This is a genomic window from Streptomyces sp. NRRL B-1347, assembly GCF_000720325.1.
In the GTDB taxonomy this organism is placed as follows: Bacteria; Actinomycetota; Actinomycetes; order Streptomycetales; family Streptomycetaceae; genus Streptomyces.
The window spans coordinates 114,989-162,866 of record NZ_JOJM01000031.1 but is presented as its reverse complement, the minus strand read 5'-3'; the positions used below and the strand labels follow the sequence as shown (position 1 = coordinate 162,866).

Below are 47,878 nucleotides of genomic sequence, written 5' to 3'. Positions count from 1 at the left end.
CACCGAACCCGACGACACCGGCACCTCAAGGCCGCGCAGGAAATCGCCCCGCTCCCGGCCGAAGACCACCGCCCGATGCTCATGCACAGCACGCCCCGACAACAGCGACCAACCCACGTCCACCGGGTCCAGACCATCGTTGGTTCGTGCCACTCACGCCGAAGGAGGAGACTCCCGCGCGGCGCGGGACGTCCGCGCGCTCGGCCCACTCGCGGGACTCCGTAAGCAGCTCAACAGCACCCACCGACCAATCCACATGTGTGCTCGGTCGGTCGACGTGCAGCGTCTGCGGAAGCACACCCTCACGCATGGCCATGACCATCTTGATGACGCCCGCGACACCGGCTGCCGCCTGGGTGTGGCCGATGTTCGACTTGATGGACCCCAGCCACAGCGGCCGGTCCTCTGGGCGCTCCTGACCGTAGGTGGCCAGAAGCGCCTGGGCCTCGATGGGGTCGCCCAGGGTGGTGCCGGTGCCGTGGGCCTCCACCGCGTCCACGTCACCGGCCGACAGACCGGCGTTGGCCAACGCGGCCCGGATGACACGCTGCTGCGACGGACCGTTCGGGGCCGTCAGACCATTGCTGGCGCCGTCCTGGTTCACGGCGGAACCCCGTACGACAGCCAGGACTTCGTGGCCATGGCGGCGGGCGTCCGAAAGCCGCTCCAACAGGAGCAGACCCACACCCTCGCCCCAGCCCGTACCGTCCGCCGCCTCGGCGAACGCCTTGCAGCGGCCGTCGGCGGCCAGCCCGCGCTGGCGGCTGAACTCCACGAACGTGTCCGGCGTGGACATCACCGTCACGCCGCCCGCGAGGGCCAGGTCGCACTCGCCCTGCCGCAGCGCCTGCGCCGCCAGGTGCATCGCGACGAGAGAGGACGAGCAGGCCGTGTCGACGGTGACCGCCGGGCCTTCGAGGCCGAAGGCGTACGACAGGCGGCCGGAGACGACGCTCGCCGCGTTGCCGGTGCCGAGGTAGCCCTCGCCACGGTCGGGGGCGGTGCGCAGGACGTGCTCGTAGTCCTGGCCGTTGGTGCCGGAGAAGACGCCGGTGCGGCTGCCGCGCAGGGTCGCGGGATCGATGCCCGCGCGTTCGAAGGCCTCCCACGCCGTCTCCAGGAGGAGGCGCTGCTGCGGGTCCATGGTGAGGGCCTCGCGCGGCGAGATGCCGAAGAAGTCGGCGTCGAACTCGGCCATGTCGTGGAGGAAGCCGCCCTCGCGGACGTAGCTGGTCCCGGCGTGGTCGGGGTCAGGGTGGTAGAGCTCGGCGACGTTCCAGCCGCGGTCGTCCGGCATGTCACCCATGGCGTCCCTGCCGTCGCGCAGCAGCCGCCACAGCTCCTCGGGCGAGCGGACGCCGCCGGGGAAGCGGCAGCTCATCGATACGATCGCGATCGGGTCGCCGTCGTCCGGCGTGCCCGCGCCCGTAGGGGCGGCGGCCGGGTGCTGGGCGCTGTCGGGCGCCAGGCCGCCGAGCAGTTCGCCGCGCAGGTACGCGGCGAGGGCCGCCGGGGTCGGGTGGTCGAAGACGAGCGTCGCCGAAAGGTGGAGTCCGCTGGCGGCGCCGACGAGGTTGCGCAGTTCGACGGCCGTCAGCGAGTCGAAGCCCAGGTCCTTGAAGGGGCGGGCGGCGTCCACGGTCTTGCCGGCCGGGTAGCCGAGGACGGTGGCGACGTGGTCGCGTACGAGGTCGAGTACCGCCCGCTCCCGCTCCGCCGCCGGAAGGGCCGCGAGCCGCTCAGCGAGCGAGGCCGTGTCCGGGTCCGCGGCCCGCGCCCGCTCCTGCCCGGCGGCCGGCTTCCCCGCCGGGTCTGCCGTGAGGAGCTGGTCAAATAGGTGGCGGGGGCGTGCCGTCGCGTAGCTGGGCGCGTACCGGTCCCAGACGACGTCGGCGAGGGTGACCGCCGCGGAGCCGCCGCCCGTCGTCGCGGCCGCGAGGGCCGCGGCCATGGCGGCGACGGCCAGGTCCGGGTCCATCGCGGGCATGCCGCTGTCCCGTACGCGCTGCTCCACCACTCCGCCGTCGGCCGCCATGCCGCCACCGGCCCACGGGCCCCAGGCCAGGGACAGGGCGGGCAGGCCGAGGGTGCGGCGGTGGGCGGCGAAGGCGTCCAGGAAGGCGTTGGCCGCCGCGTAGTTCGCCAGGAGCCGCGCCAGCGCATCCCGGTCGGCGACGTCGCAGGCCGCGACGGTCACGCGTACGCCCGACTCCTCCAGTTCGGCCCGGAGTTCGGCCGCACCCGGCGCGTCCGGGCCGCGACGGCTGGTGAGCACCAGGTGCTCGGCGCCCGCTCGGGCCAGCCAGCGCGCCACGCGCCCGCCGAGCGCACCGGTGCCGCCGGTGACGAGGACGGTGCCGCTCGGCGTCCACTCCCCCATCGGCGCGTCGTCGGCCGCCGCGCGTATGAGGCGGCGTACGAACACTCCCGAGCCGCGCACCGCCAGCTGGTCCTCACCCGTCGCCGCGCCGATCGCGTCGGCGAGCCGCAGCCGTGCCCGCTCGTCGGGCTGCGGCGGCAGGTCGACCAGGCCGCCCCAACGCTGGGGCTGCTCCAGTGCGGCCACCCGGCCCATGCCCCACACGGGTGCCTGTCGGGGTGCCGTGAGCCGGTCCGAACGGCCCGTGGTCACCGCGCCGCACGTGGCGGCCCACAGCGGCGCCGCCACCTCGGCGTCACCGAGTGCCTGGAGCAGAGCGAGTACTCCTTCGAGCCCGACGGACACCGTCGGGTCGGCGGAACCTTCGCTGTCATCGAGGGCGAGGAGCGACAGGACGCCTCGCGGCAGCTCCGACCCGCCCTGTACGTCGATGAGTTCGCGCAGCTTGCCGCCCAGCGCCTCGCGGTTGGCCTCGTCGGGGCCGACCGGGATCCGGGCCACGCGCGCGCCGCGCTCCTCCAGACCGGCGACCGCCGCCGCCACCCACGGGTACGCGTCCTCGTCGGCGGGCACGACCACCCACCACGTGCCGTCGAAGGCCGCCGGGCTGAGGCCCGTCAACGGCTTCCACGACTCCTGGTACCGCCACCGGCCGACGGTGGAGGTCTCGCGCCGCTGTCGCCGCCACGACGACAGGACCGGAAGCACCTCGCCCAGCGCCCCGCCGTCGGCACCGCCGCCCAGCTCGGCGCTCAGCGACTCCAGGTCCTCGGCCTCCACGGCCTCCCAGAACCGGGCCTCCACCTCGTCGACGTCACCCCCGCCCGCGGGGGCGGCCGTGAACTCCGTGAGGTCCAGCCAGTAGTGGTCGCGCTGGAACGCGTACGTCGGCAGGTCGACAAGGCGCCGGGACTCGACCGGGGCGTACACCGAGGTCCAGTCGACGCCGATGCCCCGTACGTGCAGGTGGGCGAGAGCGGTCAGGAAGGTGTCCGCCTCCGGGCGGTCCTTCCGCAGGGCGGCGATCAGACCAGTCTGCGCGGCGGGCTCGGTGAGCGTGTCGTGCGCCATGGCCGTCAGGACGGCGTCCGGGCCCAGCTCCAGGAGCGTCGAAACGCCGTACTCGGTGAGGGCGTTCAGGCCGTCGTGGAACCGGACCGCCTCACGGATGTGGCGGACCCAGTACTCCGGGTCCTTCAACTCGGCGGTGTCCGCCAGTTCACCCGTGACGTTGGAGACGACCGGCAGTGTCGGTTCCTGGTACGTCAGCTTGGCCGCGACCTCACGGAAGTCGTCCAGGGCCGGGTCCATCAGCGGCGAGTGGAAGGCATGCGACACCTTCAGCCACTTCACCTTCCGGCGCCTGCATCAACCGGCCGCGAGCGGCGACCAGTTGAGCCGCGTCTTCGAGAGACCAGAGCCCGGCCACGTACGCGGCAGCCAGCTCACCGATGGAGTGACCGCCGACGATCTCCGGACGTACGCCGAAGGACTCGGCCAGACGGTAGAGCGCCACCTCGACGGCGAACAACGCGGGCTGCGCATAACCCGTCTGCTCAAGCAGGTCGGCGTCCGGACCATACATCACGCTCCGGAGCGAACGTTCTATCCACGGATCAATATGAGCACACACCTCGTCCAACGCATCCGCGAAGACCGGGAACGCCTCGTACAACTCCCGGCCCATCCCGAGCCGCTGACTGCCCTGACCGGTGAAGACAACGCCCAGGCGGCCTTCGACGGCCGAGCCTGTGACGGCCCCACGCCCGCCGGACGCCACCGCTTCGAGTCCGGCCAGCAGTTCCTCCCGGCCCCTGCCGAGGACGACCGCCCGGTGCTCGTGCACGGCACGGGCCGAGAGCAGCGACCAGCCGACGTCGACCGGATGGGGGCCGCCATCGGCGTCGACGTACTCACGCAGCCGGTTGGCCTGCGCCCGGAGAGCCTCCGCGGTGCGGCCCGAGACCAGCCACGGCACGGCCGTGACCGGCGCGACCGGCTCCACGACCTCCGTAACCTCCTCGACCGGCGCCTGTTCCACGATGACGTGGGCGTTGGTTCCGCTCACGCCGAAGGACGAGATGCCCGCGCGGCGCGGCGCATCGGCGCGCTCGGTCCACTCGCGGGGCTCCGTAAGGAGTTCGACGGCGCCCGCCGACCAGTCGACGTGGGTGCTCGGCTGGTCCACGTGCAGCGTGGGCGGCAGGACGCCCTCACGCATGGCGAGAACCATCTTGATGACGCCCGCGACACCGGCTGCCGCCTGGGTGTGACCGATGTTCGACTTCACGGAGCCGAGCCACAGCGGCCGGTCATCGGAACGATCACGCCCGTAGGTGGCGAGGAGCGCCTGCGCCTCGATGGGGTCGCCCAGAGTGGTGCCGGTGCCGTGCGCCTCCACCGCGTCCACGTCACCGGCCGACAGACCGGCGTTGGTCAACGCGGCCCGGATGACGCGCTGTTGCGACGGACCGTTGGGAGCGGTGAGGCCGTTACTGGCGCCATCCTGGTTGACGGCGGAGCCCCGTACGACAGCGAGGACTTCGTGACCGTGACGACGGGCGTCCGACAGACGCTCCAGGAGGAGCAGGCCGACGCCCTCGCCCCAGCCGGTGCCGTCCGCCGCCTCGGCGAACGCCTTGCAGCGGCCGTCGGCGGCCAGCCCGCGCTGGCGGCTGAACTGGACGAACGTGTCCGGTGACGCCATCACGGTGACGCCGCCCGCCAGGGCCATGTCGCACTCGCCCTGGCGCAGCGCCTGCGCCGCCAGGTGCAGGGCGACGAGGGATGCCGAGCAGGCGGTGTCGACGGTGACCGCGGGGCCTTCGAGGCCGAAGGCGTACGACAGGCGGCCGGACATGACGCTCACGGCGTTGCCGGTGAGGACGTGGCTCTCGATGTCCTGGGGGACGGTGGCCATGCGGGAGATGTAGTCGTCGCCGTTGGAGCCGACGAAGACGCCCGCGCGGGTGCCGCGCAGCGTCGTCGGGTCGATGCCCGCGCGCTCGAACAGCTCCCAGGAGGTCTCCAGGAGCTGGCGCTGCTGGGGGTCCATGGCGAGGGCCTCGCGCGGCGAGATGCCGAAGAAGTCCGCGTCGAAGTCGCCCGCGTCCGGCAGGAAGCCGCCCTCGCGGACGTAGCTCTTGCCCGCCCGGTCGGGGTCCGGGTCGTACAGCTCGGCGAGGTCCCAGCCCCGGTCGGCGGGGAATTCGCCCATGGCGTCGCGGCCGTCGGCGACGAGACGCCACAGGTCCTCGGGTGAGCGGACGTCGCCGGGGAAGCGGCAGCTCATCGCGACGATCGCGACGGGGTCGCCGTGGGTGTCTGCGGCGGTGGCCACCGGGGCGGGCGTGCCGCCGGTCTCGGTGGTGGTGCCGAAGGCCTCCTCGCCCACATAGGCGGCGAGGGCGGTGGAGTTGGGGTAGTCGAAGACCAGGGAGGCGGGCAGGCGCAGGCCGGTGGCGGCCTGGACGCGGTTGCGCAGCTCGACGGCGGTGAGGGAGTCGAAGCCCAGCTCGCGGAAGGCGCGGGCCGGGTCGACGGACTCGGGCGCGGAGTGGCCGAGGACGGCGGCGGCCTGGGTGCGGACGAAGGTGAGGAGGGCGGCGGCGCGTTCGGCGCCGGGGAGGGGGGCGAGGCGCCGTATCCAGTCGGGCCCGGTGACGGCGTGGCCCGCGGGCGCCTCCGCGGAAGCCGGGCCGGTGGACCGCTGCCGCACTTCGGGGAGGGTGTCGAAGAGCCGGTTGGGGCGGGCCGCGAGGAAGCCGGGCAGGAAGGTGTCCCAGTCGACGGCGGCGACGAGGACGGTGGCGTCGCCGCGCTCGACCGCGTCCCGCAGGGCGGCGACGGCCGGTTCGGGTGCCATCGGCGGCATGCCGTCACGGCGGGACCGGTCGGCGCGCACCGCGGTGTCGGCGAGCCCGGCGCCGTCCCAGGTGCCCCAGGCGACGGAGGTGGCGGGCAGGCCGTCGGCGCGGCGCTGTTCGGCGAGCGCGTCGAGATAGGCGTTGGCCGCCGCGTAGTTGGCCTGGCCCGCGTTGCCGAGGGCGCCGGACGCCGAGGAGTAGAGGACGAACGCGTCCAGGTCGAGGCCGCGGGTGAGGTCGTGCAGGGCGGTCGAGGTGCTCGGCGCCCTCACGGGCCAGCCAGCGCGCCACGTGCCCGCCGAGGGCGCCCGTGCCGCCGGTGACGAGGACGGTGCCGCGCGGGGTCCAGCGGGTGGCGCGGGTGAGGTCGGCGCCGGTGGCCTCGCCCCTGACGAGACGGCGTGCGAAGACGCCGGAGCCGCGCACGGCGAGCTGGTCCTCCTCGCCCCCGTCGCGGGCGGCGGCCAGGATCGCGGCGAGCCGGGTCGCGGCGCGCGCGTCGTGGTCGCGGGGCAGGTCGACGAGGCCGCCCCAGCGGTCGGGGTGTTCGAGGGCGACGACACGGCCGAGGCCCCACAGGTGTGCCTGGAGGGGGTGGTCGAGGCGGTCGCTGCGCCCCGTCGAGACGGCCCCCTGCGTCAGGGCCCACAGCCGGGCCTCGGCTCCGGTGTCGCCGAGGGCCTGCACCAGGGCGAGGGTGCCCGCGACCCCGGCGGGCACGGCGTCGTGACCGGCGACGGCGGACTCGTCGAGGCCGAGCAGCGAGACGACGCCGACGGGCGCCGCCGCAGCGTTCTCCGTCGCCTCGCGCAGCCGCTCCGCCAGGTGTGTACGGGTCGCCTCGCGCGCGTCCAGGGTGAGGACGAGGGGCTCGGCGCCGGCGGCGGCGAGCGCTTCGGTGACCCCGGTCGCCCACCGGTGTGCGCGGGCGCTGTGGGGCAGGACGACGAGCCACGGACCGGACAGTCGGGCGGGCGGCAGGGCGCCGCCCGGCAGCGGCTGCCAGGTGGCGCGGTAGCGCCAGGCGTCGATGGTGGCGCGTTCGCGGCGCTGTCGCCGCCATGCGGAGAGGCCGGGCAGGACCTCGCTGAGCGCGCCCTGCGCCACGTCGCCGAGGGTGGAGGACAGCTCGTCGACGTCCTCGCGCTCGACGGCCTCCCAGAAGCGCGCCTCCGCCTCGTCGGTGGCGGCGAGCGGTGTGCCGGAGTCGGTGCGCTGCTCGGTCAGCCAGTAGTGGTCCAGGAACAGGCCGTGGCCCTCGGCGAGGAGGCCACGGGTGGCGTGCTCGAAGAGAACCGTCTGGCGGAGGTTGCGGTACCAGTAGCCCGCGTCCATGAGGGTGTCGTCGGCGAGCCAGTCCCCGGTGAGGGTGGAGTACAGCGGCACGTCGGGCGTGCGGGGCGCGACCGGGGCGAGGACCCGCTCCAGGTGCTCCTCGATGGCTTCGACGTGCGCGGAGTGCGAGGCGTAGTCGACGGGGATGGTGCGGGCGCGGATGTCGCGGGCCACGCACTGCGCGACCAGTTCCTCCAGGGCGGCCGCGGCACCGGAGACCACGACGTGGGCGGGGCCGTTGACCGCCGCCACGGACAGGTCGTCGTCCCACTGGGTGAGGATCTCGCGCACCTGCCGCTCGGGCAGCGGTACGGAGACCATGCCGCCGCGGCCGGAGAGTTCGACGATGGCCTGGCTGCGCAGGGCCACCACCCAGGCCGCGTCCTCCAGGGAAAGGGCGCCCGCGACGCACGCGGCGGCGATCTCGCCCTGGCTGTGGCCGACCACGGCGGCGGGCTCGACCCCGGCCGCGCGCCACACGGCGGCGAGGGACACCATCACGGCGAACAGGACGGGCTGCACGACGTCGACGCGGTCGAAGTTCCCGCCGTCCAGCTCGTCGAACAGGTCCCAGTCCACGAACGGGCCGAGGGCGTCGGCGCACTCGCGCATGCGCGCGGCGAACACCGGTGATTCGTCGTGGAGTTCGCGAGCCATCCCGGCCCACTGCGAGCCCTGGCCGGGGAAGACGAACACCGGCCGGGCGGCGCCGGGGACGGCACGCCCGGTGACGGCGCCACCGGCCACGAGGTCGCCGTCCGCGAGCCGTTCGAGGCCCGCGAGAAGCTCGTCGCGGTCGCGCCCGAGCACCACGCCGCGGCGCTCGAACCGCGAGCGGGTGACGGCGAGCGACCAGGCCACGTCGAGCGGTTCGAGAGCGGGCCGCGCGAGCAGCCGCTCCCGCAGCCGCGCCGCCTGCGCCCGCAGGGCGTCGTCGGACTTCGCGGACAGGGCCAGCGGCACCCGGCCGGACATGACGGAGGGCGCGGCGGAGCCGTCGGGCCGACCGGCCGCCTCGGACCGACCGACCGCCTCGTGCAGAACGACAGCCTCAGGCAGAACGATCACGTCCGGTTGACCGGACACGCCGGACTGACCTGCGACATCAGGCTCATCGGCCAACTCGGAGACGGGCGGCGCCTGCTCCAGGATCACATGCGCGTTCGTCCCGCTCATGCCGAACGACGAGACGCCCGCGCGCCGCGGCCCGTCCTCGCGCGCGGGCCACTCCCGTGCCTCCGTGAGGAGTTCGACGGCTCCCGCCGACCAGTCGACGTGACTGCTCGGCTCGTCGACGTGCAGGGTCTTCGGCAGCACGCCCCGGTGCATCGCCTGCACCATCTTGATGACTCCGGCGACACCGGCGGCGGCCTGCGTGTGGCCCACGTTGGACTTCAGGGAGCCGAGCCACAGCGGCCGGCCCTCCGGGCGGTCCTTGCCGTACGTGGCGAGGAGGGCCTGGGCCTCGATGGGGTCGCCGAGGGTGGTGCCCGTGCCGTGGGCCTCGACGGCGTCCACGTCGGCGGCGGCGAGGCCCGCGTTGGCGAGGGCGGCGCGGATGACGCGCTGCTGGGAGGGGCCGTTGGGGGCGGTCAGGCCGTTGCTGGCGCCGTCCTGGTTGACGGCGGAACCGCGGACGACGGCAAGGACCTTGTGGCCGTTGCGGCGGGCGTCGGAGAGGCGTTCCAGGACGAGCATGCCGACGCCCTCGCCCCACGCCGTGCCGTCGGCGCCCTGCGCGAACGGCTTGCAGCGGCCGTCGGGCGCCAGACCGCGCTGACGGCTGAAGGCCAGGAAGGAGCCGGGCGACGCCATCACCACGACGCCGCCCGCGAGGGCGAGCGCGCACTCGCCCTGGCGCAGCGCCTGCACGGCCAGGTGCAGGGCGACCAGGGAGGAGGAGCAGGCGGTGTCGACCGTCATGGTCGGGCCCTGGAGGCCGAGGGTGTAGGCGATGCGGCCGGAGGCGACGCTGGCGGCGGTGCCGGTGACGAGGTAGCCCTCCAGGCCGTCACCGGCGTCGCCGAGGCGGGGCCCGTACTCCTGGGTCTCGGCGCCGACGAACACGCCGGTGCCGGAGTCGCGCAGCGAGGCCGGGTCGATGCCCGCCCGCTCCAGGGCCTCCCAGGACGCTTCGAGGAGCAGGCGCTGCTGCGGGTCGGTGGCGAGGGCCTCGCGGGGCGAGAGGCCGAAGAAGTCGGCGTCGAACTCCCCCGCGTCGTGCAGGAAGCCGCCCTCGCGGACGTACGAGGTGCCGGGCCGGTCGGGGTCGGTGTCGTACAGGGCGGCGAGGTCCCAGCCGCGGTCGGCGGGGAAGCCGGAGATGGCGTCCACCTCGTCGGCGACCAGCTGCCAGAGCTCTTCGGGGGTCTCGACGCCGCCGGGCAGGCGGCAGCTCATGGCGACGATGGCGACGGGCTCGTCGTCGGCGCGGCGGGCCGCGGGGACGTACGTGTCGTCGGCGCTGTCGAACAGCTCGGCGCGCAGGTGGCGGGCGAGGGCGTCGGCGGTGGGGTGGTCGAAGACGGCGGTGACGGGCAGCCTGAGGCCGGTGGCGCGCTGGAGGCGGCGGTGCAGCTCCACCGCGGTCAGGGAGTCGAGGCCCAGGTCGAGGAAGGGGCGGGACAGATCGCCGGACGGGCGGTCGCCGTCGGCGCCGCCGAGGACGGCCGCGACCTCCCCGGTGACCACGGCGCGCAGCCGCCGCTCCTGTTCCGCGCGCGAGCGGCCTTCGAGGGCGACGCGCAGGTCTTCCACGTCGGCGGGCGCCTCCGCGTGAGAATGGGCTGCGAATTCCTCGAAGTCGCTCATTGTTCCACTCCGTAGCACCGGCCGTGATGGCTTTCAGAAATTTCTGACTGTACGTCGGGAGATGACCCCGACCGTGTACTCGGGGAAAATTCAGAGAGTGTGCCCCGGAAATCGTACCGCGAATTCCTGACCGCACTTCGGATAAATTTGCCCACAATACCGCTGCACGGTAACAGCGCACAGGTGCCGAACCCACCCCTAACAAACCCCTATCGGGCCGCGGGGCCGGGCAGATACAGGGGTGTTCGGGATTCTCGCCCGGCTCTAGGGTCAGCAGCGTGGAATACGCTGTCCGGGTTGAGAATCTGGTGAAACAGTACGCGGCCAACGCACGCCGCGTGGTCGACGGTCTGAGCTTCGAAGTGCACCGGGGTGAGGTGTTCGGTCTGCTCGGCCCCAACGGCGCGGGGAAGAGCACGACGGTGGGCATGATGACCACCCGGGTGCGGCCGACCTCGGGCGAGGTCGTGATCGACGGCGTGGACGTCGTCGCGCGGCCGAGACAGGCGAAGCGGGTGCTCGCGGTGGTGCCTCAGCGCAACAACCTCGACCGCTCGCTCTCGGTGCGGCAGAACCTGCTGTTCCACGCCACCTACCACGGCATCCCGCGCGCCGAGCGGCGCCGCAGGGCCGATGAGCTCCTGGATCAGATGGGCCTGGCCGACTACCGCAAGTCGAAGGTCGACGACATGTCCGGCGGGCAGGTGCAGCGCGTGATGATCGCGCGGGCCCTCATCCACCGGCCGAGCGTGCTGTTCCTCGACGAGCCCGCGACCGGACTCGACCCGCAGGCCCGCCTGTTCGTGCACGAGCGGGTCGCGGAGCTCGCCGAGCGCGGGGTGACGGTGGTGGTCACCACCCACGACATGGACGAGGCCGCCAAGCTGTGCGACCGCGTCGGCATCGTGGACCGGGGCACCCTGCTCGCCCTCGACACCCCCGAGGGCCTGGGCACGCTGCTGCCCGCGCACTCGACGCTCGCCCTGACGGTGCGGTCGCAAGCGGGGCCGGAGCCGGTGGCGAAGCTGCTCTCGGACCTGCCGGGGGTGCGCCAGGTCGACGAGGTCGACCCGGAGACGCCGCCCGCGGACGCGTGCCGGTTCCGCATCTACACCGACACCGAGCCGGTCGAGGCGCTGCAGCCGGCGCTCACCGCGCTGACCGAACGGGACTACCGGGTCACGGACGTCGGCATCGGAAAGGTCTCCCTGGAAGACGTTTTCCTTCACCTCACCGGAAAGAATCTGCGATGACCGTGACGACTGCGGCAGCTTCGGGGACCGGGGCTTCGCCGGCCAAGCGGCAGCTGCACACCTTCGGCGCCATCATGTGGCGCGATGTTTTCGTCGCCCTGCGCCAGTTCCCCACGTTCATCGGCCAGGCCATCATCCAGCCGTTCTTCACGCTGTTCGTGTTCGGCGTGCTGCTGAGCGACGCGGGCTATGTGGACGGCGACTACAGTTCCGTCCTGCTGCCCGGCGTGCTCGCCCTGAACGGATTCCTCGGCGGCATGCAGAACACGGCACTGCCGCTCGTCGTGGACTTCTCGTACACGCGCGAGATCGAGGACCGGCTCCTTTCACCCATCTCGCTGCGCCTGGTGGCCGTGGAGAAGATCCTCTTCGGGGCGCTGTACGGATTCGTGGCGTCCCTGATGATGACGCCCGTCGGCATGGTGCTCCTCGACCTGTCGTGGCCGCTCAGCCGGACCGTGCCCGCCCTGGGGATCGCCGCGCTGGGCGCGCTCGCCGGGGCGTCGATCGGCCTGTGCCTGGGGACGTCCGTGAACAGCGACAAGGTGGACGTGATGTTCACGCTCGTCCTGATGCCGCTGCTGTTCACGGGCGCCCCGGAGCTTTCGCCCCGGGGCCCCTGCCGTCATGTGTTTCACCTCAGTCGTCGGGCAGGTCGATCGGTGCGAGCGAGGCGAACAGGTCGCCGGGGCCCGGGTTCAGCGGCCGGGTGGCGCCGCCGAGGTGGCGCAGCACGCCCCAGCAGGCGTTGAGCCCGGTCGTCACGGCGCCCTCGGCGAAGCCCGCGGTCCAGGAGACGTCGTCACCGGCGAGGAAGAAGCCGCGCTGGTCCGGGGTGAGGCAGTCCTGCATGAAGTGGGTGAACAGGCGCCGCTGGTAGCGGTAGTGACCAGGCAGGTTGGCCTTGAAGGCGCCCTGGAAGTGGGGGTCGGTCTCCCAGGTCACCGTGCGGGGCGGCGCGATGAGGCGGGAGCGGATGTCGACGTCCGGGTAGATGGGGGCGAGCGCGTCCAGGACGCCGTCGAGGCGCTCCTCCGCGGTCAGCGGGGCCATCTTCAGGGAGTCGTCGTTCCAGGTGTACGACAGGCACATGACGCCGGGGCGGTCGGGGCCCTCGTCGAAGAGGTAGACGCCGCGGGGCATGCGGTCGGTGAGGGTCGTGCTCATCACCTCGCGGCCGGTGAGCGGGTCGCGCTCGCGCCAGAAGGGGCGGTCGACGAGGACGAAGAGCTTGGACGAGCCCATGTAGTGGCTGCGCTCCACGGCGGTCCACACGGGCGTGGGCAGCAGCGCCCGGTCGCAGCGGACGTTCGTGACCAGGGTGCGTTTCTGCGGGGTGAAGACAGCCACCGGGTAGGTGTGGGCGGTGCCGTCGTGCTCGTGGACGGTGATGCCGCGCGGGCCGCGCCGAAGGCGGGCGACGCCGCCGCGGGGCCCGCCGCGGTGCAGCGACTCCAGGGAGGTGCCGGCCGGCCAGTGCGCGAGGTCGTCGGGCGCGTGGGACCACAGGCGGAGCGGCAGTTGCTGGGAGCCGCCGACGACGAGCCGGTGGTCGTCCTCCGCGCCGGTGTAGACGACCCGCAGGATCTCCAGGATGGAGTTGGGGAAGTCGGTGTCCCAGCCGCCCGCGCCGAAGCCGACCTGGCCGAATATCTCGCGGTACTTGAAGGACTGGAACGCGGGTGACCGGGCGATGAAGCCGTAGAAGGACTGGTCGTCCAGGGCGCGTACCAGCGGGTTCCAGATGGCTTTGATGGCGGCGGTGTCGCGGCGGCGGATCGCGTCGTCCATGGCGAACAGCTCGGCGTGCTCCTGGAGTGCCTTGTCCCAGGCCATGCCGACTTCCTGGTAGACGTCGGGGAGTTCGCCCGCGTGCCGGGCGTAGTGCCGGTCGTCGCCGAGGGCCACGACGGTGGAGCCGCTGGCTTCGGTGAGCGGATTGGGGAAGGGCCGGGTGCGAAGGCCGACCAGGTCCATGTAGTGGCGCAGCGCGGTCGCCGACGCGGGGAAGCGCATGGCGCCGAGCTCGGCCACGGTGTCCGGACGGCTCTCGAACGCGGCCGAGCGCATGCGCCCGCCGACCGGTCCCGCCTCGTGGACGACGGGGCGCAGCCCGAGCCGCATCAGCTCGTAGGCGGTGACGAGGCCCGATATCCCCGCCCCGATCACGGCGACGGGCGTGCCGAACTCCGCCGCGGGAATTTCGCCGAGGCCGTGCGGACTCGCCAGCCATTCGTCGTACGCGAAGGGAAAGTCCGGGCCCAGCATCGTTAGGGAATCTGCTGTCCCGAGACGCGAACTACCGTTGAGGGCAACCAACGGATACTCCTCTGACCGTGGTGGAGGCCGGCCCGGCGTACGTTGCAGACGGCCGCGGGGGGAGCCGGGCTGCGGCAGCAGGAGGAAGGTCCGCGATCAGCACGGCCCGTGCCCTGCCCCACGGGGGCCGGTCGGGCCCGCGAATCGCCTCCGATACACGGCACGTCTGACGGTGCCCTTGATTATCTCGGCGCCTTCGGGGGACGGAGAAACCCCTCAACATCCCCTTACGGCACCTAGAGGTGCGTGGCCGGCACACCCGCACCCGCGCTCGGTCACTGTTGCGTTCACGCTCATAGCACCGTAACGCGCGCCCGAACGACGGTTCTCAAGGGGCACGAAATGTTGCACCAGACGCAATGAGTACTTTAGTAGCGCGGCTTCGATCCTGAAGACTGTACGAAAGTCAGGAGCCGCCTTGAAATGATCTATGGTGGCCGCACCACACGCCCGGATCAGTTCCCGCGTGACGAATTGTTCAACAATCACTATCCAGAGGAGGCTTCATGCATCCAGGGCCGGAGAGCCGAAGGTTCGCGGTGCACGACCACCGTCCGGGCGCCGCGCCCGGCGGAGCCCGGCTGGAGCCGATGGCCCTGGAGGTGCGGCCCACGGGCGGCGGCGCGGCGGCGGCGCACGAAGGGGCGCTTGGCCACGACAGCCTCCTGCGGGTCGAGCGCCACGCGTGCCTCGCGGTCGTCTCCGACGACGCATCGGCGGACCGGTTCCTGGACCGGCTGCTCGACGACGACGGTCCGGGCGGGTCCTTCGCCGCCACCGTCGCCGTCCACGGGCGGGACACCCGGACCGACCCCGAGGCCGTGCGGCGGCTCGTCGGGGTCGTCCCTTCGGGCATGCCGTTGCCCGAAGGGGCAGTTCACGATGTCCTCGTGGGCACGGCTCTGCGGCACGGTCTGCCTCCGGAGACGGCCGCGGAGCGCGCGACGGACTTAACTGACGCCCTGGACCTGCGGTCCGTCGAGCGCACGCCCGTCGCCGCGCTCACCCCGGGTCAGCGCTCCCGCACCGCCGTCGGCTGCGCGCTGCTGCACGTGCCGAAGCTGCTCCTGCTGTGCCGTCCCCTGGACGACGTGGACGAGGTGTCGGAGAAGATCCTCCACCGGGTCCTCGGCCGCTACGCGGCGTCGACCGGGACCGTGGTGTTCTCCTCCTCGTCCCCGGAGGTGGCACGGCGCATGACGGACCGTCTGTTCATGTTCTGCGAGGGACAGGTGCGCTGCGGCTGTCTGCCGACCGCCCGCTGACGGAGCCCCGCACCGCCGCCCCAGCGGGGGCGCCGACCGCGGCCGCCACCCCCCACTGGTGGCCACCGGCGGCCGGCACAACGTTGTCAGAACGCCACGGCCGGGTCAGCACGCCGTGTCCGCCAGCAGATCGTGCGGGAGATCCTTGCGGCGGGAGACGTTCAACTTCCGGTAGACCCGCGTCAGATGCTGTTCGACCGTACTGACGGTGATGAACAGCTTGCGCGCTATCTCGCGATTGCTGTGCCCGAAGGACGCCAGGGACGCCACGCGCCGCTCCGCGTCGGTGAGTTCCTCCGCCGGGCAGGCCTCCCCGTCCCGCGCCGGGCGCTCCGCCGCGCCCGCCTCGCCGTCGCCGTACGGCAGCAGCTGTTCGCACAGCGCCTCCGCCCGCGCGTCCCGCGCGATGCGCCACGCCCGCCGCGCCATCATCCGCGCCTGGCCGAGGTCGCCCAGGGCGTGGTGGGAACGGCTCAGCGCCCCCAGGGCCCGCACCAGTTCGAGCCGGTCCTCGCACTTCTCCAGTTCCTCGATCGCCTCGTGCAGCGCGTGGTGGTGCCGTCGCAGGCCCGCCACCTCGGCGAGCACGCGCAGCGTCTGGGCGCGGGTGCGGGACTGGCCGGGGCCGCACTTGGCCAGCTGCTCCCTGACGAGCCGGTCGGCCTCGGCCTCGCCGCCGGTGCGCAGGTGCATCTCCGCGGCCGCGGACCGCCACGGCACGAGCGCCGGCTGGTCGATGCCCCAGCGCATCATCAGCTCGCCGCAGGTCAGGAAGTCGTCGAGGGCCGGACGCACGCGCCCCATGGCGGCGTAGAGCTGACCGCGCGCGTAGCTGAGCTCCAGGCCGTAGCGGGTCTCCGGGAGGCCCTCCGGGATGTGGTGGTCCAGATACGACATGGCCTGCTCGTACTGGCCCATCGCGGTGTGCGCCGAGACCAGGGTGGCGAGGATCGAGCCGATGCCGACGCCCCAGCCCTGGGGCGAGATCCACGACAGGGCGGTGAGCGCGTACCGCACGGCGTCCGGCGCGTTGCCCTGGCGCAGGGCGATGGTCGCCCTGACCGCGGACAGCGGCGCCTGCCAGCCGGGGCCGCCGAGCCTGGTGGCCTCGCGCAGGAGCGCGTCGCACCAGTGCGCGGCCCGGCCGAGCCGGTCGCAGTAGATCAGTACGGACAGGGCGGAGGTGAGCGTCTCCAGGGTGGCGTCGCTCAGCCGGGTGCCCTGCAGGACGGTCTCGGCGAGGTCGGCGGCGTGCGGGTCGACGCCGCGGGACAGGACGGCGTTCAGGGCGGCGCCGACGCGGCCGCGGGGGTCGCAGCCCGGCGTCGTCAGGACGTCCCAGGTTCCTTGCGGGGCGGGCCAGTTGTCGGCGCCGATGCGCTCGCGCAGCGTGGGGTAGGTGGTGCGCACGGAGCCCGACGCCAGGTATCCACTGACGGCGGACGCCCCCTCGTAGGCGACCTGGCCCTTGCGGGCGACCTCGGCGGCCTCGTCGAACCTGCCCTGCCAGAGCAGGCCCGAGATCAGCACGGGCACGGCCTGCTCGGCGAGCCAGCCCTCGTCGAAGGCGGCGCGCAGCGCGCCCAGGTGCGGACCGAGGGTCGAGGGCCGCACCCGCCAGGCGAGGCGGGCCAGTTCGGCGAGGATCTCGCTGCGCCGCTCCCCGCGCGGGCAGGTCTCGTCGGCCAGGTGGAGGCAGGCGATGGCGAGCGAGACGTCCTCGTCGCGCCGGGCGCGGGTGGCCGTCTCCCACAGCACGTCGAGGGACTCGGCGCCCTCGACCTCGCCGGTGGCGACGATGTGCCGGGCCACGACGGGCGGTTCGGCGCCGTGGCGGCGCAGCAGGCCCGCGGCGCGCCGGTGCAGCCCGATGCGGTCCTCGCGCGCCAGGTCGTCCAGGACGGCAGTCCGCGCCAGCGGGTGGCGGAACGCGCCCTCGCCGGTCAGGCCTGCCGCCGCGAGGGTGCGCAGGCAGCGCGCGACGGTCTCGCGGTCGAGGTCGAGCAGGTCGGCGAGCGTGGCGTCGGAGGCGGCGTCGTCGAGGACGGCGAGGCCGCGGGCGACGGCGAGGACGGCGTCCTCGCCCCGGTGCAGGCAGCTGAGCACGGACTGCCGGTAGGCGTCGCCCGCGGGCACGGTCCGCCCGGCGGGCAGGGTGCTGTCGGCGCCCTGCCCGGCGGCCCGGTGGTCGTGGTCGAGCGGTCCGTGGGCGAGCAGGTCGTGGATGAGGGCCCGGACGAGCAGGGGGTTGCCGCCACTGAGCCGGTGGACGTCGGGCGCGAGGCCGTGGGCCGCGGTCCCGTCGAGGTGGGCGCGCAGCAGCTCGGCCGTGCCGGCCTCACCGAGGGTGGTGAGCCGCAGCTGGGTGAGGCGCGGGTGGCGCAGCAGTTCCGCGCTGAACATGGGCCGTTCGGCGTGCGGCCCGGTCCGCAGGCCGAGGACGATCACGACGGGCTTGGCGCGCAGCTCGCGCAGCGCGTACTGCAGGCACTGGAGCGAGGGGATGTCGGCGTACTGGACGTCGTCGATGAGGACGGCCAGCGGCCCGCCCCGGGCCAGGCCGCGCAGGGCCATGGTCAGGGACCGCATCACGTGGGCGCGTACGTGCTCCTCGCGCTCGCTGTCGGGGTCGCGGAGCATGGCGGTGAACTTGGCGTCGTCGAGCAGGCGCGCCACCCGCGCGGTCGCCCCGGCGTCCTGCTCCGCCATCTGGTCGGCGTGGAGGAGCAGTTGACCGAAGACCGCCATGGGCGTCCTGCGCTCGGCTCGTAAACCCGTCGCCTTGAGCACGGTCAGGCCTCGTGCCTCGGCCTCGTCGGCGACGCTGTTCAGCAGCTCGCTCTTGCCGGTGGCCACCGGCCCTCTTATCAACACAACACGGGAAGGCCGCTCCGCGCTGTTCGCCAGTACGTCCTCCAAGAGAGCCCACTCATCGACTCGCTCGACCAGGCTCATAGTGCGGTTTCCTCCCCGTAAGAAATTATCGCAAACTGCACTGGGCGCCTTATTCGCATATCGCACTCATCAAGTTGCCGCAGGAGCCTGGAGCAGGATACCAGGGAGAATTCCAAATATCTCCGCCGGGACTCTTGGGGCACTCAGTCAACAACACAACTATGACTGAAACTTGACGCCGAGGTAGCCCCGAAAGAAGCGTGCCCACCCCCCAAATCCACGATGACTCGCAACGTTCAGCCCTCCCCACTCCGGCCCTGTCTGTGATATAGGCTCCGGCGACCGGTCGCACCCATACGGAACCTTGAACTCCAATTGTGAGAAAGGAGAAAGCTCAACCGGCCATGGCTCCGTGACCCAGCGCCCATCGAGCCACACTGTCCGGAAACATGCCTGACCACAGGCCCTATGAGGGGGTGATCCCGGCAAGCACGGCACACCCGGCCCTACCCCCCGGGGCCTGCCTCCAGAAGCCGCCACTTCTTGATCCACTGCCGCTCCGGCTACCCAAAGCCCCGCGCCCCACACCGATTTGACGGCCTGTCGCGGACCGGCCATCGGCGCCCCTGTCCTGTCAGGTGTTAAGAATGCGTTAGGCAAGCGTCACAGCGGGCACCTCAAAGGAGCCCCTCCGGAACGGAAACCAAAAACAATCCAGCGGCAATCCGACGGCAAAATTCCCTGTGAAAGTTTCCAGGAGCCCCACCGGCCCGGGCGACGTCACCTCCGAGTTACCGGCGGAAGCCCCGCCGCACGGCGGGGAGCACCCGCCGACCGGAGTGCCGTCCGCGTCACATTGTTACGTGCACGTTTCCGGCCGCCGCTCGCTTTGGCCGCGCGAACGGGAGCGGCAACTCGCCCCGGGCGCACGCGAACTCGGCCGAACGCCCCGGCCGCCGTCGCAAAGCATTCTTTGTGCGCTGGGCCACACCGCGGAGCCGCGGCGGGCGGCCCGCTAGGGGACGGATAGGGGTGGAGGGCGGTATCGGCCGCGGATAGCCTCCGGCGGGAGGATCACCGGGCCGACACCGGCACGACAGCGGTGCCGACGGCCGTGCCGACGGCGCCGGCGGTTGTCGGCGACCCCGCCCTCGCCGGGTCCGACGTGTCTCCCCGTGCCACGCCCCCGCGGGCGGTCACCGTGGTCCTCCCGGAAACGCCTGCCGGCCAGGGCACGCCGATGTGACGCGCTCGCGTGGGACGCACGCGCGCAGACCCGTAGAGGACGACGATGGCGACAACGCAGACACCGAGCGCGCTCCGACCCGGGAGCGTGCCCCGATGACCGTGTCCGGCCCTGGCCCCGACTCCGACGCCCACTCCGGCTCCGACGCCGACTCCGGGGAAGCCGCGGCGCCCGAGGGTCTCGGTCACGTCGCTCCGGACGGGGTGCGCACCACCGTCACCGTGATCATCCCGACGTTCAACGAGGCGGAGAACGTCGAGGAGCTGCTCGCCCGGCTCGCCGCCGCCCTGCCCGGCCACCTGGACTGCGAGGCCCTGTTCGTCGACGACAGCACCGACGCCACCCCGGCCGCGATCGAGCGGGCCGCCCTCACCTGCCCGTTCCCGGTGCACGTCATCCACCGCGAGGTGCCGACGGGCGGTCTGAGCGGGGCCGTGGTGGAGGGCATGAAGGCCGCGGCGTCGGAGTGGCTCGTCGTCATGGACGCCGACCTCCAGCACCCGCCGTCGCTGCTGCCCGAGCTGGTGGAGACGGGGCGCCGCACGGGCGCCGAACTCGTCGTCGCCAGCCGGTACGCGGGCGGCGGCAGCCACGCCGGGCTCTCCGGCCGCTACCGCGTCGCGGTCTCGCGCGCCTCGACCCTGGTGACCAAGTCCCTCTTCCCCTCGGCGCTGCGCGGCATCAGCGACCCGATGAGCGGGTTCTTCGCGATCCGCCGCGACACCGTGCACGCCCAGGCCGACATCCTCAAGCCGCTGGGCTACAAGATCCTCCTTGAGCTGGCCATCCGCTGCCGCCCGCGCACGGTCGCCGAGGTGCCGTTCTCCTTCCAGGAGCGCTACGCGGGCGAGTCGAAGTCGACCGTGCGCGAGGGCCTGCGCTTCCTGAACCACCTCGTGTCCCTGCGCACCGCGACGCCCGTGGCCCGCATCGTCGCGTTCGGCGTCATCGGCCTGTCCGGCTTCCTGCCCAACCTCATCGGCCTCGCCGCGCTCACCGGCGCGGGCCTGCACTACCTGCCCGCAGAGATCGTGGCCAACCAGTTCGGCGTGCTGTGGAACTTCGTCCTCATCGACCTGCTGCTCTTCCGCGGCAGACGCGAACACCGGCACTGGGCCGACCGCCTCGGCCGGTTCGCGCTGCTCGCCAACGCCGACCTGCTGCTGCGCATCCCCCTCATCGCGCTGCTCGTCGACGGTGCGGACATGACGGTCCTGCCCGCCACCGCGCTCGCCCTCCTGACGACGTTCGTCGTCCGCTTCGTCGCCACCGAACTGCTCGTCTACCTGCCCGCACGCGGCCAGACCAAGCACGCGGACACCGCGCCCGCCCAGGAGGCCGGGACGAACCGCACAGACCGCGAAGACCGGCAAGACCGGCAGGACCGGGAGAAGGAAGGCACGCCGTGAGCACCGGCACGCGCCAGGCGCCGCCGTCCCTGCTGGCGCGGCTCGTTCCCGAGGACGTCGTCTGCCGCGAATCCAGGCTCGATCCGGAGGGCGTCGTGCTGCACCCCGACGAGGAGGCCCTGATCGCGCGGTCGGTCGAGGCGCGGCGCCGCGAGTTCACCACGGGCCGGTACTGCGCGCACCGCGCCCTGGAGGACCTGGGGCGGCCCGCCGCGGCCGTCCTGCCCGACGTCAAGGGAAGTCCGCGCTGGCCCGATGCCGTCGTCGGCAGCATCACGCACTGTGCGGGCTACCGTGCCGCGGCCGTCGCCCTGACCTCGCGCGTCCGCTCGGTCGGCATCGACGCGACGCCCGCGGAGCCGCTGCCGGAGGGGGTCCTGGAGGCCGTCGCCCTGCCCGTGGAGCAGCGGCGCGTACGTGCGGATCTGGAGCGGTGGCCCGAAGTGCGCTGGGACCGCGCCCTGTTCAGCGCCAAGGAGAGCATCTACAAGACCTGGTATCCGCTCACGCGCAGGCCGCTGGGGTTCGAGGAGGCCGACGTCGTCTTCCACCGGTCCGCGGACCCGGCCTCGGGCGGGTTCACCGCGCGGATCCTGCCGCCCGTACGGGAGCCGGGCTTTCCCCAGGAGCTCACGGGCCGCTGGCTGACGCACGACGGCCTGGTCCTCACCGCGATCACGTTGCGCCCCGGGGCCTGACCGGCGGCGGGGCGGCACACCGGCCCGGAGCGGCGCATCCCTCCATGGGGGAAATGAAAGGAGTCGCCGCTCCGGGACCGGCCCTGTCCGAAGAGCCCTGCGGCACGGCTTGCGGCTCTTCCGCGCTCCACAGTAGGGCGGCCTTCGGGCCCTCAGTACCCCTAACCGCCCCTTACCAGGGCTCCCACCAGGGCCCGTCCCGCGCTGTCTCGGGCGTCCACGTCCGGGCTCAGCGCAGCAGCCGCCGCGGCAGTTCCTCGATGAGCTTGTCGATCGAGAACGGCGTGAGCAGCTCGGGCACCGTCAGGTCGTCGACGATCAGGCCGAGCATGGCGAGGTAGAGCAGCACGACGCCGGTGCGGTCGCCGGGCAGGCCCGCGTCCAGGTGGAAGCTGATGTTGCCCTCCAGCTGCTCGGCCATGAACCGGCTCAGCTCGGCGTGCAGTTCCGGGCGGCGGGTGGCCTCCAGGCGCATTTCGAGCAGGGCCAGATGGCTGCTGCGGTCGGCCCGCATCCGCTCGACGAGCTGCCCGAGGAGCGTGCTCACCAGCTCCATGGACGGGGCCTCGCGCATCGTGTCGGCGAGCGCGTCCTCCGCGGGCATCAGCCGCTCCTGGACGCGCTGCATCGCCTGGGCGAGCAGCTCGGCGCGGTTGGCGAAGTAGTTGCTCGCGGTGCCCTTGGGGACCTCCGCCTCCGTGTCGAGCGCGCGCAGCGTGAGTCCGCGGGAGCCCTCGCGCGCGAGCACCTCGATCGCGGCGTCCAGCAGGGCGGTACGGCGGGCGGGGTTCTGCCTCATGACGTCTTCTCGATTCCCTTGACACCACTGCAAGTGAAGTACTACGTTCTAACCACTGCGAACAGAGTACATCACCCGATGTGCTCTGGACGCTCCGTGCGCGGCCCGTCCCGGGCCGTCCACAGCCCGTCGGGGTCGTGGTCAGCGACCCGCAGAAGGAGTCCAGATGCGAGCCAGGACCCACGTCCGTAACCAGACCCAGTTCCGCGCCGGTCGGCACCGCCGTCCCTTCCCGCAGCCCGCCAAGCCGCACTCGATGCCGCGCCCACGGCCTCTCCCGAAGCCCGGCAGCCGCAGCTGAACCGCCGCCGCCCCCGCACCGCCACCACCGCCTTTCTCACTCCTGGAGCCCGTATGCGCAAGCTGACCTACTTCATCGCCATGTCCCTCGACGGCCGCATCGCCGGGCCCGACGGCTCCGACCCCACCGGCCCTGACGGCTTCTGGCCGGTGGCCGAGGACTACGTACGCCTGCTCGCCGGGAAGTACCCCGAGACGCTCCCCGTCCAGGCGCGGTCCGCGCTCGGCATCACCGCCGAAGGCACCCACTTCGACACGGTGCTCGAAGGCCGCCACACGTATCAGATCGGCCTGGACGCCGGGTTCGCCGACTGCTACCCGCACCTGCGGCACCTCGTGTTCAGCCGGACCCTCACCGAGAGCCCCGACCCGGCCGTCGAGCTGGTCGCCACCGACCCGGCCGCCAAGGTCCGCGAGCTCAAGCGCGAGCCCGGCAAGGACCTGTGGCTCGTGGGCGGCGGCGAGCTCGCGGGCGCCCTGTACGCCGAGATCGACCGCCTCGTCATCAAGCTCGCCCCCCTCACTGTGGGCACGGGCATCCCCCTGTTCGGCGAGAAGACCCCCTTCGACCCCACGCTCTGGCAGCGCACCGAGGTGGACGCCCTGGACAGCGGGACCGTGTTCCTGACGTACGAGAAGAAGACCGCGTAGCCCTTCCACGCCCCGATACCCCGCGGACCCGCCCCCGAGAAAGGGGCGGGTCCGCGGGGTATGAGCGTGAACGGCTGTCAGGCGGCCACCTCCATGTCGTCCCCCGAGAGGAACTGCGTCCGGTACAGCTCCGCGTACCGTCCGTCCGCCACGAGGAGTTCCTCGTGCGTTCCCCGCTCCACGATCCGCCCGTCCTCGACCACGAGGATCTGGTCGGCCGAGCGCACGGTCGACAGGCGGTGGGCGATGACCACGGCGGTGCGCCCGGACAGGGCCTCGGCGAGGGCCTCCTGGACGGCCGCCTCGGAGGTGTTGTCCAGGTGCGCGGTCGCCTCGTCGAGGATGACGACCCGCTGCCGGGCCAGCAACAGGCGCGCGATGGTCATGCGCTGCCGCTCGCCGCCCGAGAGCCGGTAGCCGCGCTCGCCCACGACGGTGTCGAGCCCGTCCGGCAGCGACCGTACGAGGTCGTCGAGGCGGGCCCTGCGCAGCACCTCCCACAGGTCGTCCTCGGCGGCGCCGGGCCGGGCGAGCAGCAGGTTCGCGCGGACCGACTCGTGGAAAAGGTGGCCGTCCTGGGTGACCATGCCGATGGTGTCGCGCAGGGAGTCGGCGGACAGGTCGCGCACGTCCACGCCCCCGACGCGCACGGTCCCGGCGTCGGCGTCGTACAGGCGCGGCAGGAGCTGCGCGATCGTCGACTTGCCCGCGCCGGACGAGCCGACGAGCGCGACGGTCTGTCCGGGCTCGGCGCGGAAGGACAGGCCGTGCAGGACCTCGGCGCCGCCGCGGCCGTCGAGGGACGCGACCTCCTCGAGGGAGGCGAGGGAGACCTTGTCGGCCGCGGGGTAGCCGAAGCGGACGTCGTCGAACTCGACGGCGACGGGGCCGTCGGGCACCCGGCCCGCGTCCGGCTTCTCGGCGATGAGCGGCTCCAGGTCGAGTACTTCGAAGACCCGCTCGAAGCTCACCAGGGCGCTCATCACCTCGACGCGGGCGCCGGCGAGGGCCGTCAGCGGCGCGTACAGGCGGGTCAGGAGCAGCGCGAGGGAGACGACGGCGCCCGCCTCCAGGGAGCCTTCGAGCGCGAAGTACCCGCCGAGGCCGTAGACGAGGGCGAGCGCGAGGGCCGACACCAGGGTGAGGGCGGTGATGAAGGCCGACTGGGCCATGGCCGTGCGCACCCCGATGTCCCGCACCCGGCTCGCCCGCTCGGCGAACTCGGCGGACTCGTCGGCGGGCCGCCCGAAGAGCTTGATGAGGGTCGCGCCGGGCGCGGAGAAGCGCTCGGTCATCCGGGTGCCCATGGCGGCGTTGTGGTGGGCGGCCTCCCGCTGGAGCCGCGCCATGCGGGTGCCCATGCGCCGCGCGGGCAGCACGAACACCGGCAGCAGGACGAGGGCGAGCAGCGTGATCTGCCAGGAGAGGGCGAGCATCACGCCGAGGGTCAGCAGGAGCGTGACGACGTTGGCGACGACACCCGAAAGAGTGTTGCTGAAGGCGCGTTGTGCGCCGATCACGTCGTTGTTGAGGCGGCTGACGAGGGCCCCGGTGCGGGTGCGCGTGAAGAACGCGACCGGCATGCGCTGCACGTGGTCGAAGACGGCCGTGCGCAGATCGAGGATGAGGCCTTCGCCGAGCGTCGCCGACAGCCAGCGGCTGAGGATGCCGAGGGCCGCCTCGGCGACCGCGATGACGGCGATGAGCAGGGCGTAGCGGACGACGAGCGAGGACTCGGCGCCGGAGACGATGGCGTCCACGACGTGTCCGGCGAGGATCGGCGTGGCCACGGCGAGCACCGCGGTGACGACGCTCAGCAGCACGAACTGTGTGATGCGGCGGCGGTGCGGGCGGGCGAAGGCGGCGATGCGGCGCAGCGTCGCGCGGGCGAAGGGGCGGCGTTCCTGCTGGGCGTTCATGACGCTGTACATCTGCGTCCACGCCGTGGTTTCCATGCTCATGCGAGAAACCGTAAGACCTCAACCAATCTTGAGGTCAAGCGTGGAAGCGAAGCACTCGACTGCCTCTGCCGCCTCGCTTGACCCCCCTGTACCCGCCCCGTACTTTCGCTTCAATTCTTGTGGCCACTCCCCCGCTTGCCCGCCACTGTGACGTGAGAAGGCGAACACATGCGAGAGCTACGCAGGCGCACGCTGCTGTCCGGTCTGTCGGCGGTGGGGGGCGCGGCCGTCGCGGGCGGCGCCGTCGGCACCGGGGTCGCCGGGGCCGCGCCCCGGCCCGCCCGCCCCGGCCCCGAGGTCCAGGAGCTGCTCGACCGCATGACGGTCGAGGAGAAGCTGGGCCAGCTCCAGCAGCTCGCCTGGGCCTGGGACACCGGTCCGGGCGGCGGCGCGAAGAACGCAGCAGAAGCAGCGGACGCGGCGCGGGCGGGCCGCCTCGGGTCCGTGCTCTCCACCTTCGGCGCGCAGAGCACCAACGCGCTGCAGCGCATCGCCGTCGAGGAGTCCCGGCTCGGCATCCCGCTGCTCTTCGGGCTCGACGTGATCCACGGCTTCTGGACGACGTTCCCGATCCCGCTGGCGCAGGCGGCGAGCTTCGACCCCGGGGTGACGCGCACCGACGCCGAGGTCTCCGCGCGGGAGGCCCGCTCGAACGGCGTGCACTGGACGTTCTCGCCGATGATGGACGTCACGCACGAGCCGCGCTGGGGCCGCGTCGCCGAGAGCTGCGGCGAAGACCCGTATCTGACGGCCGAGTTCGCCTCCGCCAAGGTCGAGGGCTACCAGGGCGGGGACGTCCGGGCGAAGGACCGCGTCGCCGCCTGCGCCAAGCACTTCGTCGCGTACGGCGGCGCCGAGGGCGGCCGCGACTACAACACGGTGGACGTGTCCGAGTCCCGGCTGCGCAATCTGTACCTGCCGCCGTTCAAGGCCGCCCTGGCGGCGGGCGTGGCCACCGTCATGGCCTCCTTCAACACCATCAGCGGCGTCCCGGCGCACGCCAACGCCCACACCCTCACGGACGTCCTCAGGAAGGAGTGGGGCTTCGACGGCTTCGTCGTCAGCGACTGGGCCGGCGTGCAGGAGCTGATCGCGCACGGCTTCGCCGAGGACGGGGCGGCGGCGGCCCGGCTCGCGCTCACCGCGGGCGTCGACATGGAGATGGTCAGCACCCACTTCCGCGAGCACGGCGAGCGGCTGCTGCGCGAGGGCAGGATCAGCGAGCGGCGCCTCGACGACGCGGTGGCGCGGATCCTCGGCCTGAAATACGCCCTCGGCCTGTTCGACGATCCCTACGTCGACGAGGCCGAGGGCGCGGCCGTCGACGGGCCGACCCCCGCGACGCGGCAGGCCGCGCGCTCGACGGCCGCCCGCTGCCTGGTGCTCCTGAAGAACGAGGCGGCCACGCTGCCCTTGAAGAAGTCCGTCGCGTCCCTCGCCGTGGTCGGCCCGTTCGCCGACTCCGACGATCTGCTCGGCACCTGGGCGGTCCCGGCCGCGGCGGCGAAGTACCCGTCGGTGAAGGTCCTCGACGCCGTCCGGCGGGCGGCGCCGGGCGCGGAGGTGACGTACGCCCTCGGGGTCGGCGCCGCGGGCGAGGACACCGGCGGCATCCCGGCGGCGGTCGCGGCCGCGCGCGGGGCCGACGTGACGGTCGTCGTCGTGGGCGAGCCGCCCGCCCTGAGCGGCGAGGCCGCGGCGCGCGCCGACCTCGGTCTGCCCGGCGCGCAGGAGAAGCTGATCGAGGCCGTCGCGGCGACCGGCAAGCCGTTCGTGGTGGTGCTCGTGAACGGCCGCCCGCTGACCGTCGGCGGCTGGCTGGAGCGCGCGCCCGCCGTCCTGGAGGCCTGGCACCCGGGCCTCGAGGCCGGGAACGCCATCGCCGACGTGCTGTTCGGCACGGTCAACCCGGGCGGCAAGCTGCCGGTCTCGTTCCCGCGCGCGGTCGGGCAGATCCCCGTCCACTACAACCACGAGTCGACGGGCCGGCCGTACGCCGCCGACAACAAGTACACGTCCACGTACCTGGACCTGCCGCCGGACCCGCAGTTCGCGTTCGGCCACGGGCTGAGCTACACGACCTTCGAGATCGGCGAGCCGCGGCTCGGCCGCACCGGCGTCCCGGCCCGCGCGCTGCGCGCGGGCGACGCGGTGGAGGTGTCCGTCACCGTCACCAACACCGGCGCGCGCGAGGGCGACGAGGTGGTGCAGCTGTACGTCCACGACCTCGCGGCGAGCATCACCCAGCCGGTGCGCAGGCTGCGCGGCTTCCGCCGGGTGACGCTCGCCGCGGGCGCGTCACGGACCGTGCGCTTCCGGCTCGGCGCCGACGACCTGGGCTTCTGGACGAACGACCCGCGCGGTGAATTCCTCGTCGAGGAGGGCGCGTTCGACGTGTACGTGGGCAACAGCTCCGCGACGACGAGCAAGCGGCGGCTCACGGTGACCTGACCGGCGGCGCGGCTCCCCGCGCCGGGCGCTCCGGCTCAGCCCAGTTCGAGCGTGGTGACGCCGAACACCCGGTCCTGCGCGAAGGCGCGCACCGGCCCGGTGTACATGCGCGCCGTCGCGAACGTCGGCTCCATGCCCCGGGCCGCCACGAGCGCGACGGCGGCCGCGTTCGACTCGGGCACGTCGATCGCGACGCCCGCCCCGTCCAGGCCGGCGGTCAGCGCGTCCAGGAGCGCGTCGGCGTCCGCGCGGGTGTCGGCGAACAGCGGTCCGACCCGGGCGCCGTCCCGCGCGGGCCGCAGCACCCCGTACCCGGTGACGCGGCCGTCGACGACGCTCGCGAACGCGCGGTGCCCGGGCGTGCTCAGCCAGGCGGCGAGGAACCGCGGCCGGTCCGCGGGGTAGCAGGCGCTGTCGTACGCGAGGAGGGCCTCGTGCCCGACCTCGGCGGCGGGGCGCACGTGCGCGGGCACCGGTCCCGATGGCGCCGCCGGGCCGACGTAGCGCATGGTGTCGTGGCGGTGCTCGAAGCCCGAGCGGCGGTAGTTGTCCTGCTGCGCCGGTACGCCGTCCAGGCCCACCGTGCGGTCCCCCGCGTGGGCGAGCGCGGCGCGCCAGGTGGCGATGCCGTGGCCCCGGCCGCGGGCGTCGGGGCGGACGAGGTAGAAGCCGAGGAACGCGTACGACGCGCCGTAGTTGACGACGGAGATCGCCGAGACCGGCTCGCCGTCGACGCGGCCGATGAGGAATCCCTCCGGGTCCTGGGCGAAGAAGGACTCGGCGTCCCGCAGCCCCGGGTTCCAGCCCTCGTCCGCCGCCCAGCCGGTGACGACGCGCCAGTCGTCGGGCGTGGCGGTGGCGAGCGCGAGCCGGCCGGGGGTGAGCGGGCCGGGGGCCGGGTTCTCCATCGCCGCACCTTCGCCTTCCTGAGTACGGGTCGCACGCGGTTCGCGTACGCGCAGCCCTCCCATTCTGCCCCGCGGGGGCCGTCGCGGATCAGCCCGGCGGGCATCGGCTCCTTGACGGCTTCAGTGATAGAGATGCATGCTTGCGTTATAGCTTCTAACTTCAGCGAGAAGCTCACTCCCTTGAAAGAGGACACCCATGGTCAAGACCGCCGCCCCCATCGCCACGGCCACCGAGGTCGTCCTGCCCGGGATCGTCGAGCCCGATGGGCTCACCGTGCGCCACCGGGCCGCCCCGGCCCCCGGCCCCGGGCAGGCGCTGCTCGCCATGGAGGCCACCGGCGTCTCCTTCGCCGAGCAGCAGATGCGGCGCGGCAAGTACTTCGACCAGCCGCCGTTCCCCTTCGTGCCGGGCTACGACCTGGTGGGGCGCGTGGTGGCCACCGGGCCCGGCGTCGACCCCGCCCTCACCGGCGGCCGCTTCGCCGCCCTCACCAAGACCGGCGGCTGGGCGAGCCACGTCGCGGTGGCCGCCGCGGACCTCGTCCCCGTACCGGATTCGGTCGCGTCCGCCGACGCCGAGACGCTCGTGGTGAACGGCGTCACCGCCTGGCAGATGCTGCACCGCACCGCGAAGGTCAGGGCGGGCGACACCGTCGTGGTGCTCGGCGCGAACGGCGGCGTCGGCTCCACGCTCGCGCAGCTCGCCCGGATCGCGGGCGTCCGCGTCATCGGCACCGCGTCGCGCCGCCACCACGACGCGCTGCGCGGGCTCGGCGTCACGCCCGTCGACTACCGCGACCCCGAGCTGTACGCGCGCCTTCGCGGGCTCGCGCCGGACGGAGTGCGGGCGGTCTTCGACCACGTGGGCGGCGAGCGGATCGTGGAGTCGTTCCGGCTGCTCGCGCCCGGCGGCACCCTCGTGTCGTACGGGACGGCGTCCACCCGTGACGTGGCCGGGTCGTCCAAGGCCCCGGTACTCAAGCTGTTCGCGCGCCTCGCGCTGTGGCAGGCGCTGCCGAACTCCCGGCACGCGCGCTTCTACAACATCTGGGCCGGGCGACGCCGCGCCGACGCCTTCCGCGCGCGGCTGCGCACGGACCTGGCGCAGGTCTTCGCACTGCTCGCCGACGGCGGCCTGACCGCCCAGGTCGCCGCGCGGATCCCGCTGTCCCGGGCCTCCGAAGCCCTGCGGCTCGCCGAGTCGGGCACGGTCACGGGCAAGGTCGTCCTGGTCCCGGACGCGTCCGCGCCGCACGGCGGCCCCTGCGACAACTGACCGTCGCACGAGCGCACTTCGGGCCCCGTTCACCGTCATTCCAGGCCGATTTCACCCCATCCCGCGCAGATTGTGCCCATAGCACCCCGCCGGGGCCGCTCCCCCGGGAGGGTGGTCCCAGCACCCAAAGGGACCACGGACACCTGGGAGGGCAATGTGCGGCAGCACCATCCAGCACGAGCCGGCGCGCGGCGGCGGCGCGGCCGGGCGGGCGGAGACCCCGCCGCGCCGCCCGAGCACGCACCGCCCGAACAGCTGCTCTTCGGGGGGCGGTTGCGAAGTTCGTGGGGATGGACCGTGCACGAGGGCGCGCAGCTGAAGACGTCGTTCTTCACCATCCTGCGGCAGATCCCCACGCTCATCGGGCACACGGCCGTCCTCGGCTGGCGGGCCGACCCCGTGGCGCTCGTGGTGGTCGCGGTGGCGCAGCTGGGGCAGGCCGCGGCGACCGCGTTCGGGCTTCTCGCCACCAACCGCGTCCTGGTGTCGCTGTTCGCGGCGGGCCCGACGGCCGAGCGGGTGCAGGACGCGCTGCCCTCCCTGATCGGGGTCGCCGCCGCGAGCGCGCTCGCGGCCACGCTGCGGGCGGTGTCCTTCGCGGCCTCGGGCAGACTCGGCCCGAAGGTGGAGCGCATCGCCGCGCTCTCCATGCTGGAGCACGTCGTGCGGGTCGAGGTGGAGCACATGGAGCGCGCCGACTTCCACGCGGCCCTCGACTCCGGGCAGCACGGCCAGACCGCGGCGCGCCGCCTCATCGAGCACACCCTCGGCATCGTCGAGGCCGCGATGGCGCTCCTCGCCGTCAGCGGGGTCCTCGCCGTGCTGCACCCGGCGCTGCTTCCGCTGCTCGTCGCCGTGATCGTGCCGAAGGCGTGGGGCACGGTCCGGGCGGCGCGCAGGACGTACGAGTCGGTGCAGGTGTGGCTGGAGCACGTGCGGCAACTGGGCGCCCTGCGCCGCCTGTTGATCTCGCAGGACGCGGCGCCGGAGCTGCGGGTGCACGGCGCGGGCCCCTTCCTCCTCGACCAGTTCGACCGGATGGCGGCGCAGGCGTCGGACGAGCAGACGCGCCTCGCGCACCTGGAGGCCCGCACCGACCTCGGCACGTCGGCCCTGTCCGGCCTGACGGCGGCGGTGACGTACGGCCTGCTGGCCTGGCTCCTGACGCACGGCCACATGCCGCTCGCCTCGGGCGCGACGGCCGTCCTCGCGCTGACCAGCGGCACGGCGGGGCTGCGCCGCCTGGTCACGAACATCCACCACCTCTACGAACAGAGCCTGTTCATGACGGACCTCATCCGGGCCCGCGAGGAGGCCGAGCGGCGGGCCATCCCGGCCACGGGGGCGGCGGTGCCCGAGCCGCCCGCCGAGATCGCCTTCGACCGGGTGACGTACCGCTACCCCGGCCGGGCCCGCGACGCGCTCGACGGCGTGTCCCTCAGCGTCCGCAGGGGCCAGGTGATCGCCCTCGTCGGCGCGAACGGCTCCGGCAAGACGACCCTCAGCAAGCTCCTCGCGGGCCTGTACCCGCCGTCGTCGGGCACGGTCACCTGGGACGGCACCGATCTGCGCGCGCTCGCCCGCGACGACGTGTTCGGCCATGTGGCGCTCGTGCCGCAGGACTTCCAGCGGTGGCCGTTCACGGCGCGCGCGAACGTGGCGATCAGCCGCCCGGCCGAGTTCCACGACTCCGCGCGCCTGGACGCGGCGGCCGCGTACGCCGACGCGCACCGGATCCTCGACGAACTCCCGCACGGCTGGGACACCTTGTGCGAGAAGGGGTACGAGGGCGGCGTCGACCTCTCCGGCGGACAGTGGCAGCGCATCGCCCTCGCCCGCGCCTACTTCCGGGACGCGGGCATCCTCATCTGCGACGAGCCCACCAGCAGCATGGACCCGGCCGCCGAGATCGACGCCTTCGACAAGATCCGCGCGCTCGCCTCGGCGGACCAGACGATCGTCCTGGTAACGCACCGGCTGCACAGCGTCAAGGAGGCCGACGTCATCTTCGTCCTGGAGGAGGGCAGGCTCGTCGAGCACGGCGACTTCGCCACGCTCATGGCCACCGAGGGGCCGGGCGTCTTCCGGCGACTCTTCGAGCTCCAGTCGCACCAGTACCGCACGGACCCGGTCGGCACCGGCCCGGGGGGCGTGGCGGAACCGCTGCCCACCGGCACCCTGGACGGCGTGCCCGCGCAGCCGCGCCGGGACCGCGCGGCTAGCCCCGACGGGGCCCCGGCGAGCGGCTCAGGCGGTTGAGCCGCAGGGCGAGCTGGAGTTCCAGGGCGCGGGCGGGGGTGTTCCAGTCGGCGCCGAGGAGGCGGGCGGTGCGGTCCAGGCGCTGCACGACGGTGTTCACGTGGACGTGCAGCACGTCCTTGGCGCGGGCCGGGCTCGCGCCCTGGTCGAAGTAGGCCTCCAGGGTGCGCACGAGGTCGGTGCCGCGCCGGGCGTCGTAGTCGAGGACGGGTCCGAGGACGCGGTGGACGTATCCGGTGACGTCCGTCCGGTCGCCGAGCAGGACGCCGACGAAGCCGAGGTCCGGCAGGCTCGCGCCCTCGCCTGTGCGGCCGAGGACGGTCAGGGCCTGCAGGCAGCGCAGGGCCTCGGCGTGGGCGGCGGGCAGCCGCGCGGGCCCGTCGGCGGGGCCCGCGGCGCCGACGGTCACCGGGGCGCCGAGGGCCTCGCCGAGTTCGGCGGCGAGGCGTTCGGCGAGCGGGCCCGGCTCGGCGGTGGGGGCGAGGAGGACGACGTGGCCGCCCAGCGGGCCCGCGAGGCCGCGCAGGGTCCGGGCGCGGCGCAGCGCCCGGGTGGCCAGGCGGGTGCGCAGCTCCGGTTCGCCGTGCAGGACGAGCACGGCGGTCGGTTCGGTGAGGTCCACGCCGAGGCGGCGGGCGCGCAGGGCGAGGGTTTCGGCGCGGCGCGGGTCGGTGGCGTGCGCGGCGGTGAGCAGGTCGTCGAGGAGTTCGCCGCGCACCCGGTCCTCGGCCTCGGCCACCGTGCGGCGCAGGAGCAGGAGCAGCGCCGTGTCGAGGCTGGCGCGTTCGAACAGGCGCCGGTCGCTGTCGGTCAGGTCGGGGCGGCCGCTGAGCGCGACGCTGCCGAGGAGTTCGGGCCCGGCGAGCACGGCGGAGACCCAGACCCCGTCGACGGGCACGGCGCGGCCGCCGGCGCGGGACGCGGCGACGCCGCGGGCGGGCGGGGTCGGCGCGGCGGCGCCCACCCGGGCCAGTTCGGTGCCGTCGGCGTCCTGGATGACCAGGCCGCCGTCGAGGAGCGCGGCGATCTCGGCGGCGACGTCGGCCACGTCGCCGCCGCGCAGCACGATGTCGGTGAGCCGGTCGTGGGTCTCGGCGGCGCGGCGCAGCGCCTCGCTCTGCGCGTGCGCGGTGGCCGTCGCGGTGTTCAGCTCCACGAGCGCGGCCCGGGTCTCCTCCAGGAGGCGGGCGCCGTCGATGGCGACGGCGGCGTGGTCGGCGAGCGAGGCGAGCAGCGCGATCTGGTCGGGGGTGAAGTCGCGCGGGCTGCGGTCGGCGGCGTACAGGACGCCGATGACGCGGCTGCCCACGCGCAGCGGCACGCCGAGGATGCCGCGCAGGCCTTCCTCGCCGACGCCCGTGTCGATGGCGCGGGTGTGCTGGAAGCGGGTGTCGGCGCGGTAGTCGGCGCTGGCGTAGGGCCGGGCGGTCTGGGCGACGAGCCCGCCGAGTCCCTCGCCCATGCCGAGCCGCAGCTGCTGGAAGGTCGCGGAGGCGCAGCCGTCGGTGACGCGCATGAACGTGTCGCCCGCGGCGGGGTCGTTGAGGGTCAGATACGCGACGTCGGTGCGCAGCAGCAGCCGGGCCCGGCGCACAATGGCGCGCAGGACCGCGTCCAGGTCGGTGAGGGCGGCCAGGTCGCCCGCGGTGTCGAAGAGCGCGGACAGCTCGGCCTCGCGGCGCCGGTGCTGGTCGAGGGTGCGGCGGACGGCGAGGGCCGCGTCGGTGGCGTCCTCGATCAGGGCGAGCTGCGTCCGGTCCGCCCCGGCGGCCCTGGCCGCGGCCGCGGGGCGGGCGAACTGCTCGGCCGGGGCGTGCCGGCCGAGCAGGTCGAACAGTTCCCGCAGGGCCGCGGCGGCGTCGGGGGCGGGTGCGGTGCCGGGGCGGGCGTGGGCGGTTGCCATGGGGCGGCTGCCTTCCGACGTGCGGGGGATGTCCACGACCGCGGCGGCGGGCCGTGTCAGGAGGGGTCGCCGGAGCGTACCGGCGTGGGGGCGCCCGCGGCCTGCCCGCGCGCGTCCGGCTCTGCCCGCGCGCCCGGCCGCCCGGACCCGTCCGGCTCTCCCGGCGCGTTCGGCTCTCCCGGTCCGTTCGGCTCGCCTCGCCCGTCCGGCTCTTCTCGTACGTCCGGCTCCCCCTGCGCGTCCGTCTCCGCGCGGCCGAGGTCCCGGCCCCGGGTCTCGCGCGCGAGGGCCACCGTGACCGTGGTGACCAGGGCGGCCAGGCACAGGTACAGCGCGACGGGCGCCGACGAGTCGTACTCCTTCAGGAGCTGCACGGCGATGATCGGCGCGAGCGCGCCCGCGACGATGGAGGCGAGCTGGGAGCCCATCGAGGCGCCGGAGTAGCGCACCCTGGTGTCGAACATCTCGGAGATGAACGCGGCCTGCGGCCCGTACATGGCGCCGTGCAGGAGCAGCCCCACGGTGACCGCCGCCGTGATCACGGCGAACGACCCGGAGTCGACGAGCCCGAAGAAGAAGAACGCCCACAGCGCCATGCCCACCGAGCCGATGAGCGTCACCGGCCGCCGCCCGATGCGGTCCGACAGCGCGCCCCAGGCGGGGATGGCGACGAAGTGCACGGCGGAGCCGATGAGGACGGCGTTCAGGGCGGTGCTCTTGGGCAGGTCCAGGTGTTTGGTGACGTAGACGAGCACGAAGGAGGTGAGGACGTAGTACGAGATGTTCTCGCCGAAGCGGGTGCCGATGGCGGTGAGCACCTGCCGCCAGCCGGTGCGGAACACCTCGACGACGGGCGTCTCCTCCTTGACGCCCCGCGCGGCGGCGGCCTCGGCCTTCGCGCGCGCTTCGAGGAACAGGGGCGACTCGCTGACGGAGACGCGGATCCACAGGCCGACCATCACCAGGACGCCGGACAGCAGGAACGGGATGCGCCAGCCCCAGGACTCGAAGGCGGCCTCGGACTGCACGGCGGCGAGCAGCGCGAGCACGCCGGTGGCGAGCAGGTTGCCGCCGGGGGCGCCCGACTGCGGCCAGGACGCCCAGAACCCGCGGTGTGCGGGGCCTCCGTGCTCGGAGACGATGAGGACGGCGCCGCCCCACTCGCCGCCGAGCGCGAAGCCCTGTACGAGGCGCAACACGGTGAGCAGCACGGGCGCGCCGACCCCGATGGCCGCGTACGTGGGCAGCAGGCCCATGGCGAAGGTGGAGCCGCCCATCAGCAGGAGGCTGAGGACGAGCAGCTTCTTGCGCCCCACCTTGTCGCCGAAGTGCCCGAACACGACACCGCCGAGCGGCCGGGCGAGGAAGCCGATCGCGTACGTGATGAAGGCGATGAGGGTGCCGGTGAGCGGGTCGGCCGTGGGGAAGAACAGGTCGTTGAAGACGAGCGCGGCCGCGGAGCCGTAGAGGAAGAAGTCGTACCACTCGATGGTGGTGCCGACGAGGCTCGCGGCGACGACGCGGGGCAGGCTCGTGCGCGGGGGCGGGGTGCTGGGCAGGGAGGCCATGGCGCCACTTCCAGGTGTTCGGCGGGGACGGGTACGGGCGGTCGTGCGGAGTGCGGGGAGGCGCGGGGAGTGCCCCGGGGCGTGCGGGCCGTCCGGTCAGGTCGCGGTCCAGCCGCCGTCGAGCGGCAGGGATGTGCCGGTGACGAAGTCGGCGTGCGGGCCGCACAGCCAGAGGACGGCCGCGGCGACCTCCGCGGGTTCGATGAGGCGCTTCATCGGGGAGCGGGCCAGGAGCACATCGCTGACGACGGTGTCGTCGCTGACGCGGTGGGCGGCGGCCTGGTCCTGGATCTGGCCCTCGACCAGGGGGGTGCGGACGTAGCCGGGGCTGACGCAGTTGCTGGTGACGCCGTACGGGGCGCCCTCGACGGCGGTGACCTTGCTGAGGCCTTCGAGGCCGTGCTTGGCGGCGACGTAGGCGCTCTTGAAGGCGCTCGCGCGCCGGCCGTGGACGCTGGAGATGTGGACGGCGCGGCCCCAGCGCCGCGCGTACATGTGGGGCAGGGTCTGCCGCAGGAGCAGGAACGGGGCGGTGACCATGACCTGCTGGATGAGCGTGAAGCGCGCGGGCGGGAAGTCGGTGAGCGGGGCGACGTGCTGGAGCCCGGCGCTGTTCACGAGGACGTCGACGGCGGTGGGCAGCGCGGCGATCGCCTCCGCGTCGGCGAGGTCCGCGGTGTGCGCGTGCCCGCCGACGGCGTCGGCGACGGCCTTCGCGGCGGCCGCGTCGATGTCCACGACGTGGGTGTCGGCACCCGCCGCCGCTAGGGCCGTGGCGCAGGCGCGGCCGATGCCGCTGCCGCCGCCGGTGACCAGGGCGGTGCGGCCGCGCAGGTCCACGGCCGCCGAAAGGGCCTCGCGGGCGGCCAGGTTGGGGTGGGGTCCGCTTGTCATAGCCGGAAACCTAGGGTCGGCGCGGAGGCTCGCCCATGTGGCCGGACACCACAGTCACCGGCGGCTCTGTGGCGGCCTTCCCCATGCGGGCGCGGGTGCTGTGGCGTGCGACCACGGGGGCCGGGTCAGGTGTCGAGGCCCCAGGCGCGGCCCAGGCGGTGGGCCGCGCAGAGCCCGACGTCCAGGAGGTTGGCCCCGGCCGTGCCGCACTGCTCGCCGCCGGTGCCGGGGTCGACGGGCTGGCCGTGCCCCATCCCGGTGACGCCGTACGTCTCCACGGCGGGAGCGCCGCCCGGGCCCCGGAAGACCTGGTGCGGGTAGCCGGCGACGGTGTCGGTGACGTCGGCCGTCTGATCGGCCCCGTGCACATCGGTCCACTGCTTCGTCAGGTCGGTCATGTTGACGGCATTCACCTTCTGGTCGGCGGTGCCGTGCAGCACGGTGAGCGTGGGCCAGGGGCCGCCGTAGCCGGGGCGCGCGGCCCGTACGCGGTCGCCCCACTGCCGCGGGCCGAGCCCGCCGCCGGAGCTCATGCACACCCAGGGCGAGGCGGCGGCCTGGGCGCAGCCGTACGGGAGTCCGGCGACGACGCCGCCCGCCGCGAACCGCTCCGGGTAGGCGGCCATCATCACGGAGGTCATCCCGCCGCCCGCGGAGAGCCCGGTGGCGTACACGCGCCGGGGATCGCCCGCGAGGTCGGCGAGGTGCCGGTCGACCATCTGCGCGACGGACGCGGCCTCGCCCTGTCCGCGGGTGGTGTCGGTGGTCTGGAACCAGTTGAAGCACGAGGAGATGTTGTTGACGGTCTGCTGCTGCGGCAGCACGAGGGAGAACCCCCACCGGTCGGCGAGTTCGGTCCAGCCGCTGCCGGTTCCGTATCCGGCGGCGTTCTGCGTGCAGCCGTGCAGGACGACGACCACGGGGCGGCCCGCGGCCAGTCCGTCGGGCGCGTAGCGGAACATCCGCAACCGGCCCGGGTTGGTGCCGAATCCGGTGACTTCCTGGAGGCCCGCGGCAGCACCCCGGCTCGGGGCGGCGACGGCGGGCGAGGCGCCCGGCAGCAGGGCCAGGACGAAGGCGAAGAGGAAGGCGGCGGCCAGGGCGGCTGTGCCGGCCCGGCGGCGGCCGTGGGGTGCGGCTCCGGTCTCGGTCATACGCGGGGACTGTAGGAGCCTCAGCGGCTCCCACCTATGGCGCCGGGGACCACAACTCGTGCGTGCTGGATGGGAGTTGGCATGGGCCGGGGGCCCGCCCCGCCGGGCCCGGAGAGGCGGGCTCCCCGGGCCCGGAGAGGCGTGCTCCCCGGGTCCGGCGGGGCGGAGGGTTCGCGGGCGCGGTCCTGGGCAGGAAGAGTCGCAGTGTCAGCTCCGTAACACCCGAACGCTCCTGGAAGGGCAGCCACATGACCGACCTCGACTCCCCCGCCCCGCGGTTCCACCTGGCCATGCCGGTCGACGACCTGGAGGCCGCCCGGCGCTTCTACGGCGGCGTGCTCGGCCTGGAGCAGGGCCGCAGCTCGGACACCTGGGTCGACTGGAACCTGCACGGCCACCAGTTCGTCACGCACCTCGCGCCGGAGCGCGCGCCGCGCGTGCACAACCCGGTCGACGGCCACGACGTGCCGGTGCCGCACTTCGGCCTGCTCCTGACGGTCCCGGCGTTCCACGCGCTGGCCGAGCGGCTGCGCGCGGCGGGCACCGGGTTCGTCATCGAGCCCTACGTCCGCTTCGCGGGGCAGAAGGCCGAGCAGTGGACGATGTTCCTGCTCGACCCGGCCGGGAACGCCCTGGAGTTCAAGGCGTTCGCGGACGACTCCCAGGTCTTCGCCGTCTGACGGCCCGGGTCGACCGTCGGACGTCCCCGGTCACCCGGCAGGCGTCCCGGATCAGCCGTTGCGGCCGATCACCTTCTTGATCCAGCCCGCGTAGGCGGGCGCGCTGGTGTAGAGGCCCGGTCCTTCGCTGCAGCGCACGCCCGGGGCGCCGGGGCCCGAGGTGACGCCGATGAGCTCCCAGCGCCCGTGCCGGTCGCGCTGGATCTGCGGGCCGCCCGAGTCGCCGTTGCACGCCATGGCCTTCGGCACCTGGCTGATCGTGCACAGCCGCGTGCTGTCCGCGTAGCCCGGCGCGCACTCGGAGACCGCTCCCCTGCGCGTGTCGAGCTCCTGGAGCCGGTTGGGGAAGACCCACTTGGTGGGGTCGGGCGCGTCGTCGATCGTGCCGAAGCCCAGCAGACGGGTCGGGGTGCCGGGCCGCCCCGGCTTGTCGGCGATGCGGATGGGCTTCTCCTTGACCGAGCGGTCCAGGCGGATCAGGGCGACGTCGTTGCGGTTGGGCCCGGCGCCCTCGCCGTTCTTGTAGCCGGGGTGGGACACCGTCTTCGCGACGGAGCGGACCGTGCCCCCGGACTTCTTCCACTCGCTGCCGATCCGGACGGTCCCGTCCAGCGTGACGAGCGTCGGGTCCACGCAGTGGGCGGCCGTGAGCACCCACTTCGAGTCGATCAACGATCCCCCGCAGACGCCCTTGAACGTCGGGTCGTCCACGCCCGTCACCGGGATCGACACCATGGCCGGGTAGCGCTGCGTGGAATCCTTGCCGTTGACGATGGCTTCGGCGCTGCCGGTCATCATGGCGGCGCACGCCGCTCCGGCGAGGGCCACCGCCGCGGTGCGCGCCACCGTGCGGCGCGAGGACTTCAGGCTGAACACTGGATCTCCTATCCGTCGAGCATCGCGGCGTTCGGTCGAACTGTGCGACGTGCTCAGCTTCCGCGATCAAGAGGAACCGATCCATCCGGTCAGCGGGCCCATTCGAGGTCCGGCCAGCGGGCCCTTCCGGGGTCGGGCCAGCGGGCCCGTGCAAGGTAGGGAAAACCCCCGAACGCCACGTTCCGCCTCCGGGGCTTCCTCGCGAGCGAGGGTCCGGGGCCCGCGGGTCGCGGCGGGCCCCGTGCCGCCGCCGGGCTAGTTCCAGTCGCCGCACCACACGTAGGCGCCCGCGCTGTTCACGGAACAGGTCCTGACCTTCAGGTCCTTGATCTTGACGGCCGGGTCGGTGTGCAGATTGGTGTGCACACCGCTGTCGCTCGTGTCCTTGACGGTGTTGAGGGTGCGGACGACCGGCTTCCAGGTGCCGCCGCTCAGATAGGAGTAACCGGCCTCGATGCGGGAGTCGTTGCCGTCCCTCTTGAGGTCCCACATGTTGCCGTAGACGGCGCCCTTGCCGTCCTCCCAGTCCACGCGGACCAGGATCCGCGCGCCCTGGGTGCCGTCGTGCGGGGTGAGGACGTTGCGGGAGTTGGCGTAGTGGACCTCTCCCCCGACCCAGTGCTCGGGCGCCGCCACCGCCGGGGACACCAGGGTCACCGCGGCGAGCGCGGCCCCGGCCAGCGGCGCGAGGACACGCGTGGACACCTTGACGAACTTCATGACTCCCCCTTCTTCACCCCGCGTCGCGGGGTCTTGGCTGCACGGGCGGCTCACCCAAACACGCGGCCACCAAGCCTGTCATCGGTCATAGGGGGTTTCGCACCTGTCGCCCGCGCCGATCGCGCCATCTAGGGGACGGCAGGGGTTCGGGGGACGCCGCGGCCGCAGACGTCACCCCTGGCTGTAGCCCCGGGGGTGTACGTCGGCGCCCCGAGTGTCAGCCGCGGGCCGACGGCAGGGCCGCCGCGCGTCCCTAGCGTGGGAGCAGTGCTCCACGACGCTCCCGTCGTGGAGGGACACCGGCCGAAGGGGCCTTCATGCACCGTACGTTCCTCGCCGCCTGCGCGGTCCTCACCGCCGCGCTCGTCGGCTCCGCGCCCACCGCGGCCGCCCGCGCCGACGCGCCGTCGCCTCCGCGCGCGGCCGCGCCGGAGCTGCCCGCGCCGTCGGGGAAGCTGCCGGTCGGGATGGCCACGGTGCACCTGGAGGACGCGGACCGGGCGGACCCGTGGAAGCCGGGGCAGCGCAGGGAGTTGATGGTCTCCGTCTGGTACCCGGCCGCGAAGCCCGCGGGCACGCGCGCGCCGTACATGACCGCCGCCGAGTCCACGCGCTACCTCCGGGCCAACGCCGAGCGACTGCCGAAGGACCTCCCCCCGGACGTCCTGAGCACAGTGGTGACGCACTCCACCGTCCGCGCCGCGCCGGTACGGGCGCGCGGCGCCCTGCCCCTGGTCGTCCTGTCGCCCGGGTTCGGCATGCCGCGGGCCACCCTGACGGGGCTCGCCGAGGAACTGGCGAGCCGCGGCTACGCCGTCGCCGGGATCGGGCACAACTACGAGGCCGACGGCACCTCGTTCCCCGACGGGCGCACAACGGCCTGCGAGGCCTGCGCGGACCCGGACTTCCCCAAGGTGGGCGCGGTGCGCGCGGCGGACGTCTCCTTCGTCCTGGACGCGCTCACCGGGAAGCGGCCGGCGTGGCGCGGCGGCCCGCGCCTGGACCCCGGCCGCGTCGCCATGGTCGGCCACTCGGCGGGCGGCTTCAGCACGATCCCGGCGATGCTGCGGGATCCGCGCGTACGGGCCGGGGTCAACATGGACGGCAACTTCCGCTTCCCGAACGACACGCCCGTCGACCGGCCGCTGCTGATGCTGGGCAAGCCGAGCCACGTCCCCGCGGGCCCCGACCCGACCTGGGACAGGACCTGGGAGCAGCTCACCGGCTTCAAGCGCTGGCTGAGCGTGGACGGCACCGAGCACGGCTCCTTCACCGACCTGGCGCCGCTGGGCGAGCGGCTCGGCATCCCGCAGCAGCGTCTCGACGGCGACCGCGCGGACACCGTCACGCGCGCGTACGTCACCGCCTTCGTCGACTCCCGGCTGCGCGGCCGCGACGAGCCCTTGCTCACCGGACCTTCGGCCCGCTTCCCCGAGGTGCGGTTCCACCGGCCGGTGAGGGGCGGGCCCGCCCGCCCCTCACCGGCCGGTTCAGGCCGCTGACTTGGTGTGCGTGGGCGCGACGCTGCCGAGCTTGTCGACGGCCTGGTAGTACGTCCAGGCCGTCGCGTCGCACGTGGTCTTCTTCGCGCCGCTGTAGTTCGCGCAGACTCTCTTCAGGTCGGCGTAGAAAGCGCTGTCGACGCGTGCCTTGTTGGCGCTGAAGGCCCCCATTTCCTTGTAGTTGCGGTAGCCGAAGTCGTGCCGGGCGCAGGCCGTCTGGAAGGGGAAGCCGAAGGGGTTGTCGGGGGACGAGGAGCAGTAGTCCGTGGACCAGTTGAACTGGTAGGCGCTCCACGCACCCTGGTTGGCGCGGGCTGCGGCCCAGGCGTTGTAGCTGCCCGCGTCGGTCTGCGTCCAGCTGCTGAGCACCTGCGCCTTGTCCGCCGGGACGGCGAAGGCGGGGGCGGCGGCGAGGCCCGTGCCGAGGGTGAGGGCGGCGGCACTCACGGCCAGGGTGGCAAGTCGACGTCGCATGAGGGGTCCTCCTCTGTGCGGGCCCGTGGGGGGCCTCTTGTGGGGGGCGTGCCACGGCACCGTGCCCCGAGCGCGCGGTGCCGCCGTGCTCATTGATCACCATTGACCTGACGGCCAGTGGACGAGCGCGCCGCGCGGACCTTTCGGCTTGATGGCCGAATGGCCGCGTCGGCATTTGAGCTATGCGGCACGGGAGTTGGCTCGAAACCTCCTGGCCGACCGCGCGCGGAACAAGCTCGCGCACGCCCTTCCCGCGCGCCCCCCCGAGGCCGGGTGCGTACCGCGCGGCAGGGCGTCTTGTCGGCCAGGACAGCCGCACCTCCCCCTTGGACCTCTACTACACGTACGACACGTACGACCCCTTTGTCGGCTTGGTGGCTAGCGGGCGCGCCGGAGCGTGGCCGAGAGGTGGTGTTGCAGCGGCTGGCCGACCACCGCGAGGTCGTGGCTGAAGGTGAGCGTGCCGTCGTCGGCCAGGGCGTAGCGGCGGCGGGTGGCGTCGACCCGCTTGGCCGTGAGGGTGAGGGCCACCTGGTGCGTGGAGAGGTCGACGGTGCCGTCGGCCGCGACGCCGGTCGCGACCTCCACGATGCCGGTGGGCTGGGAGACGACCGCTTCCACGTGGCCGTCGGCCTGGAGCCGCCACCATCCGCTCTCCCGGGCCGCCGGGCGCAGCGGCCCGCCGTCGGCGTCGAGGATCCAGGCCCGCGCCTCGTAGCGGAGGAAGGGGCGGCCGTCGTGGCTGAAGACGACCTCCTGCGCGTACGCGAAGTCCCCGTCGAGCGTGGGGTATTCGCCGTCGCCCAGGCCGTGCCAGGTGCCGAGGAGGCCCGTCACGGGCGCGAGGAGCGCGTGCGGCGCGGGGGCGTCGCCGGGTCGGTGGGCGTCGGGGAACGGAAGCTCCGGTACGGGCTGCATGGCGGGGTGCGCTCCAAGGTCGGGGTCGGGTCCGGGGCAGGGCCGGAACCGGGGTCGGGGTCGGGGTCGGGACCACAGGCTGTCGGGACCACAGGCTAGGGCGTCGGCGGCTCGAACTCCGGCAGCCGTTCCGCCGGTGCCGCCGCCCGGTTCGGGCGCCGCGCGGAGCCGGGGAGGCCCGCGGCCCGCCGCCCGGCGCGGTGCGCCTCCTCGGCCAGGCCGAGGGCGAGGTGGACGTCCACCGCGACGGGGCGCGCGCCGTGCGCGGTGCTGAGTCCGGTCAGGCGGCGACGGCTGGTGACCAGGACCGCGCACGTGGTGCTCGCGGGCAGCAGGGGCAGGACCTGCTCGGTGTCGCGGGCGTTGTCAAGGAGGATCAGCATCCGCTTGTCGGCCGTCAGGCTCCGGTACAGCGCGGCCTGGCCCGGCGCGTCCGCGGGCAGCGTCTCGGGGGCGGCGCCGGGGGCGGCGAGGAAGCCCCGCACGACGACCGGTGCGGGCACCGGCTCCGCAGCCCCGGCGAAGCCCCGCAGGTCGGCGTAGAGCTGTCCGTCGGGGAACGCCGGGGCGTGCCGGTGCGCCCAGTGGACGGCGAGCCAGGTCTTGCCGATGCCGCCGCTGCCGACGACGGCGCAGACCGCCGGGGTGGCGCCGGACGCGCCGCCCGGGCCGAGGAGCCGGTCGAGCGCGGCGAGCTCCCGGCTCCGGCCGACGAACAGGGGTACGGGCGGCGGCAGTTAGCGTGGCAGGGGCGTCCCGGTTCCGGCCGGTGGCCGCGGGGCAGGGGCGGCGCGCCGGGCGTCCGGCGCCGGGTCGAGTCCCGCGTCGGCGGTGAGGATGCGCTGGTGCAGCCGTTGCAGGGCCGGGCCGGGGTCGGTGCCCAGCTCGTCGGTGAGGCGGCGGCGCACCGCTTCGTAGTGGGCGAGGGCCCGGGCCGGGCGGCCGTCGCGGTACAGGGCCAGCATGAACCGGCCCGCGAGCCGCTCGTCGAGCGGATGCTCCGCCAGGCCCGCGGGGAGTTCGTCGAGGAGCCGCGCGTGGCGGCCGAGGCACATCAGGGCGTCGTTGCGGTCCAGTTCGACGGTGAGCCGCTCGCGCAGCAGCGCGTCCCGCAGGGCGGCGAACCACGGCGTGTCGCAGGTACCGGCGGCGAACGGCTCGCCGCGCCACAGCTCCAGCGCCTGCTGGAGCAGCGCCGCGGCGCGGCGGACGTCGCCGGTGGCGCGGACCCGGTCGGCGAGGGCCCGGAAGCGGTGCAGGTCCCACGCGGGCCGGTTCCGCTTCCAGGGCGTAGCCGGCCGGGCGCCGCGCGATGCCCGCGTCCGGTACGTCCGCCAGGGCCCGGCGCAGCCGGGACAGATAGCCGTACAGCGTCCCGCGGGCGCGCTGCGGGGCCCGGTCCCCCCAGACCCGTGCGGTCAACTGCCCCACGGACACGGCGCGCGGGCACGCGGCGAGCAGCACGGCGAACACCGCCCGCTGCCGCCCGTGCCCGAGATCCAGCTCCGCGCCGTCGGCGTACGCCCCGACGTCACCGAGCAAGCGGAAGTGAACCGGCATGCCATCCCTCCGTCACCTGCCCCACCAGCTTGCCGAAGCGGCCGCGCGCAGCCAACCGGCGCCGGGGATCGGGCACTTCGCGTCCGCCCGGACGGCACCGGCGGCCGCCGCGGCGCGGAGCACCCCCGGACGGGGGTACCCGCCCCTCCTCCGGTCCCTCCGTCACCTGCGGCCACGCGCGCCCGACCACGGTGCACCGCCAACTCGTGGCGCGAAACCGGCGACTGCCTTACGCTCCCCGCCACAGGCGCACCACACTGGGACTCCACGACCAGCGGGCCGGCCGTGCGGTCGGTCCTGCCGTCAGCGACAGACGAGGAGTTGGTGAGATGTCCACGCACTCCCCCGAGACTTCCGCGCAGGCCACCAGAGAAGTGATCGACGCCTATCTGGCCCGGCTCGCGGACCGGGACCTGGACGGTGCGGTGCGGCTCTTCTCGGAGTCGGCGGAGTTCCTCGCCCCCGGCTCCCCCGCGGTGCCGTGGTCGGGGAACCACGCCGGGCACAAGGGCGTGACGGAGTTCTTCACCACGCTCCACGAGTATCTGCAGCCGGAGGAGTTCACCGTCACGCACATCGTCGTGGACGGCGAGCAGGGAGTGATCATCGGCCATCTGCGGGACACCGTCAAAGCCACGGGCAAGCCCTTGACCACGCCCTTCGCCGCGCACCTCACGGTCGTCGACGGCCGGGTCGCGCGCTACCACCTGTTCGAGGACACCCACGCCCTGCACCGGGCCGTCACCGACGGCTGAACAACCAGGACGGTCGAGACGGCCAAGACGACCAGGACGACCCCGAGCCACCCTGAACCACCCTGAACCACCAGGAGAGCACCGGAGATGACCTCCTCCAGCGGCACGCCTTCCCACCCGGCGGTACGCGCCTTCGTCGACGCGGTCAACGCCCAGGACCAGCAAGCCCTTTGGGCCGTCCTCGCCCGGGACGCCACCGTGATCGACGTCGGCACCGAGCGCGACCTCCACGCGTGGGTCGAGCGGGAGCTGTTCTCCTCCCACGCGCGGATGGAGGTGGTCCGCGAGTCGCCCGACGGCCTGTCCGTGGGCGCCCGCTTCCACAACGACATCTGGAACGACATCGACACCGCCTGGGAGTTCACGGTGTCGGACGGCGTGATCCGGCGCTTCGTCACCGGCCCCGACGAGACCGGACCCGACCGGTCCGGCGAGGCTCCGGCCGGGACCTGACGGGGCCGGAGCGGCAACCGGACGGGGGCGGAACAGCGACTACAAGAGCAGGGACCGCCAACCGGGAAGCAGAGGGAGTCGAGTGAGCCGCATCTCGGAGCCCCAGGAGGCGCAGGCGCCACAGGAGTCGGTGCGCATCCGGCTCCTGGGCCCGGTGAGCGTGGAGGTCCAGGGCCGCCACGTGGGCCTCGGACCACAGCAGCGCGCGCTCCTCGCGGCCCTGGCGCTCGCCCGCGGCCCGGTCAGCACCTCGCGCCTCGCCGAGCTGCTGTGGGAGGGCGAGGTCCCGGACGGCGCCGTGAGTTCGCTGCGCACCCACGTCCTGCACCTGCGCCGCATCCTGGAGCCGGGCAGCCGGGCCACCTCCGGCTTCGCCGTCCTGGTCAGCGAGGGCGCCCGCAGCAACACCAGCTACACGCTCCAGGTGGCCGACGAGCAGGTCGACGCCCTGCGCTTCGTCCACCTCACCGACCAGGCCCGCAAGGCCGCCGCCGACGGCGACGCCGCCACCGTGGTCGCCCTCCTCGACGAGGCCCTGGCCCTGTGGACGGGGCCCGCGCTCGAAGGGGTCAGCGACCGCAGCTTCGCCCTCGCCGAGACCGACCGCCTCGAAGAGCTGCGCCTGGTGGCCCGCGAGGACCGCGTCGACGCGCTCGTCGAACTCGGCCGCTACGAGGCGTCGATGGCCGAACTGACGCCTCTCGTACGGGAGTTCCCGCTGCGGGAGCGGCTGCGTCGGCAGCTGATGCTGGCCCTGTACCGCTCGGGCCGGCAGGCGGACGCCCTCGCCGCGTACCGGGAGTTCTACCAGCTCCTCGACGACGAGGTGGGCATCGAGCCGGGCCGCCAGCTCAAGGAGCTGCACCAGCGCGTCCTGGTCGGCGACCCCGCGCTCGCCCCCGAGCGCTCCCCGGCCCCCGCGGCCCCGCCCGCCGCGCGCCCGGTCCCCCGTCAGCTCCCGCCCGACGTCGCCAGCTTCACCGGCCGCGCCGACCAGCTGCGGGAGCTCGACACCCTGCTGTCCCGCTACGACACGGGCCCGGGGCAGACCCTGGTGATCTCCTCGGTCTCCGGCATGGCGGGCGTCGGCAAGACCGCCCTCGCCGTGCACTGGATGCACCGGGTGGCCGACCGCTTCCCCGACGGCCAGCTGTACGCGAACCTGCGCGGCCACGCCGCCGAACCCCCGACCACCGCCGACGAGGCCCTCGGCCAGCTCCTGCGGGCCCTCGGCGTCGGCACCGGGCACCTGCCGGAGAGCACCGACGAGAAGGCCGCCCTGTACCGCTCGCTCCTGGCGGGCAAGCGCGTCCTGATCCTGCTCGACGACGCCGCCGGGCTCGAACAGGTGCGGCCGCTGCTGCCCGGCTCGCCGACCTGCTTCGTCGTCGTCACCAGCCGCAACGACCTGCGGGGCCTGACCGCCTTCCACGACGCCCACCGGGTGAGCCTCGCGGTCTTCGGCGAGGACGAGGCGCTCGCGCTGCTCGGCCGCGTCATCGGCGCGGACCGGGTGCGGGGCGAACCGGAGGCCGCCGCCGAGGCCGTCCGGCTCTGCGGTCTGCTGCCGCTCGCCGTACGGATCGTCGCGGCCCACCTCATCGGCGACCGGCACCTGCCGATCGCGCGGATCGTCGGCCAGCTGCGCGCCGACCGCCTCGGCGAACTCGCCCTCGACCAGGAGGGGCACACCGGCGTGCGCAGCGTCCTCGCCCTGTCCTACCGCTCCCTGCCCGCCCCGGAGCGGGAGGCCCTGCGGCTGCTCGCGCTCGCCCCCGGACCGGAGGTGTCCGTGCCCGCCGCGGCCGCCCTGACCGGCGCGTCGGCGCCCGCCACGACCCGCCTCCTCGACCAGCTGGCCGCCCGCAGCCTGCTGGAGACCCACCGGCCCGGCCGGTTCCACCTGCACGCCCTGGTCCGCCTCTTCGCCGGGGAGCGGGCCGCGGCGGAGGACGCCCCCGCCCTGCGCGACGAGGCCGTCGGCCGCCTGCTCACCTGGTACCTGGGCACCGCCGAGCAGGCCGCGTGCCAGCTGTACGGCACCTTCTACTCCTGGTACGCCGCCCGGCCGCCCGAGCCGGACGGCTCCCCCACCGCTCCGCTGACCTTCAGGAACGACACCGCGGCGCTTGCCTGGCTCGACGACGAGCGGCCCGCGCTGCTCGCCTGCGCGCAGCACGCGGTGCGCCACGGACCGCGGCCGTTCGCCTGGAAGTCCGCCCTCGCCGTCCACGGGCACCTGATGGAGCACGGCAGACGCACCGACTGGCTGCGGGCCGCGCACGCCGGTCTGAAGGCCGCCGAGGCCGAACACGACGACCACGCGCGGGCAGTGATGC

At 73.7% G+C, this 47,878-nt stretch carries 31 protein-coding genes and 2 pseudogenes (1 of these 33 only partly in view); 14 read left to right on the top strand and 19 right to left on the bottom strand.

Annotated elements, in window-relative coordinates:
• Positions 1 to 79: 79 nt before the first annotated feature.
• From IG74_RS54760 to IG74_RS54745, 4 genes and pseudogenes are all read right to left on the bottom strand, one after another.
• Positions 80 to 3,733, bottom strand: coding sequence for a type I polyketide synthase (locus tag IG74_RS54760; protein ID WP_037826007.1), 3,654 nt, complete (start codon positions 3,731 to 3,733; stop codon positions 80 to 82).
• Positions 3,663 to 4,859 (bottom strand): annotated as a pseudogene (locus IG74_RS54755) (acyltransferase domain-containing protein); the annotation flags it as partial. The gene IG74_RS54760 and the pseudogene IG74_RS54755, both read right to left, overlap by 71 nt.
• A 141-nt stretch (positions 4,860 to 5,000) precedes the next feature.
• Positions 5,001 to 6,245 (bottom strand): annotated as a pseudogene (locus tag IG74_RS54750) (beta-ketoacyl synthase N-terminal-like domain-containing protein); the annotation flags it as partial.
• A 13-nt stretch (positions 6,246 to 6,258) separates the two neighbouring features.
• Complete coding sequence (locus IG74_RS54745; protein WP_420709938.1) at positions 6,259 to 10,410, bottom strand: type I polyketide synthase; 4,152 nt, start codon at positions 10,408 to 10,410, stop codon at positions 6,259 to 6,261.
• 290 nt (positions 10,411 to 10,700) lie between these two features.
• Between IG74_RS54745 and IG74_RS0125085 the strand changes: the two genes are divergently transcribed.
• Together IG74_RS0125085 and IG74_RS49655 are read left to right on the top strand one after the other, a co-directional pair.
• Complete coding sequence (locus tag IG74_RS0125085) at positions 10,701 to 11,645, top strand: ABC transporter ATP-binding protein (RefSeq protein ID WP_199818884.1); 945 nt, start codon at positions 10,701 to 10,703, stop codon at positions 11,643 to 11,645.
• Complete coding sequence (locus IG74_RS49655) at positions 11,642 to 12,397, top strand: ABC transporter permease (protein ID WP_078869019.1); 756 nt, start codon at positions 11,642 to 11,644, stop codon at positions 12,395 to 12,397. The genes IG74_RS0125085 and IG74_RS49655 overlap by 4 nt, the downstream gene beginning before the upstream one ends.
• On the opposite strand, the gene IG74_RS0125075 is transcribed toward IG74_RS49655, so the two are convergent.
• Positions 12,285 to 13,913, bottom strand: coding sequence for a flavin monoamine oxidase family protein (locus IG74_RS0125075; RefSeq protein WP_030681582.1), 1,629 nt, complete (start codon positions 13,911 to 13,913; stop codon positions 12,285 to 12,287). The two genes, IG74_RS49655 and IG74_RS0125075, sit on opposite strands and share 113 nt — an antisense overlap.
• A gap of 557 nt (positions 13,914 to 14,470) precedes the next feature.
• Here IG74_RS0125075 and IG74_RS48135 point away from each other — a divergent pair.
• A complete protein-coding gene (locus IG74_RS48135) occupies positions 14,471 to 15,229 on the top strand; it encodes a hypothetical protein (protein ID WP_158857753.1) in 759 nt (252 codons plus the stop codon).
• 105 nt (positions 15,230 to 15,334) lie between these two features.
• On the opposite strand, the gene IG74_RS0125065 is transcribed toward IG74_RS48135, so the two are convergent.
• Positions 15,335 to 18,184, bottom strand: coding sequence for a helix-turn-helix transcriptional regulator (locus IG74_RS0125065; protein ID WP_030681580.1), 2,850 nt, complete (start codon positions 18,182 to 18,184; stop codon positions 15,335 to 15,337).
• A gap of 1,281 nt (positions 18,185 to 19,465) precedes the next feature.
• Here IG74_RS0125065 and IG74_RS0125060 point away from each other — a divergent pair.
• On the top strand, positions 19,466 to 20,779 hold the full coding sequence (locus IG74_RS0125060; protein WP_078869018.1) for a glycosyltransferase: 1,314 nt from the start codon (positions 19,466 to 19,468) through the stop codon (positions 20,777 to 20,779).
• Positions 20,776 to 21,477: a 4'-phosphopantetheinyl transferase family protein gene (locus IG74_RS0125055; protein WP_234334447.1), complete on the top strand. Its 702-nt coding sequence runs from the start codon at positions 20,776 to 20,778 to the stop codon at positions 21,475 to 21,477. The genes IG74_RS0125060 and IG74_RS0125055 overlap by 4 nt, the downstream gene beginning before the upstream one ends.
• Positions 21,478 to 21,706: 229 nt before the next feature.
• Here the strand turns inward: IG74_RS0125055 and IG74_RS0125050 are convergent, their stop codons facing one another.
• Entirely contained in the window at positions 21,707 to 22,276 is a 570-nt protein-coding gene (locus IG74_RS0125050) for a TetR/AcrR family transcriptional regulator (protein ID WP_030681573.1), read from the bottom strand.
• Between the two features lie 354 nt (positions 22,277 to 22,630).
• Here IG74_RS0125050 and IG74_RS0125045 point away from each other — a divergent pair, with 354 nt between their 5' ends.
• Entirely contained in the window at positions 22,631 to 23,227 is a 597-nt protein-coding gene (locus tag IG74_RS0125045) for a dihydrofolate reductase family protein (protein ID WP_030681572.1), read from the top strand.
• A 77-nt stretch (positions 23,228 to 23,304) separates the two neighbouring features.
• On the opposite strand, the gene IG74_RS0125040 is transcribed toward IG74_RS0125045, so the two are convergent.
• Positions 23,305 to 25,188, bottom strand: coding sequence for an ABC transporter ATP-binding protein (locus IG74_RS0125040; RefSeq protein WP_037826005.1), 1,884 nt, complete (start codon positions 25,186 to 25,188; stop codon positions 23,305 to 23,307).
• Between the two features lie 168 nt (positions 25,189 to 25,356).
• Here IG74_RS0125040 and IG74_RS0125035 point away from each other — a divergent pair, with 168 nt between their 5' ends.
• The gene (locus tag IG74_RS0125035; protein WP_030681566.1) at positions 25,357 to 27,639 is read left to right on the top strand and encodes a glycoside hydrolase family 3 N-terminal domain-containing protein; all 2,283 of its coding nucleotides are present in this window, start codon (positions 25,357 to 25,359) and stop codon (positions 27,637 to 27,639) included.
• A 35-nt stretch (positions 27,640 to 27,674) separates the two neighbouring features.
• Here IG74_RS0125035 and IG74_RS0125030 read toward each other — a convergent pair whose 3' ends face one another.
• On the bottom strand, positions 27,675 to 28,547 hold the full coding sequence (locus IG74_RS0125030) for a GNAT family N-acetyltransferase (RefSeq protein WP_030681563.1): 873 nt from the start codon (positions 28,545 to 28,547) through the stop codon (positions 27,675 to 27,677).
• 196 nt (positions 28,548 to 28,743) lie between these two features.
• On the opposite strand from IG74_RS0125030, the gene IG74_RS0125025 reads away from it, so the two are divergent.
• Positions 28,744 to 29,823 (top strand): medium chain dehydrogenase/reductase family protein, encoded by a 1,080-nt coding sequence (locus IG74_RS0125025; RefSeq protein ID WP_030681560.1) that lies wholly within the window; start codon positions 28,744 to 28,746, stop codon positions 29,821 to 29,823.
• Between the two features lie 297 nt (positions 29,824 to 30,120).
• Complete coding sequence (locus IG74_RS0125020) at positions 30,121 to 32,082, top strand: ABC transporter ATP-binding protein (RefSeq protein ID WP_063761291.1); 1,962 nt, start codon at positions 30,121 to 30,123, stop codon at positions 32,080 to 32,082.
• Here IG74_RS0125020 and IG74_RS0125015 read toward each other — a convergent pair.
• The 4 genes from IG74_RS0125015 to IG74_RS0125000 all read right to left on the bottom strand — a co-directional run bounded on the left by IG74_RS0125015 (position 32,042) and on the right by IG74_RS0125000 (position 37,601).
• Positions 32,042 to 33,985, bottom strand: coding sequence for a helix-turn-helix domain-containing protein (locus IG74_RS0125015; protein WP_030681549.1), 1,944 nt, complete (start codon positions 33,983 to 33,985; stop codon positions 32,042 to 32,044). The two genes, IG74_RS0125020 and IG74_RS0125015, sit on opposite strands and share 41 nt — an antisense overlap.
• A 56-nt stretch (positions 33,986 to 34,041) precedes the next feature.
• A complete protein-coding gene (locus tag IG74_RS0125010; protein WP_078869017.1) occupies positions 34,042 to 35,553 on the bottom strand; it encodes an MFS transporter in 1,512 nt (503 codons plus the stop codon).
• A gap of 96 nt (positions 35,554 to 35,649) precedes the next feature.
• A complete protein-coding gene (locus tag IG74_RS0125005) occupies positions 35,650 to 36,447 on the bottom strand; it encodes a 3-hydroxybutyrate dehydrogenase (RefSeq protein WP_030681543.1) in 798 nt (265 codons plus the stop codon).
• 125 nt (positions 36,448 to 36,572) lie between these two features.
• Positions 36,573 to 37,601, bottom strand: a complete 1,029-nt coding sequence (locus IG74_RS0125000) for an alpha/beta hydrolase family esterase (RefSeq protein WP_078869016.1) — start codon at positions 37,599 to 37,601, stop codon at positions 36,573 to 36,575.
• A gap of 248 nt (positions 37,602 to 37,849) precedes the next feature.
• Between IG74_RS0125000 and IG74_RS0124995 the strand changes: the two genes are divergently transcribed.
• The gene (locus IG74_RS0124995; protein WP_030681539.1) at positions 37,850 to 38,281 is read left to right on the top strand and encodes a VOC family protein; all 432 of its coding nucleotides are present in this window, start codon (positions 37,850 to 37,852) and stop codon (positions 38,279 to 38,281) included.
• A gap of 51 nt (positions 38,282 to 38,332) precedes the next feature.
• Here the strand turns inward: IG74_RS0124995 and IG74_RS0124990 are convergent, their stop codons facing one another.
• Together IG74_RS0124990 and IG74_RS0124985 are read right to left on the bottom strand one after the other, a co-directional pair.
• Positions 38,333 to 39,157: a S1 family peptidase gene (locus tag IG74_RS0124990; RefSeq protein ID WP_030681536.1), complete on the bottom strand. Its 825-nt coding sequence runs from the start codon at positions 39,155 to 39,157 to the stop codon at positions 38,333 to 38,335.
• Between the two features lie 255 nt (positions 39,158 to 39,412).
• A complete protein-coding gene (locus IG74_RS0124985) occupies positions 39,413 to 39,877 on the bottom strand; it encodes a hypothetical protein (protein WP_030681534.1) in 465 nt (154 codons plus the stop codon).
• 317 nt (positions 39,878 to 40,194) lie between these two features.
• On the opposite strand from IG74_RS0124985, the gene IG74_RS0124980 reads away from it, so the two are divergent.
• Positions 40,195 to 41,379: an alpha/beta hydrolase family protein gene (locus IG74_RS0124980; protein ID WP_063761290.1), complete on the top strand. Its 1,185-nt coding sequence runs from the start codon at positions 40,195 to 40,197 to the stop codon at positions 41,377 to 41,379.
• Here IG74_RS0124980 and IG74_RS0124975 read toward each other — a convergent pair.
• The 4 genes from IG74_RS0124975 to IG74_RS49650 form a co-directional block, all read right to left on the bottom strand.
• Complete coding sequence (locus tag IG74_RS0124975) at positions 41,368 to 41,853, bottom strand: phospholipase (RefSeq protein ID WP_030681531.1); 486 nt, start codon at positions 41,851 to 41,853, stop codon at positions 41,368 to 41,370. The two genes, IG74_RS0124980 and IG74_RS0124975, sit on opposite strands and share 12 nt — an antisense overlap.
• A gap of 378 nt (positions 41,854 to 42,231) precedes the next feature.
• Positions 42,232 to 42,771, bottom strand: coding sequence for an FABP family protein (locus tag IG74_RS0124970; protein WP_030681528.1), 540 nt, complete (start codon positions 42,769 to 42,771; stop codon positions 42,232 to 42,234).
• A 95-nt stretch (positions 42,772 to 42,866) separates the two neighbouring features.
• The gene (locus tag IG74_RS48130; protein WP_051855320.1) at positions 42,867 to 43,274 is read right to left on the bottom strand and encodes a hypothetical protein; all 408 of its coding nucleotides are present in this window, start codon (positions 43,272 to 43,274) and stop codon (positions 42,867 to 42,869) included.
• 234 nt (positions 43,275 to 43,508) lie between these two features.
• Positions 43,509 to 44,030 carry an AfsR/SARP family transcriptional regulator gene (locus tag IG74_RS49650; protein WP_107059014.1) on the bottom strand — a complete coding sequence of 174 codons (522 nt, stop codon included), beginning with the start codon at positions 44,028 to 44,030 and terminating at the stop codon, positions 43,509 to 43,511.
• 630 nt (positions 44,031 to 44,660) lie between these two features.
• On the opposite strand from IG74_RS49650, the gene IG74_RS0124960 reads away from it, so the two are divergent.
• The 3 genes from IG74_RS0124960 to IG74_RS0124950 all read left to right on the top strand — a co-directional run.
• Positions 44,661 to 45,086 carry a nuclear transport factor 2 family protein gene (locus tag IG74_RS0124960; RefSeq protein ID WP_051855315.1) on the top strand — a complete coding sequence of 142 codons (426 nt, stop codon included), beginning with the start codon at positions 44,661 to 44,663 and terminating at the stop codon, positions 45,084 to 45,086.
• An 87-nt stretch (positions 45,087 to 45,173) separates the two neighbouring features.
• Complete coding sequence (locus IG74_RS0124955) at positions 45,174 to 45,539, top strand: hypothetical protein (protein WP_051855311.1); 366 nt, start codon at positions 45,174 to 45,176, stop codon at positions 45,537 to 45,539.
• 82 nt (positions 45,540 to 45,621) lie between these two features.
• Positions 45,622 to 47,878: the 5' portion of an AfsR/SARP family transcriptional regulator gene (locus IG74_RS0124950; RefSeq protein WP_051855308.1), read on the top strand. 1,031 nt of this gene lie beyond the right edge of the window; the window shows 2,257 of its 3,288 coding nt (coding positions 1-2,257); the start codon lies at positions 45,622 to 45,624; its stop codon lies off the right edge, out of view.

Coding starts and splice junctions, on each gene's coding strand:
- IG74_RS49655 (WP_078869019.1), top strand. CDS start 11,642: ATGACCGTGACGACTGCGGCAGCTTCGGGGACCGGGGCTTCGCCGGCC.
- IG74_RS0125060 (WP_078869018.1), top strand. CDS start 19,466: ATGACCGTGTCCGGCCCTGGCCCCGACTCCGACGCCCACTCCGGCTCC.
- IG74_RS0125030 (WP_030681563.1), bottom strand. CDS start 28,547: ATGGAGAACCCGGCCCCCGGCCCGCTCACCCCCGGCCGGCTCGCGCTC.
- IG74_RS0124980 (WP_063761290.1), top strand. CDS start 40,195: ATGCACCGTACGTTCCTCGCCGCCTGCGCGGTCCTCACCGCCGCGCTC.
- IG74_RS0124995 (WP_030681539.1), top strand. CDS start 37,850: ATGACCGACCTCGACTCCCCCGCCCCGCGGTTCCACCTGGCCATGCCG.
- IG74_RS0124960 (WP_051855315.1), top strand. CDS start 44,661: ATGTCCACGCACTCCCCCGAGACTTCCGCGCAGGCCACCAGAGAAGTG.
- IG74_RS0125035 (WP_030681566.1), top strand. CDS start 25,357: ATGCGAGAGCTACGCAGGCGCACGCTGCTGTCCGGTCTGTCGGCGGTG.
- IG74_RS0125065 (WP_030681580.1), bottom strand. CDS start 18,184: ATGAGCCTGGTCGAGCGAGTCGATGAGTGGGCTCTCTTGGAGGACGTA.
- IG74_RS0125010 (WP_078869017.1), bottom strand. CDS start 35,553: ATGGCCTCCCTGCCCAGCACCCCGCCCCCGCGCACGAGCCTGCCCCGC.
- IG74_RS0124975 (WP_030681531.1), bottom strand. CDS start 41,853: ATGCGACGTCGACTTGCCACCCTGGCCGTGAGTGCCGCCGCCCTCACC.
- IG74_RS0125005 (WP_030681543.1), bottom strand. CDS start 36,447: ATGACAAGCGGACCCCACCCCAACCTGGCCGCCCGCGAGGCCCTTTCG.
- IG74_RS0124970 (WP_030681528.1), bottom strand. CDS start 42,771: ATGCAGCCCGTACCGGAGCTTCCGTTCCCCGACGCCCACCGACCCGGC.
- IG74_RS0124985 (WP_030681534.1), bottom strand. CDS start 39,877: ATGAAGTTCGTCAAGGTGTCCACGCGTGTCCTCGCGCCGCTGGCCGGG.
- IG74_RS0125075 (WP_030681582.1), bottom strand. CDS start 13,913: ATGCTGGGCCCGGACTTTCCCTTCGCGTACGACGAATGGCTGGCGAGT.
- IG74_RS48135 (WP_158857753.1), top strand. CDS start 14,471: ATGCATCCAGGGCCGGAGAGCCGAAGGTTCGCGGTGCACGACCACCGT.
- IG74_RS0125015 (WP_030681549.1), bottom strand. CDS start 33,985: ATGGCAACCGCCCACGCCCGCCCCGGCACCGCACCCGCCCCCGACGCC.
- IG74_RS0125025 (WP_030681560.1), top strand. CDS start 28,744: ATGGTCAAGACCGCCGCCCCCATCGCCACGGCCACCGAGGTCGTCCTG.
- IG74_RS0125045 (WP_030681572.1), top strand. CDS start 22,631: ATGCGCAAGCTGACCTACTTCATCGCCATGTCCCTCGACGGCCGCATC.
- IG74_RS0124955 (WP_051855311.1), top strand. CDS start 45,174: ATGACCTCCTCCAGCGGCACGCCTTCCCACCCGGCGGTACGCGCCTTC.
- IG74_RS0125040 (WP_037826005.1), bottom strand. CDS start 25,188: ATGAGCATGGAAACCACGGCGTGGACGCAGATGTACAGCGTCATGAAC.
- IG74_RS0125000 (WP_078869016.1), bottom strand. CDS start 37,601: ATGACCGAGACCGGAGCCGCACCCCACGGCCGCCGCCGGGCCGGCACA.
- IG74_RS0125050 (WP_030681573.1), bottom strand. CDS start 22,276: ATGAGGCAGAACCCCGCCCGCCGTACCGCCCTGCTGGACGCCGCGATC.